Here is a 55,326-nt window from a genome sequence, read left to right as displayed (position 1 = left end):
GTCCATGGGCTGCCGGTACAGCCTGAAGTTGGAGTGGCGCAGGTAGTCGCCGGGGTAGTTGCGCGACTCGAAGGAGACGCAGGCGCTGTCGGCGAGGCCCTTGCGGACGATCCAGGTGGCGTCGTTCTTGTCCAGGCCGGAGCTGCTGGAGGTGATGGCGGACAGCACGCCGGCGTTGTTCTGGTGGCGGACGTAGTCGATGGTGCAGCAGGACGTGGTGGCCCGCAGCGAGATCTCCGAGCCGGCGCTCAGCGTGCCGGCGCTGCCGGTCGCGCCGCCGTAGCCGACGGAGACGATGTCGGCCTGAACTGCGTTGTCGGCGGCGTCCGTCGGGATGCCGGAGGTCATCACACCCTCGAAGAAGGAGCCGATGGAGCCGTTGCTGTTGTCGCCGCCGGTGCCGAGGACGATGGCGCCCTCCTGGTGCATGGGCGAGTATCCGCTCGTGGTCGGCTCACCTCCGGAATAGGTGGTCGTCAGCCCGCCCGATTGTGCATTTCCCCATTTGAGCGCGAAATGGTCCTGGCCGTTGTTCTTGAGCAGCGCGGTCACGAACGGCAGGGCTCCGGTGCCCGTGTTGGAGCTGTTCCTGCTGTATCCGGCGTCGGACTGGAACAGCCCGTTCTCCAGGTCCGCCTGCACCCAGGGGCCCTGACCGTAGCAGGGCGAGAACCAGCACTCGGTGCCGAAGTTGATGGCGTCCATGTGCCCGTTGCCGGTGTCGTTGTTGTTGGTCTCGGCGTTGCCGTAGTCGAAGCAGCAGGAGCCGTTGACGTGGGTACCGGACGTCACCATGTACATCCCCTCGGCACCGCCGCCGGTGGCGACACCGGAGGTGGAGTCGTTGCGGTAGCCCATGCCTGCGGAGATCTCCAGGCCGTAGACCTGGTGGCCGCCGACGGTCACCGCAAGCGCGTCGGCGGGCGCCCCGACATCGGCCTTCCCGGCGCCGCCCGCGCCCTCGATCGTGAGGTCGTTGTGGCGCGGGGACTGGTCGTAGATCCTGGTGATGACGCAGGTCGTGCCGGAACAGAAGGAGTCCTGGGCGGCCGCGTTCGCGTATCCGCCGGTGGCCAGCAGACCGATGTCCCTCGTGGCGCCGTCCGAGGCCCGCTGCACCCGGTACAGCGAGCCGCCGTAGGAGGAGTACAGCGCGCGGACCAGGCTGTGCGCGGCGGCGCAGGGGGTGCCCGCGGCGGCGTAGACGTCACAGGGCAGCGAACTCGCGGCGGCGGCCCGGGGCGCGCCGACGCCGAGGAGCAGCGCGGCGAGGGTCGCGCAGACGGCGAGCACGGACAGGGCGGCGCTCCTGAGCCGCCGCGGGTGGCTGTGGGGGGATCTCACGAGCACGGTGCACCTCGGTTTCGTCGTAGGCAGTGCGGGGTGGACTCGTCCGATATCCCGAACAATGTTCGATCGAAATACCGAACCCCTCTGATTTCTGAATTACCGGGGATTTTTGGAAATGCAGAGGCGATTGTTTGGGTGCCCTCCGGGACCGTCAACCCCCACGGCGCCGGAAAAGAGAGAGTCTTTAATCGGGGGCCGTCGGCGCCGCCGCACCCAACGACCGGACGAAATCCGCCTCTTCGGGCGATCCCGGCGGGCACGGCGATGGGCCGGGTTTCCGGCCGTAACCTGGCCCCATGAACGAGATGCCCCGGGAGCACCGGACCGCCAAGTCCATTCGGGTGCTGCTCGCCGAGGACCAGGGCATGATGCGGGGTGCGCTCGCTCTGCTGCTCGGCATGGAGGAGGACATCGAGGTGGTGTCCCAACTGGGCTCGGGCGACGGGATCGTGGACGCCGTGCTCACCCACCGGCCGGACGTGGCGCTGCTGGACATCGAACTGCCGGGCATCAGCGGGCTGGACGCGGCGGCCGAGCTGCGCGTGCGGGCGCCCGACTGCCGGGTGCTGATCCTCACCACCTTCGGCCGGCCCGGTTATCTGCGCCGGGCCATGGAGGCCGGCGCGGCGGGATTCCTCGTCAAGGACGGGCCCGTGGAGGAACTGGCCGCGGCGATCCGGCGCGTGCTCACCGGGGAGACCGTCGTCGATCCGGCGCTGGCGGCCGCCGCGCTCAGCGCCGGGCCCAGTCCACTGACGGCCCGCGAGTGCGAGGTGCTGAAGGCGTCGGTGGACGGGGCGACGGTCGCCGACATCGCGGGCAAGCTGCATCTGTCCGAGTCCACCGTCCGCAACTACCTGTCCTCGGCGATCGGCAAGACGGGCACCCGGAACCGGGCGGAGGCGGTGCGGGAGGCCCGGCAGCAGGGGTGGCTGTGAACGGGCTCCCAGCGTCGCCCCGGCGACGAGCGCAGACCCGTGTGCCGGAGAACAACGGCAGAGGCGGCAACTGACGGGCCAGGCCGTTCCCCTGGCCGTCCCGCATCCTCGCCCCGCTGCTGCGGAGCCGGCACCGCCGTTCGCGCCTCAGCCGCCCCCGCCCCCGGCGACCTCCCGCGACCACCGCCACCGCCCGCACCGGCGCCTGGCCGGCACCGGCCCCGCCGGCACGCCCGGCCGGGTCCGGGAGCCGGAGGGCGGCGGGAGGCCCGGCGGCAGGGGGGCTGTGAGCTACTGGATCACCTCCGCACTCTGGTAGGCCGTCCCGGCCGGGGCCGTGCAGGCGAACCATTCCACCGGCGAGCCGGCCACCGCCTGCGGCTCGACCAGGGTGCTCGTGCCGTCCTTCCAGCCGCACCTGACCTGCCGGGCGGTGAGGGCGACCGTGCCCACCACGAGCCGCTCGGGGCGGTTGCTGTCCGCCTTGTCCAGAGGGACGGCCCCCGACATCAGGTCCGTGCCGGACAGGGGCTCCCACTTCTTGACCGTGTCGAACATGATCGTCCTGAAGGGGTTGCCGCCGTAGTACAGGCCCGAGTAGTGCGAGGTCTTGCCGACCAGCTGCCGGCCATCGGGGAGCACGGCCGGCTCGATGCCGTACTTCCGCATCGCGGCCAGTTGCGTGGCCGCCTCCGACCTGTCACGCGGCGCTCCCCACACGGACACGACCACGCGCCAGGCGGTGCCGTGGTCCGTGCCGCGCGCCAGCTGCGTGACCTGCGGCACATACACATGCCGGGCCTCGGGTGTGGACGGCTGGGACGCCACGGGCGCGTGCCGGTCGGTGTCACCGGGCAGCCCCGTCACCGCCAGTGTCGCCCCCGTCGAGCCCGCCAGCACCAGGGCGGTCGTCGTCGCGACCGCCCAGCGGCGGGCTCTGCGCCGGCGGCCCCCGCGGATGACCGCCTGCACGGGGGCTATGCCGATCTCGACCTCGTCCGCGGCGTCCGCGAGGAGGAGGGCGATGTCCGTCTGTGTCATGTCGGCCATCTCGTGACTCTCCCGGTCCGCGCTCATCTACTTCCGCCCTCCGTACGTCACCGTCTCGGCCAGTCCCGGTATGGCCCGGAGTTTCGCGATCCCCTTCGCCGCGTTGCTCTTCACCGTGCCGACCGAGCAGCCCATCGCCTCCGCCGCCTGGGTCTCCGTCAGGTCCTCCCAGTAGCGCAGGACCACCGCCTCCCGCTGCCGCACGGGCAGTTCGGCGAGCGCCTCGAGCAGCGCGCCGCGGTCGTCGGCCTGCGCGATCCGGTCACCGGTGTCGGGCACCTCGTGCACCAGACCCGAGTCGTCCTTGGGGGCCAGGAACTCCTTGAGTTTTCTCCGGTGTTTGCGCGCGTGCAGATTGATCATCACGCGTCGTACGTAGGCCTCCGGATCGTCGGCCGCGCCGACCTTGCGCCAGGACACGTAGACCCGCTCCAGCGTCGACTGGACCAGGTCCTCGGCGGCGTGCTGCTCCCCCGTGAGGAGAAATGCCGTACGCATCAGCCGCGGCCAGCGGCCGATCATGAAGCCCTGGAACTCCTCGTTCCGAGCCTTCTTCCCGTCCCCCATGGGCACCTCCCTTGATGTCAGAAGGAGTCCACGGGCCGCCCGGACCGTTGCCTCATCCGCGCGAAGTCGTGGAATGTGCTCGCGCCGCAGGAGCCGCAGAAGCCTCCGCGTTCTTCCGCGGCAGCCACGCCAGTATCAGCACCGCCCCGCACAGCAGCACCGCCGTACTGGCCCGGAAGGCCAGCGCGTAGCCGTCGGTCAGCGCCTCGGGGCCGTGGCCGGGGCCCGTGCCGGACGCCGCGACGGTGGACATCGCGGCGAGCCCGAGCGAACCGCCCATCGTGCGCGAGGTGTTGATCAGCCCCGACACCACACCGGCGTCGCCCGGTGCCGCCCCCGAGGTGGCCAGGGAGGCGAGCGGGGTCGTCGCCAGGCCCGCGCCGAACATCATCAGGATGCCCGGGGTCATGATCGCGGTGACGTACGCCTCGTGCGCGCTCATCGTCGACTGCCAGCCGAAGCCTGCCGCCGCGACCAGCGTGCCCAGCGCCGCCACGGTCCGCGCGCCCGCCACCCGCATCAGGCGCGGCGCCACCTTGGAGCCGACGACCACCGACAGCGAGCTGGGCACCAGGGCGACCCCGGCCTGCAAAGGCGTGTAGTGGAGGACGTTCTGGGCGTAGAGCGTCATGAAGTACCACATGCAGAACATGGCCGAGCCGGAGAGGAACATCGCCGCGTTGGCCGAGGCGACCGAGCGCAGCCGGAGCAGACCGAGCGGCATCAGCGGGGCCGCCGTACGCGCCTCGACCAGCAGGAACAGGGCGATCAGCAGCAGCCCGGCGAGCAGCGGCAGCAGCGTGGCCGACGCCGTCCAGCCCTCCGCCTCCGTCTGCGAGATGCCGTAGGCCAGGGTGGCGAGGCCCGCCGTGACCAGCAGCGCGCCCGGCAGGTCCAGGCGCCGCCCGTCCCCGGCCCGGCTCTCGCTGAGCCAGAGCACCGAGCCGGCCAGCACCAGCGCGCCCACCGGCACGTTGATGAGCAGCACCCAGCGCCAGTCGAGCACGTCCACGAGCACCCCGCCGACCAGGCCGCCCGCGGCCCCGCCGCCGGCGCCGACCGCGGTCCAGGTGGCGATCGCCCGGGCCCGCGCCGCCCCCTCCGGCACCGCGGCCGTCAGCAGGGTCAGCGTCGACGGGGCCAGCACGGCCGCACCGAGCCCCTGCACGGCCCGCGCCGGCAGCAACTGCCAGCCCTCCTGGGCGAGGCCGCCGCCCAGCGAGGCCAGCGTGAACAGGCCGAGGCCGACCAGGAACATCCGCTTGCGCCCGTACAGGTCACCCGCCCGGCCGCCGAGCAGCATGAATCCGGCGAAGGCGATGGCGTAGGCGTTCACCACCCACTGCAGCCCGGCCGGGCTCAGTCCGAGGCCGGTGCGCATGGACGGCAGGGCGACGTTCACCACCGACACGTCGAGGACGACCAGGAACTGTCCGGCGCAGGCGAGCGCGACCACCAGCCAGGTGGGCACCGTCGTCCGGCGGGATACGACAGATGGGGTGTCGGCGGCTTCCGGCATGGATGTCATGCTCTCAACCCGGTTACGGTCCTTGCATCAGCATTTCGGACCACCGGGCGTAGGGCGCGGGGCCTACGTCCTGCGCAGCACCGTCACCACCGCCGCCCCGCCCAGCCCGATGTTGTGCGCGAGCCCCACCCGCGCCCCGGGGACCTGCCGCTCCCCCGCCGCGCCGCGCAGCTGCCACACCAGCTCGGCCGCCTGGGCCAGCCCGGTCGCGCCCAGGGGGTGTCCCTTGGAGATCAGCCCGCCGGACGGGTTGACCACCCACCGGCCGCCGTACGTCGTCGCGCCCGACGCGACGAGCTTCCCGGACTCCCCGGGCGCGCACATGCCGAGGGCCTCGTACGTCAGCAGCTCGTTGACGGAGAAGCAGTCGTGCAGCTCGATCACGTCCACGTCCTCGATGCCGAGCCCGGCGTGCTCGTAGGCCTGCCGGGCCGCCTCCCTGGACATGGGCTGTCCCACGACGTCGATGCAGGAGCCGGACGCGAAGGACTCCTCGGTGTCGGTGGTCATGGCCTGCCCGGCGATCTCGACCAGCCCCGTCAGCGCGCGCTCCTCGGCGAACCGCCCGGACACCACCACGGCCGCCGCCGCGCCGTCCGAGGTGGGCGAGCACTGGAGCTTGGTCAGCGGCCGGTGGACGGGGCGGGAGGCGAGGACGTCTGCGACGTCGTACACGTCCCGGAACTGGGCGTAGGGGTTGTGCGCGGAGTGCCGGTGGTTCTTGGCGGCGACGGCGGCGAGCTGGGCCTCGGTCGTGCCGTACCTCTCCATGTGCTCGCGGGCCGCGTCGCCGAACATCTGCGCGGTGGGCGGGGTCGGCTCGAAGCCGTGCCGGGCGGCCATGATCCCGTAGTGCCGGGCGACCGGCGACGTCGAGAAGTCCCCTCCGTCGGCACCCGAGCCCAGCGCACCCTTCTTCATCTTCTCGAAGCCCAGCGCGAGCACGCAGTCGGCGGCGCCGCCCTCGACGAGCTGCCGGGCGAGCATGAGCGCGGTCGAGCCGGTCGCGCAGTTGTTGTTGACGTTGTAGACGGGGATCCCGGTCAGGCCGAGTTCGTAGGCGGCGCGCTGGCCCGCCGTCGAGGGCTGGAAGCAGTAGCCGACGGGAACCTGTTCCACGTCCGCGTAGGTGATTCCGGCGTCCGCCAGAGCCGCCTCACCCGCCTCCCGCACCATGTCCCAGTACTGCCATGAACGGGTCTCGGGCTTCTCGAACCGCGTCATCCCGACCCCGGCGACGTAGGCCTTCATGGCGCGAAGACTAGAACGCGTTCTATCAAGTAACCAGCCCCTGACGGAGAATCAGAGTCCCATGAACCGGTCAAGGATTGATTAGAGGCCCGAAGCAACGGAATAGTTGCCTGTGCATACGAGGTTTACCCAGCACTTATCACTACGGGGAGGCCTCGACTCCATGACCCACACGACGACCGACCAGCCGGCCCGAAGGGCGAGCGGCGCCGTGGTCCCGGTGCTCGCCTTCGCCGGCATCGTGGTCGCGGTGATGCAGACCCTGCTCGTGCCGGTCATCAAGGATCTGCCGCAGCTGCTGGACACCGCACCCTCCAACGCCACCTGGGTCCTCACCTCCACCCTCCTGTCCGGTGCCGTCGCCACGCCGATCATGGGCCGGCTCGGCGACCTCTACGGCAAGCGGCGGATGCTGGTCCTCAGCCTCGCCGTGATGGTGGTCGGCGCCCTGGTCAGCGCGCTCACCAGCCAGCTGCTCACCATGATCGTCGGCCGCACGCTGCAGGGCTTCGCGATGGGCGCGATCCCGCTCGGCATCGGCCTGATGCGCGACATGCTGCCGCGCGAGAAGCTCGGCTCGGCCATGGCCCTGATGAGCTCCTCGATCGGCGTCGGCGGCGGCCTGGCGCTGCCCGCCGCGGCCCTGGTCGCGCAGCACACGAACTGGCACGCCCTGTTCTACGGCGCCGCCGGCCTCGGCGTGGTCGCCATCGTCCTCACCCTCCTCGTCGTCCCCGAGTCCCCGATGCGGGCGGAGGGCTCCTTCGACCTGCCGGGCGCGATAGGCCTGTCGACCGGCCTGGTCCTGCTCCTGCTGCCGATCACCAAGGGCAGCGACTGGGGCTGGTCCTCCGGCACGACGCTCGGCCTGTTCGCCGCGTCGGTCGCCGTCCTCCTCCTGTGGGGCCTGTTCGAGCTGCGCCACCGGGCGCCCCTGGTCGACCTGCGCACCACCGCCCGCCCGGCCGTCCTCTTCACCAACCTCGCGTCGATCATGGTCGGCGTCGCGTTCTACGTCGTCTCCCTGGTCCTGCCCCAGCTGCTCCAGCTGCCGAAGGCCACCGGCTACGGCCTCGGCCAGTCCATGGTCGTCGCGGGTCTGTGCGTGGCCCCGCTGGGCCTGACGATGATGTTCACCGCACCCGTCTACGCCCGGCTGTCCGCCAAGTACGGCCCGAAGACCACCCTCATCATGGGCCTGCTGATCATCGCGATCGGCTACGGCGGCGGCCTCGGCCTGATGGACGCGGCCTGGCAGACGATCGTCACGTCCGTGGTCCTCGGCGCGGGCATCGGCCTCGCCTACTCCTCCCTGCCCGCGCTGATCGTCGGTGCGGTCCCGGCCTCGGAGACCGGCGCGGCCAACGGCCTGAACACGCTGATGCGGTCCATCGGCACGTCGGTGTCGAGCGCCGTCATCGGCATGGTGCTGGCCAACACGGCGAACGACGTGGGCGGCGTCGCGATCCCGACCATGCACGGATTCCGGGTGTCCTTCCTGATCGCGACCGCCGCCGTCGCGGTGGGTCTGCTGCTCGCGCTGTTCCTGCCGAGCGCCCGCCGCGCGGCTCCGCCGGAGCACACGCGGTTGCGGGCGAGCAGTGAGGAGGACGCCGCGCAGGAGCGGGCCGAGGAGGTGCTGCGGGGCTTCCGCGGGCGGGTTCTGGACGCCTCCGGTGTTCCGGTGGCCCGGGCCAAGGTCACGCTGATCGACCGGCGGGGGCGGCAGGCGGGGGCGGCCGTCTCCGACGAGGAGGGCGGCTATGTGCTCGCCGTGCCGGCCGAGGGGGCGTATGTGCTGGCCGCGAAGGCCTCCGGCCATGGCCCGCTGGCGTCCGCCGCGACGCACTCCGGTGAGGAGCGGGCCGTCGAACTGGATCTCTCGCTGCCCGGGGAGATCGTCAGCGCCTAGCCAGGCCCTGTCGTCCGCCGGCTGCGGCCGTCGTCGTGGCTCGTCGCGCCCACGCGGCGGAGCCGCATGTCGACACGGACCCCGCGCCCCTCGAAACGCACCCCCTGTCACCTGCGTGGCCGGGGGTGCGGCAGCATGGGCGCCCAGACAGACCGCCGTACGACCGAGAGGCGCCCCATGCCCGCCCCGTCCCCCAAGCCCGAGATCCTCGCCGCGTTCGAGGCCGCCAAGGGGTTCATGCCCGTGGACGAGGGGCTGGCGTTGTACGCGGCCGCGGCGGAGGCAGGGCGGCTGGGGCTGCCGTTGCTGGAGGTCGGCACGTACTGCGGGCGGTCCACGATCCTGCTCGCCGACGCGGCCCGCGCGGCCGGGGTCACGGCGCTGACCGTCGACCATCACCGGGGCAGCGAGGAGCAGCAGCCCGGGTGGGACTACCACGACCCGGAGACCGTGGACCGGGAGATCGGGCTGATGGACACCCTGCCCACCTTCCGGCGCACCCTGTTCAAGGCGGGTCTCGAGGACCACGTGGTCGCCCTCGTCGGCCGTTCTCCGCAGGTCGCGGCCGTCTGGGGCGCCCCGCTCGGGCTCGTCTTCATCGACGGCGGCCACACCGACGAGCACGCGAGCGCCGACTACGAGGGCTGGGCACCCCATCTGACCGAAGGGGCCCTGCTCGTCATCCACGACGTCTTCCCGGACCCGGAGGACGAGTTCACCGGGCAGGCGCCGTACCGGGTGTACCTGCGGGCGCTCGAGTCCGGGGCGTTCAGGGAGGTTTCGGTGACCGGCTCCCTGCGTGTCCTGCGGCGAACGGCAGCGGGGATCTGAGGCCCCGGTTAGAGTCACAGACGTGTCGTACGTAGGCCCCGAGTTCGAACCCCCGCAACAGCGCCGGCCCCGGCGCGGTCCGCTGGCCGTGGTGCTCGCCGCGCTGGTGCCCGGTGCGCTGCTCGGCTGGGTGGTGTACGAGGCGACGGGCGGTGGCGGAGGAGGCGGCTCGGACCGTACCGTCTCCGCGGCGCCCACGTCCGTGTCCTCCTCCGTCTCCGGGTCGTCGCTCCGCTCCGCCTCCCCCACGGACGACGGCAAGCCGGACGACGGCAAGCGTCCTTCGCAGGCGCCCGCGTCCGGGCCGCTGAAGGGGAAGGTCGTCGTCATCGACCCCGGGCACAACCAGGGCAACTTCCGGCACACGGCCGAGATCAACCGCCAGGTGGACATCGGCACCAACCGCAAGGAGTGCGACACCACCGGCACGTCCACCAACGCCGGTTACACCGAGGCCCGGTTCACCCTCGACGTCGCCCACCGGCTGCGCGCGCTGCTGGAGCAGCAGGGCGCCACGGTCGAGCTGACCCGTGACGGCGACAGCCCGGCCTGGGGGCCGTGCGTGGACCAGCGGGCCCGGATCGGCAACGCCGCGCACGCCGACGCGGCGATCTCCATCCACGCCGACGGCGCCGCGCAGGGCGACCGCGGCTTCCACGTCATCCTTCCCGGGTCCGTGCACGCGGGTGCCGCCGACACCCGCCCGATCGTCGGCCCCTCCCGCGACCTCGGTACGCGCATCGCCGGCACGTTCCTGCGCGACACCGGGGAGCCGCCTTCCAACTACCTGGGCAACGGCACCGGTCTCGTCACGCGCACCGACCTGGGCGGTCTCAATCTGTCAACGGTTCCCAAGGTCTTCATCGAGTGCGGCAACATGCGCGATAGCAAGGACGCGGCACTGCTGACCAGCGGAGCCTGGCGGCAGCGGGCCGCGCAAGGGATCTCTGAGGGAATCGTGAGTTTCCTGCGCGCTTCCTGACCGGTGGGCACAACCGGCCGGACAGCCGGATCTTGCGGACGGTAGTGTCTACCGACGACGAGACGACCTACGAAGGACCTGAAGTGAATATCCGCTCCCTCACTAGAGGCGACGGCGTGGTGATCGGAGCAGCGGTGGTGCTGTTCATCGCGTCGTTCCTCACTTTCGAGAGCATCTCCGGCTTCGGTGCCGGCCAGAGCCGTAACGCGTGGGACGACCTGGGCATGGGCCTGGGCATCTACATGGGCGCGGTCATCGGTGCCGTCCTCATCGTCGTCAACCGCTGCCAGCCGCAGCCCCGCAAGGTGCTGGGGCTCGACCTCGGCCAGGTCGGCACCGCGTTCCCGATCCTGACGGCCTGGACGCTGCTCTGGACGCTGATCGACGTGCCCGACGGCGTGGACGCAGGCGCCGGTCTCGTCCTCGGTCTCATCACCGCTCTCGTCCTCGCGGGTGCCGCCATCGCCTCCCCCCTCGTCCCCGCCCTCCAGGCCGCCCTGATCCCGGCACCCAAGCCGGTCGCCCCCCAGCCCTACGGCGCCCAGCCGCCCAGTGGTTACGGTTACCCGGGTGCCCAGCCGCAGCAGCCGTACGGTGCGCAGCCGCAGCCGGGCCAGCCGTTCGGGCAGCAGCCCCAGGGCGCTCCGGCGGCGCAGCCGGCGGCCCCTGCGGACTTCTCGCCGTTCTGGTTCGCCGTGCCGGCGGCCCGTCCGCTGTTCGCGGAGGACGGCTCGCCGACCCCGATCGCCGAACTGACCCCGGGCACCTGGTATTTGGCCGTCGAGCAGCGCGGTGCCGCGCTCGTCGCGCAGACGCAGGACGGCCGCCGTGGCGTGCTCCAGGACACCTCCGGCATCCAGCGCGGCTGAGCCCCGCACACCGCCGCACACGGCCCCTCGCCCCTTCCGGGCGCGGGGCCGTTGCCGTACAGTCGCCCCCCAGCAGTTAACTGACGGTTCGTCAGGAGGCAGGCGGATGCGGCTCGGTCTCGCACTCGGTTACTGGGGACGCGGCCCGGACGCCGGTCAGGTGCCGCTCGCCCGTGAGGCCGAGCGGCTCGGCTACCACTCGGTGTGGACGGCGGAGTCCTGGGGCTCGGACGCCTTCACCCCGCTGACCTGGATCGCCGCACAGACGTCGACGATCGGGCTGGGTACGGCCGTTGCCCAGATGGCCGCCCGCTCGCCGACCACCACCGCGATGCACGCGCTCACCCTGGACCACCTCTCCGGCGGGCGGATGATGCTCGGGCTCGGCCTGTCCGGGCCGCAGGTGGTGGAGGGCTGGTACGGCCGCCCCTTCCCGAAGTCGCCGCTCACCGCGACCCGGGAGTATGTGGACGTCGTACGGCAGGTGTTGCGGCGCGAGGCGCCGGTGGTCTCGGGCGGGCGGTTCCATCCGGTGCCGTACCGGGGGCCGGACGGCACCGGGCTCGGTAAGCCGCTGAAGTCCGTCACCCATCCGCTGCGGGGCGACCTGCCCGTCCTCCTGGGCGCCGAAGGCCCGAAGAACGTGGCCCAGACCGTCCGCGTCGCCGACGGCTGGCTGCCGCTGTACTGGGCGCCGAGCCGGCCCGAGGTGTACGGGGAGGTGGTGCACGAGCTGCCCGAGGGGTTCTTGGTGGCCCCGATGGCCCGGGTGAAGGTGTGCGACGACGTTGCCGAGGGGCTGCTGCCCGTCAAGGCCATGCTGGGCTTCTACATCGGCGGGATGGGGCACGCCTCGCGCAACTTCCACGCCGACCTCATGGCGCGCATGGGGTACGAGCAGGAGGCCCGGCGGATCCAGGAGCTGTTCCTCGCGGGGCGGCGCGAGGAGGCCGTGCTGGCCGTGCCGGACGCCTTCGCCGACGAGATCTCGCTGGTCGGTCCGCGTGAACGCATCGCCGAGCGGCTGCAGTTGTGGCGCGCGGGCCCGGTGACCGACCTGCTGGCCCTGTCACCGGACCCGCACACCCTCAGGGTGCTGGCGGAGCTGAACTCCTAGCTGCCCTTGGCGAGTTGCGACGACGAGGGCACCTGGTCCTTGACCGGGGCGCCGGCGCTCGCGCCCGCGCCCTTGACCTTGCCGATCACGTCGTTGAAGGAACCGGCCGCGTTGCCGTCACCGCCGCGGAGCTTGGCCGGCAGGTTCTTCAGGGCGTCGATGCCGGCGCCGAGCGGCGCGAGCGCCCTGGACAGGGCCGGGTCACCCTTGGCGTTGCGCTGGGCCGCCTTGAGGCGGTTGTAGGTGAAGGCGCCGGCCAGAGCGGCCTTCACCAGGGCGGCCTTGCGGCCGTGGGCGCCCTTCTTGAACTTGCCGGCCTTCCAGGGCTTCACGATCCACTGGTAGGTCGCGCCCGCCGCGAGGCCCGCGTTCGCCGCGAACCGGGTCTTGGCGAACTTCTGCCGTTCGGCGGAGGTGGTGGGGTTGGGGGTGGCGGCGGCGGGCATCGCCGGCATCGCCGCGGCCTCCTTCGTACCGGTCTTCTCGCCGCTGCCGCAGGCGGTGGAGCCGGCCAGCAGGGCGCAGCACAGGGTGAGCGCCACGCAGAGACGCCGTATGGGTACGGGCACGGGGTCCTCCGGACGTGTCGTCCCCGAGCGGTTTGCTTCCTCCGGCAGCCTCACCCGAAGCCGCGGCTTCCGCCACTCGGGGGAGGCCGTTCGGGTTTCAGCGCTTGCGGCCCGGCAATCCGGAGGGTATGTCTCCTCGATATCGCAACGGTGCGAATCAGGCCGGGACGGTCATCGCGGTCGTCGCCGACATCATGGCGCTGATCCTCGGCCTGTGGATCCTCATGTACCTGCTGGACGCGAACCGGGCCAACAGCCTGGTCCAGTTCGTCCACGACGCCGCCGCCTGGCTGGCCGGGTGGTCCCACGACCTCTTCACCTTCAACGAGGCCTGGGCCCGCGTGGTCGCAGGCTACGGCCTCGCCGCGGTGGTCTACCTGTTCGTGGGCCACGCCATCGCCAACCGGATGCACCGGCACTGAGACCGGCTGACCGGGCCTAGCAGCAGTCCGGGTCAAGCCCCACCGGCAGGTGGTCCCCGCCGAAGACCGCGCAGGTGGCCTCGTGGCCGCCCAGCGCGGCGACGGCGAGGAGGAGGGATCCGGCCGTCCAACTGGTGAGTTCCCGGGGCCAGATGGCGTCGTCCTCGAAGACATAGCCCGTCCAGTACAGGCCGCTCTCCGGATCGCGCAGATGCTGGATGGACTGGAGGATCTCCAGGGCGCGGTCGGACTCCCCCACCGCCCACAGCGCGAGCGCGAGTTCGCTGGACTCGCCGCCGGTCACCCAGGGGTTGGGGACCACGCAGCGCACGCCGTGGTCCGGTACGACGAACCGGTCCCAGGACTCCGCGATGCGGGCCCTGGCCTCCTCGCCCGTCAGCGCGCCGCCGAGGACCGGGTAGTACCAGTCCATCGAGTAGCGGTCCTTGTCGAGGAAGCGCTCGGGGTGCCGGCGGATCGCGTGCCGCAGCGCGCCGACCGCCAACTCCCAGTCCGGCTGCGGCTCTTCACGCTGTTCGGCGATGGCGAGCGCGCAGCGCAGCGCGTGGTGGACCGAGGAGCTGCCGGTGAGCAGGGCGTCCGCGGTGGGCGTGCCGTCGTCCTCGCGGCGCCAGCCGATCTGGCCGCCGGGCTGCTGGAGGGCGAGCACCCACTCCACGGCCGCGTAGACGGTCGGCCACATGCGGTCCAGGAAGGTGTCGTCGCCGGTGGACAGGTAGTGGTGCCAGACGCCCACGGCTATGTAGGCGACGAAGTTGGACTCGCGGGCGCGGTCGGTGACGTCGTCGTGCGCGCCGTCGGCGTAGGCGGCGTACCAGGAGCCGTCCTCGTTCTGGTGCCGGGCCAGCCAGTCGTAGGCCCGCTCGGCGGCCTCGTGCTCGCCGGCCGCGTCCAGGGCCATCGCGGCCTCGGTGTGGTCCCAGGGGTCCAGGTGGTGCCCGCGGAACCAGGGGATCGCGCCGTCCTCCCGCTGCACGGCGAGGATGCCGTGGACGGTCACGGCAGCCTGCTCGGCGGTGAGGACCCCGGGCAGGACGAGGTGTTCTGTCCGGGGGGTGGTCACTTGGCGGCCGCCTCGGAGGTCTCGGCCGCCGCCCCGGCGCCGGACAGACGCGGCAGGTGCGGCTTGGTCGCGTAGAGCACGAAGCTCTTGCCGATCAGCGGGTTCAGCGCCTGCTCGGCGACCCGGGTGGCGAGCGGCTTCTTCATGATGTCCCAGACCAGCAGCTTGTGGTACGCCCGTACCGGCAGCGCCTTGTCGTTGTCGACGCCGAACGCGCACTTCAGCCACCAGTACGGCGAGTGCAGCGCGTGCGCGTGGTGGGTGCCGTACGGCTTCAGCCCCACCTCGCGGACCTTCGCCACCAGCTCGTCGGCCTTGTAGATGCGGATGTGGCCGCCCTCGACCTCGTGGTAGGCGTCGGACAGCGCCCAGCAGACCTTCTCGGGGCCGTAGCGCGGCACGGTGACGGCGATCCGGCCACCGGGCCTGAGCACGCGGACCATCTCGGCGAGCACGCCCTTGTCGTCGGGGATGTGCTCCATCACCTCGGAGATGATGACGACGTCGAAGGACTCGTCCGGGAAGGGCAGGGCCAGGGCGTCGCCCTCCATGGCCGTGGCCGTGGCGCCCTCCGGCGCCTCCCCGGCCTCCTTCATCGCCGCGAACCACTTGGCGACCTCGCGGATCTCCTCACCGTTCTGGTCCAGGGCCACGACCTGGGCGCCGCGCCGGTAGCACTCGAAGGCGTGCCGGCCGGCACCGCAGCCGAGGTCCAGGACTCGGTCGCCGGGGGCGAGCGGGAACCGGGAGAAGTCGACGGTCAGCACGTGGCCCTGCTTTCGGGGTAGACGCCGGTGTCACTCGTCGAGGCCGCGGACGCGACCCTCGTCGAGGTCGCGGTAGCAACACTCGGTGCGGCCGCGGGGCGGCCGGGTATCGGGGCCGCGGAGCCGGTGTCGCTCGGCGCGGAGCGGCCGTCGCGGCGGGCGCCCGCGGGACGGGCGTCGCGGGCGGGGCTCGCGGAGCGGCCGTCGCGGGCGATGGCCTCGCGGTAGCGGGCCACCGTGCCCTCCGCGGCGCGGGCCCAGGTGAACTTCCGCAGCACCCGTTCACGGCCGGCACGGCCGAGCCGCAGCCTCAGCTCCCGGTCCCCGAGCAGCCGGCCGAGTCCGGCGGCCAGCGCCCCCGCGTCGCCGGGCGGCACCGCGAGGCAGGTCTCGCCGTCGCGGCCGGCGACCTCGGGGATCGCGCCGCCGGTGGTGGCGACCAGCGGGGTGCCGGTGGCCATGGCCTCGGCGGCGGGCAGCGAGAAGCCCTCGTACAGCGAGGGCACACAGGCGACCTCGGCCGAGCGGATCAGGTCGACCAGTTCCGCGTCGGAGATGCCCTTGACGAAGTCGACGGCGCCTTCGAGGCCGTACCGCTCGATCGCCGCCGCGACCGGGCCCTCGGCGGGGCGCTTGCCGACGACGACGAGATGGGCGGCCGGGTGCTCGGTGCGCAGCTTGGCCAGCGCCTCCACCAGGAACACCAGCCCCTTGAGGGGCACATCGGCGCTGGAGGTGGTGACGATCCGGCCCGGCACCTCGGGCACGGCCGGATTCGGCGCGAACAGATCGGTGTCGGCGCCGATGTGGATCACGTGAACGCGGTCGTCGCGGACACCGAGGTGGTCGACGATCTCCTGCCGGGAGGTGCCGGAGACGGTGAGGACCGAGGGCAGCCGGCGCGCGACGCGCTTCTGCATCCGGGTGAAGGAGTACCAACGGCGCACGGAGTAGCGGCGCTGCCAGCCCTCCGCGGCGTCCAGCTCCAGCTGCCGGTCCACGGTGATGGGGTGGTGGATGGTGGTGACGAGGGGGGCGCCGATGTCGCCCAACAGGCCGTAGCCGAGCGTCTGGTTGTCGTGGACGACGTCGAACTGACCGCGCCGCGCGCGCAGATGACGGCGGGCACGCAGGGAGAAGGTCAGCGGCTCGGGGAAGCCGCCGGTCCACATCGTGCCGACTTCGAGGGCGTCGATCCAGTCCCGGTACTCGCCCCACCCCGGGGTACGGAAGGGGTCCGGCTGGCGGTAGAGGTCGAGGCTGGGCAGCTCGGTGAGGGTGAGCCGGGGGTACCCCTCGTCCAGGACGGGGTACGGCTGGGATCCGATGACCTCGACGCGGTGGCCCAGCCGGGCCAGCTCACGCGAGAGGTGGCGTACGTAGACACCCTGACCGCCGCAGAACGGGTTCCCTTTATAGGTGAGGAGCGCGATGTCGAGCGGTCGCTCGCCGTCGGCAGCGGGGTCCTGGTCGGCGCCCGCAACCCGGGCCTCAGCGGTCACTCCGTGCCCCCTTCTGCCTGCGCTGTCCCGCGAGATTACGACGGGACGCTAATCTAGAACAAGTTTCAGACTTGATCGTTCAAGAGGCTCTGAATCTACCGGCAGGTAGGGGCGCTGTGAGCAGTGGATCAGGTGATTCGCGCCACGGCGCGCCGCCCTGCCATGCTGTCTGATCACGTGCCCCACAGACGCCTTCACCGACTGTCACGGAACGGGACCCATGCCTGCGGAATCCAAGGTGGAAGCCAGTACGGTCCGGCCCGCCTCGTCGCCGCTCACCGAGCGGCAGGAGGCCCGCCGCCGCCGGATCCTGCACGCGAGCGCGCAGCTCGCCAGCCGGGGCGGTTTCGACGCCGTGCAGATGCGCGAGGTCGCCGAGTCCTCGCAGGTCGCGCTCGGCACGCTGTACCGGTACTTCCCGTCCAAGGTCCACCTGCTGGTCGCCACCATGCAGGACCAGCTGGAGCACATGCACGGCACGCTGCGCAAGAAGCCCCCCACGGGGGAGACGGCCGCCGAGCGGGTCGCCGAGACCCTGATGCGGGCCTTCCGCGCCCTCCAGCGCGAGCCGCACCTGGCCGACGCGATGGTCCGCGCCCTGACCTTCGCCGACCGCAGCGTCTCGCCCGAGGTCGACCAGGTCTCCCGCCAGACGACCCTGATCATCCTGGACGCGATGGGCCTGGAGAACCCCACCCCCGAGCAGCTCTCGGCGGTCCGGGTGATCGAGCACACCTGGCACTCGGCTTTGATCACCTGGCTGTCGGGCCGCGCCTCCATCGCACAAGTGAAGATCGACATCGAGACGGTGTGCCGCCTGATCGACCTGACGGAACCGGGCGTCGAACGCTGACACCTCGCTGTACGCCCTGGGGCGGTGCCGTACCCCGTCCTGGGTCCGGCGCGGGAAAGCATCCGGTCCTCGATGTGGTCGCCTGCCCGAAGTCCGGTCGCCCCGTTCTCGATGTGATGGAATCGACCATCGACGTCATCGGCGGCGCGTTCCGCGTGCCCGGCGGATCGTCCGTGCACACAGACGGAGATTTCGCCGGATTTCAACCGAGCCCCTGACAGAACCGTGCCACCCACCGGTCAGGCTGCCCACCCTCAGCGGTCCGCCGGAACCACTGGAGCGTGCCCGGCGGCTCCGGCACCGCTACTCGTCCGGCGGGAACACGGCCTCCCCGCCCTCCAGCAGCGTGATCACGATCGCCTCGACCGGGCAGCTCTCGGCCGCCTCCAGGACGGGTTCGCCGGCGTCGGTGTCCGCCTGGACCGGATGGGACTGGCGGGCGGAGTCGAGGCGGAAGGCGTGCGGGGCGTGGTGGAGGCACTGGGCCGAGCCGATGCACACCGACCGGTCGACCTCGACGTGCCAGCGGTCGCCCATGTTCAGGCCCCCGCCGGCAGGTGGATCATCTTGTGCTCGAGGTACTCGCCGAAGCCCTCCGGGCCGAACTCCCGGCCCAGGCCGGAGTTCTTGTAGCCGCCGAACGGGCCGAGCATGTCCAGGCTGAAGGTGTTGACCGAGTAGGTGCCGGTGCGGACCTGCCGGGCGATGTCGATGCCGTGCTCGACGTCCGCCGTCCACACGCTGCCGGACAGGCCGTAGTCGGAGTCGTTGGCGATCTCCACGGCCTCGGCCTCGTCGCCGTACGGGAGCAGGCAGATGACGGGGCCGAAGATCTCCTCGCGGGCGATCCGCATGCCGTTGTCGACGTCGCCGAAGAGGGTCGGCTCGACGTACCAGCCCTTCTCCAGCCCCGCCGGCCGGCCACCGCCCGTGAGCACCTTGGCGCCCTCTTCCTGCCCCATCCGGATGTAGTCGAGGCTGCGCTGCTGCTGGCGCCGGGCGACCAGCGGGCCGACCTGGGTGGCGGGGTCGAGCGGGTCGCCGACGTGCAGCGCGCTCGCGGCTGCCGCGAAGGCGTCGGCGAACTCGTCGTAGCGGGTGCGCGGGACGAGTATGCGGGTCTGCGCCACGCACGCCTGCCCGTTGTTCATCCAGGCCGCCGGGACGATGCCGGCCACCGCCGTCCGCACGTCCGCGTCCGGCAGGACGACCGCCGCCGACTTGCCGCCCAGCTCCAGTGTGACCCGGGTGAGATGGCGGGCGGCCACCTCCATGACCCGCTTGCCGGCCGCGACCGAGCCGGTGAAGGAGACCTTGTCGATGCCGGGGTGACCGACCAGGTACTCGCTGACCTCGCGGTCGGCCGGGAGGACGGAGAGGACGCCCTCGGGCAGCCCTGCGTCGCGCGCGATCTCCGCCAGGAGGTACGCGTCCAGGGGGGACTCCGGGGACGGCTTCAGCACGACCGGGCAACCGGCCAGCAGCGCGGGCGCGAGCTTGGCGGCGGCGACGAACTGCGGGACGTTCCAGGGGACCACGGCGGCGACGACGCCGACCGGCTCACGGCGGACGAGGATCGGCCCGAGGACACCGTCCCGGCGCTCCTCGTACGTATGGTCCCGCGCCACCCTGATCGCCGCGTCCCACACCATCATCGCGCCGAGCGCCTGGGCGAGCACGCTCCAGGAGTACGGGGAGCCGTTCTGGGAGGAGATCACCCGGGCGATCTCCTCGTGCCGGGCGGCGATGCCGTCCTTGATGCGGGTGACGACCTCGATCCGCTCCGCCTGGGCGGCCCGCGGCCACGGACCCTCGTCGAAGGCGCGGCGCGCGACGGCCACGGCCCGGTCCACGTCCTGCCGGGAGGCGTGCGGCACACGGCCGATGACCTCCTCGGTGTGCGGGGAGATCACCTCGATGACCTGCTTGCCCAGGGGGTCGGTGAACTCCCCGCCGATGAACAGCTGTCCGTGTTCCACGAGCTCGGCCATGACCGTCCGCCTCCCGCCGCACCGCACGTATCTGACGCTGCTTCAGAACTGATACCAGTTCTACTTGAACTAGTCCACGGACGTCCGCAACCGGCTCCGACATCGACCATGGCCCGGAACCCGTCAGGGCAGCCCCACCGCACGGCGGGACCGCGCGGGCGGCGCCCGTCGTCCACAGAGACGGAGAGCACCACCGACCTCAGCGCAGGTCAGCGCAACCCCCCGCGACATCAGTCGACTTGGGCGACCTTTGGAACCAGTTCTAGTTATAGTGGGCAATGGCCGTGAGGGCGGGCGGTGGGGCGGAGGGCTGATGGTGATGGCGTTCGAACACGGCGGGGGCGTACGGTCCGTGGCGGTTCCCATCCCGGACAACCCCCTCGGCCACACACTGGTGTACGTCGTGGACACCGACCGGGGACCGGTGCTGGTGGACACCGGGTGGGACGACCCCGCGTCCTGGGACGCGCTCGTGGCCGGGCTGGCCGCCTGCGGTACGGCGGTCTCGGAGGTGTACGGCGTCGTCATCACGCATCACCACCCCGACCACCACGGCCTGTCGGCGAAGGTGCGCGAGGCCTCGGGCGCGTGGCTGGCGATGCACGCCGCCGACACCGCGGTCGTACGGCGCACCCGGGAAGCCCGGCCCGAGCGCTGGTTCAGCTACATGAGCGCCAAACTCGCGGCGGCCGGCGCCCCGGAGGAACACCTGGCGCCGCTGCGCACCCCCCGTTCCCTGCCCGGCCTCTCCCCGGCCCTGCCGGACCGGGAGATCGTCCCCGGCGAACTCCTCGACCTGCCCGGCCGCCGGCTGCGCGCGATCTGGACCCCGGGCCACACCCCGGGCCACGTCTGTCTGCACCTGGAGGAGGAGCACCCGGCCCGGCTGCCCGGCAACGGCCGCCTGTTCAGCGGCGACCACCTGCTGCCCCGGATCACCCCGCACATCGGTCTCTACGAGGACCCGGACGACGCGACCGTGACCGACCCTCTCGGCGACTACCTCGACTCCCTGGAGCGGATCGGCCGGCTCGCCCCGGCCGAGGTCCTGCCCGCCCACCAGCACGCCTTCACCGACACGACCGGACGGGTACGGGAGCTGCTCGTCCACCACGAGCAGCGCCTGGCCGGTCTGCTCGCCCTGCTCGCCGAGCCGCTCACGCCCTGGCAGCTCGCCCAGCGCATGGAGTGGAACCGTCCCTGGGCCGAGATCCCCTACGGCTCCCGCACCATCGCGGTCTCGGAGGCCGAGTCCCATCTGCGCCGCCTGGTGAAGCAGGGGCGGGCGGAGGCGGTGGCGGGGAGCGAGCCGACGGCGTACGTGGCGGTGTGAATCGTTCGCCGGCCGCGGTGCGCCCCTGCTGCACCGCCGCACGGACCCCTTGGAACGGCTTTTCGCGGAGCACGTCCGTGAGCGCGTGATCGTCGACCTCGTCCACCGTCTCGGTCTCGGTGAACCGGCTTCCGTGGCCGAGCTGTTCACCGAGGACAGTGTCTGGGACCGGCCCCCGCCGGGAGACGGGCGCCGGATCGAGGGCCGGGAGGCCCCGCGTGCGTGCTTCGGCTCACGCCCCGTCGACCGGCTCTCCCGCCGCCTGACGTCCAACGTGCTGGTCACGGTGACCGGGAGGGGCACGGCGACCGCCACCGCGTACGTCGCGACCTACCGGGTCGACGGATACGGGGCCGGTGCCCCCGTCCCCGGAGGTCAGCCGAGCTCGCGACGCTCCGCAGCGATGATCATCTCGGCGAGGTCGGCGAGGGTGGCGAGCTGGCGGGCGTTCATCTGCGGGGCGCGGGCGGCGAGCCGGACGAGCCCGCTCTCGCGCAGCCGCACCAGCGGGTCCGCCTCGGCCTCCAGCCCCTGGAGCACCGGCCGCAGCGCCTCGTGCAGCGCCTCCGGTTCGTCGGCGGTGAAGAAGCCGGCCGGCAGGCCGAAGAAGCGGCGCAGCCGGTCGGTGTGCTCCAGGCTCGGCAACCCGCTCTTGCGCCATTCGCTCAGCCACTGCCGGCTGGTTCCGGCGATCCGCGCCAGCTCGTCCAGCGAGTATCGCTTGCCGTCCGGCCTGCGCCGCGTCTCGCGAATGAAGTCCAGTCGCTGGCGCACCCGTTGGGGCAGACAGCTCTCGGGTGCCCGGCCGCCGGCGAGCAGGTCGACGACGATGCCGACGGGGATGCCGGTGCGATGGGACAGGCCGGCCACGTCGAGGACCTCCGGCAGCCGGCCGGGCCTGCCGGTCAACTCGCCCAGCCGGCCCAGGACATGGGCCAGCGAGGCGTAGGCGTCACTCACCGAGGTCCCCCCTGGGCAGTGTCGTCCGTTCGGTGATCGGGCTGACGGCGAGGCTACCCGGTCGCTCGTTCGCCGACCAGATGTGACAAGGGTCCCTGCCCAAGGAGGCAGCAATCGTTGACAGTTGCGGCCGCGACGGGTGAGGATCACGACACAGAGAGCAAACTTTCGACCCGCCCCGGGTGCCGCAGATGGGGGAGCGGCATCCGGGGCGATTCTCTGTCCCGTCTCCCCCACGAAGGTGATGCGCCGATGCCGCAGCCCGTCCTTCTGCTCGGGGCCGGCCGGGCCGCACACGGCGGGTTCCCGCTGGCGCGGATCGCCGCCGTACACCCGGTGGTACTGGTCGACGCCTCGGCGCCCGGCTGGGCGCGGCCCCACCTGTCCGGCCATCTCGCGGCCGACCCGGCGCGGGAGGCGGAGACGGCCGAGACGGTGGCGCGGTACGCGGCCCGGCATCCGGTCGCCGGCGTGCTGACGTGGAGCAGGGAGCACCTGACCGCCGCCGCGCGGATCGCCGGGCGGCTCGGCCTGCCCGGCCTGTCGTACGAGACGGCCGCCGTCTGCGCCGACGCGGCGGCGGCACGGGCGCTGCTGGCCCGGCACCGGGTGGCGCCGGCGGGGCCGGACGACACGGCGGGGCCGCAGGTGTCCGCCGAGGCCGTCGTCCTGGACGACGAGGTCCGCATCACCGCGCTCACCCGTACGACCCGGCTGCGGCACTCGGTCCACGCGCATGACGGGCTGCTGCACAACCGGTTCCTGCGCCAGACCGTGGAGAAGGCGGTACGGGCGCTCGGTCTCACCCACACCGTCGCGCACGTGGGCCTCCGGCTGACCGAGCGCGGGCCGAGGGTCACCGGGGTCGCGCCGCATCTTCCCGGCGACCTGATCCCGTGGCTGGTGGAACGGGCGACGGGGGTGGATCTGGTGGGGGCGGCGCTGGCCCTGGCGTGCGGGGCGGCGGTGGAGGTGACGCCCACACGGCAGCGGGCGGCGGCGATTCGCTTCGCGGACGGTGCCGCCCGGCGGGCTTCGCGCGAGTACTGGGTGGTTGAGGGTGAGGATGCCTTGGAGTGTGAGCGGGCGCTGGACGCGGCGTAGCGGGTGCGTTGCGGCTGATCGCGCCCACACGTCTCAGACGCGTGTCAAGGGAGCCTCGCGGCCCGGAGGTTGGCCGCGCCGCCGCCGCGCCGCACCGCCGCCCTTGTGATCGTGACCCCGGTCACCAGGAGCATGTGCGCACAGCCACTCCTCAGGCTGATCCGGGCTGCCGGTAAAGTGGCGGAGTCGTCATCACACCCGTACGGGGGGAAGCCGGTGCAATTCCGGCGCTGATCCTCCGCCATGTCCTCGGCTCCGCTCGAGCCCGGGGGCACCCTCATCCGTGAGCCGTCACAAGACGGTGAGCCGGACCGCCCCGGGCGGGACGTTGACCGGCTCGCGTGCGTCGGCGGCCCGTCGCGCACGACACCGTCGAGGTTTACGGAACCGAGCCGCCCGGGGTCGCCCGTGCGCTGCCGGTTCCCCGCAGGAGAGGCAGTCGCCGACCATGAACGTCCGCCGCAGTGCCGTGGCCCTAGCCGCCGTCGGCGTGCTGGCCGCCGCCGCGCCCGCCACGGCCGCCGGCCAGTCCCCGACTCCTTCGCCGAAGGTCGCGATCCCGTCGGGCCTGTACGGCACGTCCGACCCGACCTACGACGGTGTGTGGCGGCAGTCGCTGACCCTGATCGCACAGCGGACGCTCGGCTACCGGCCCGCCGCCACGGCCGTGGCCTGGCTCGCCGGCCAGCAGTGCGCGAACGGTGCCTTCGCCGCGTTCCGGGCCACCCCCGCCAAGGCCTGCGACGGCAAGGTCATGGTGGACACCAACAGCACCGCGGCCGCGGTGCAGGCCCTGCGGGCCGTCGGCGGGCACGAGGACGCCGTCGGCAAGGCGGTCGACTGGCTGAAGTCCGTGCAGAACAAGGACGGCGGCTGGGGCTACTCCCCCGGCGGGGCCAGCGACACCAACTCCACGTCCGTGGTCGTGGGCGCGCTGGCCGTGACCGGTGCGGACCCGGCGAAGGTGAACAAGGCGGGCAGGTCTCCCTACGACCTTCTCGCCGCCATGTCCCTCCCCTGCGACCAGGACGGCGGCGGCGCCCTCGCCTACCAGCCGGACAAGAAGGGCAGGTCGGCCGCCAACGCGGACGCCACGGCGGCCGGGGTGCTCGGCGCGCTCGGCAAGGGGTTCGTGGCCGAGGCCGGCAAGGCACCCGTGCAGGCCTCCTGCGTCAAGACCGGCCGTCCCAGCCCGGCGCGAGTGGCGGACAACGCCGGCGCGTACCTCGCGGCGGCCGTCGACAGGTCCGGCCACCTCCTCTCCACGCTGCCCGGCGCCAAGGACCAGCCGGACTTCGGGAACACGGCGGACACGGTCGTCGCACTCGCCGCGGACGGCCGGACCGAGCAGGCGAAGAAGACGTACGGCTGGCTGGAGAAGAACGCCGGTCAATGGGCGGTGCAGAGCGGTCCGGCGGCGTACGCCCAGCTGATCCTCGCCGCGCACGCGGTCGGCGCGCAGCCGGGTGACTTCGGCGGCACCAGCCTGGTCCGGTCCCTCAACGAGCTGGGACCGGCCCCGCACATGGACTCCGCCGCGCCCGCGACCAAGAAGGCCGACGGCGGCTCGAGCTTCGGCGTGTGGTGGTTCGTCGGCGTCTGCCTCGTCGCGGGCATCGGTATCGGCTTCCTGCTCAGCGGCCGCAAGAAGCGGCAGCCGTGACCGCGGTCCGCCGCGCCGCGAGCGTCGTTGTGCTGGCCGCGTTCGTGCTGCCGGCCGCCGCCGCCCAGGCGCACGCCACCGGCTACCGCTACTGGTCCTTCTGGGAGCGGACGGCCGGGCACTGGACGTACGCCACGCAGGGCCCGTCGACCGCCCGTCCCGACGACGGTGCCGTGGAGGGCTTCCGCTTCGCGGTGAGCGAGGACTCGGCGGACGCGAGCCGGCCGCGCGGTGCGGCGGACTTCGGCACGATCTGTGCGGGGACGCCCGCGAAGTCCGGTGCGAAGCGGGTGGCCCTCGTCCTCGACTTCGGCACCCCGGCGGACGCGCCGTCCGGCGAGACACCGCCGGGCCGTCGTACAGCGTGCGTGCGCGTCGCCGCCGACGCGACGACGGCGGACGCCCTGGCGGCCGTCGCCCCGCCCCTGCGCTACGACACCAACGCCCTGCTGTGCGCGATCGCCGGGTATCCGAAGAAGGGGTGCGGGGAGCAGGTTTCGGTGGGGAAGCAGGCGGCGCCCGTGAAGGCCGGGGACGAGAACGGTTCGGACGGTGGGCCTTCGCTGGGCCTGCCGATCGGCGCGGGCGTCGTCGCCCTGCTGGCAGGCGCGGCGGTGTGGCGGTCCCGACGGCGACGCGATGACTCCGTCTGACTGCGCCCCGGCGGGGGCCGACCGTGCCCACGCGGCGGGAGCCGCACGTCGGAGGCAGCCCCGCGGCCCTTCGGGGTGCTCCCGCCCCACCGTTCACCCCGGTGCCTGGTGGCTGTGGGCCCTTTCGCTCGGTACGGCTGCCACCCGCACCACCAACCCCCTCCTTCTGGCCCTCCTCATATCCGCCTCCGCCTACGTCGTGGCGACGCACCGCACCGGCACCCCCGCCGCCCGCGCCTACCCGGCGTTCGCCAGACTCGCCCTCGCCGTCCTCCTCGTCCGCCTCCTCTTCGCGGTGGTGCTCGGCTCCCCCATCCCCGGCACCCACACCCTCCTCACCCTCCCCGAAGTGCCCCTCCCGCACTGGGCACAGGGCATCCGCCTGGGCGGAAGGGTCACCGCCGAGGCGCTCGTCTTCGCCGCCTACGACGGTCTGAAGCTCGCCACGCTCCTGATCTGCGTGGGCGCGGCCAACGCGCTCGCGAGCCCCGCCCGCCTCCTCAAGTCCCTCCCCGGCGCCCTGTACGAGGCCGGCGTCGCCGTGGTCGTCGCCCTCACCTTCGCGCCGCACCTCATCGCCGACGTGCAGCGCCTGCGGGCCGCCCGCCGGCTGCGCGGCCGTCCGGACCGGGGCCTGCGCGGCCTGCTCCAGGTCGGACTGCCGGTGCTGGAGGGGGCGTTGGAGCGGTCGGTCGCGCTCGCCGCCGCGATGGAGGCCCGCGGCTACGGCCGCAGTGCCGAGGTGCCCGCCCGGGTCCGCCGCACGACGGCCGCGCTCACCCTCGGCGGCCTGCTGGGCGTCTGCGCCGGCACCTACGGGCTGCTCACCGCGGAGGGCGGCACGTACGGCCTCCCGCTGCTGTTCGCCGGGGTCGCCGCCGCGCTCGCGGGCCTGAGACTGGGCGGCCGGCGCTCCCTGCGCACCCGGTACCGCCCGGACCCGTGGGACGCGCGGGCCTGGCTGGTGGCCGGCTCCGGTGCCGCGGTCGCCGCACTGCTCGGCCTGGCCTCCGCCCACGACCCGGAGGCGCTGCACCCGGGCGTCGTCCCCCTCGTCACCCCGGCCCTGCCCCTGTGGCCCGCCGCGGTGGTCCTCCTCGCCCTCCTGCCCGCCTTCGTCGTCCCCAAGGAGCCGTCGTGATCCGCTTCGAGGATGTCAGCGTGACGTACGACGGTGCGGCCGAACCCAGCGTGCGCGGCGTCGACTTCGAGGTGCCGGAAGGCGAACTGGCGCTGCTCGTCGGCCCGTCCGGGGTCGGCAAGTCGACCGTGCTCGGTGCGGTGAGCGGGCTGGTGCCGCACTTCACCGGCGGCACCCTGCGCGGCCGGGTCACGGTGGCGGGCCGGGACACCCGTACCCACAAGCCGCGCGAACTGGCGGACGTGGTGGGTACCGTGGGCCAGGACCCGCCGGCCCACTTCGTCACCGACACGGTGGAGGACGAACTCGCCTACGGCATGGAGTCGTTGGGGCTCGCCCCGGAGGTGATGCGGCGCCGGGTCGAGGAGACCCTGGACCTGCTGGGCCTGGCCGCCCTCCGCGACCGCCCCATCGCCACCCTGTCCGGCGGCCAGCGGCAACGGGTCGCGATCGGCTCGGTCCTCACCCCGCACCCGCGCGTGCTGGTCCTGGACGAGCCGACCTCGGCGCTGGACCCGGCCGCGGCGGAGGAGGTCCTGGCGGTGCTCCAGCGCCTGGTGCACGACCTCGGCACGACGATCCTGATGGCCGAGCACCGGCTGGAACGCGTGATCCACTACGCCGACCGCGTCGTCCTCCTCCCGGCCCCCGCCGCACCCCCCGTCGTGGGCACCCCACCGGAGGTGATGGCGGTCTCCCCCGTGTACCCACCGGTGGTGGCCCTGGGGCGGCTGGCGGGCTGGTCTCCCCTTCCCCTGACGGTACGAGACGCCCGCCGTCGCGCCGGCGACCTGAAGGAAAGGCTGGCCGCATCCGCGGTCGCGGGTACGCAGGACACCGCGGACGCGGGTCCGTCGGGGCCGGTCGCGCCGTTTCCCGCGCCCCTGGGGGGTACCGCGCGCCGCTTCCTCTTCCGGCGCCGCAGCTCCCCCGCCACCGCGGAACCCTCGCGCAGCCCCGTCGCCGAGGTGACCGCCCTCTCCGTCCGCCGGGGCCGCGTCACCGCCCTGCGCCGCACGGACCTGACCGTCGCCCCCGGAGAGACCGTCGCCCTGATGGGCCGCAACGGCGCCGGAAAGTCCACCCTGCTCGGCTCCCTCGTCGGACTGGTGCCGCCGACCTCGGGCACCGTCGCCGTCGGCGGAGTCACCCCTCACCGCACCGCCCCCGCCGACCTGGTGCGCCGCGTCGGCCTGGTCCCCCAGGAACCGCGGGACCTCCTCTACGCGGACACGGTCGCCGACGAGTGCGCGGCGGCCGACCGGGACGCCGGCGCCGCACCGGGGACCTGCCGCGCGCTCGTGTCCGGGCTGCTGCCGGGGATCACGGACGACACACACCCCCGCGACCTGTCGGAGGGCCAGTGCCTGGCGCTGGCCCTGGCCGTCGTGCTGACCGCCCGCCCGCCCCTGCTCCTGCTCGACGAACCGACCCGCGGCCTGGACTACGCGGCCAAGGCCCGCCTGGTGACCGTGCTGCGCGGGCTCGCCGCCGAGGGGCATGCGATCGTGCTGGCCACGCATGACGTGGAGCTGGCGGCCGAGCTCGCGCACCGGGTGGTGCTGCTCGCCGAGGGAGAGGTCATAGCCGACGGGCCCACGGCGCAGATCGTCGTCTCCTCACCGTCCTTCGCCCCGCAGGTGACGAAGATCCTCGCCCCGCAGCAGTGGCTCACCGTGACCGAAGTGCGGGAGGCCCTGCGGGCATGACCGCGCCACCGCGCTTGCACGCCATCCGTCTCGGCCCCCGATCCCTCGCCGCGCTGGCCCTGGTCAGCGCGGTCGGCGTGGTCGGCTTCGGCTGGCCCTTCCTCGCGCCGCCGACCTCGCAGCTGAGCGCGCACGCCCAGGACGCCCCCTGGCTCTTCGCCGGTCTGCTGGTGCTGCTGGTCGCCGTCGTGGCGGCGACGATCTCCGAGTCGGACCTCGGGCCGAAGGCCGTGGCCATGCTGGGCGTGCTGGCCGCGACGGGGGCCGCGCTGCGGCCGATCGGCGCGGGGACGGCCGGGATCGAGCCGATGTTCTTCCTGATGGTGCTCAGCGGTCGGGTGCTGGGCCCCGGCTTCGGCTTCACCCTCGGTTCGGTGACGATGTTCGCGTCCGCGCTGCTCACCGGCGGGGTCGGGCCGTGGCTGCCGTTCCAGATGCTGTCGATGGGCTGGTTCACGATGGGCGCCGGGCTGCTGCCGGGGGCGGTCCGGCTGCGCGGCCGTGCCGAGTCGGCGCTCCTCGCGGCATACGGCTTCCTCGCCTCGCTCGCCTACGGCACGGTCATGAATCTGGCCGGCTGGCCGTTCATGGGCGCCGCCGCCTCGAACATCTCCTTCGACGCGCATGCCTCCGTCCCCGCCAACCTGGCCCGTTTCCTGGCCTACTGCCTGGCCACCTCGCTGGGCTGGGACCTGGGCCGGGCCCTGTGCACGGTGGTGCTGACCCTCGCCCTCGGCCCGGCCGCGCTGCGCGCCCTGCGCCGGGCCACGCGGAGGGCCGCTTTCGAGACCGCCGTCACATTCGACGAGCGCAGCCAGTGAGGCCACATATCCGTTTTAGGAGCAAGACGGTGAAGCACCCCACATGACGCACGTCACCTACGACACGGGGCCGTAGTACGAAATGTCCGATGCGCCCCGTACGACACCCTCACTGACCTGCACTTTGAGAGCCAGATCACAGAGAAGACGATTCCCCCCTATCCGGCCACAACTAGTAAAAGGGGTCATTGCGGACGGCTTTCCGGCCTGCTTCTCTGGACGACGTCGCCAGGCGCCACAAGCCCACAGGGCCGAGGCGCCGACGCATGCGGCCACAGCGCGTGGTCCGTTCCATGCGGGCGATGCCCCGTCCCCGACGCAAGAGGTACTCCGTGTCCGTCTCCTTCATCCGCCGCATCGCTTCCCCGAAGAAGGCCCTCACCGTCGCCGCCGTGGCCGCCGCCACCGCCGGTATGGCGCTGTCCGCGGCGCCCGCCCAGGCCGCCCCGACCTCGGCCTCCTCCGCTCAGGCGATCGCGCACAAGATGATCCCGGACGCCGCGCAGTTCAACGCGTTCAACAAGATCGTCTCGCACGAGAGCGGCTGGAACCCGTCGGCCACGAACAGCTCCTCCGGCGCCTACGGCCTGGTCCAGGCCCTGCCGGGCTCCAAGATGGCCTCCGCCGGTTCCGACTGGAAGACCAACCCGGCCACCCAGATCAAGTGGGGTCTGGACTACATGAAGTCCCGCTACGGCAGCCCCGTGAAGGCCTGGTCCTTCTGGCAGGCGAACGGCTGGTACTGAGCCGCTCCCCGGCCGCTCCCCCGCCGGACGCCTGACTAGGCCGCCCCGCCGCTGAACCAGCGCGCGATCCGGGACAGCGCCGCCCGGTACGACCCGTTGTGGTCGACGGCGCCCATGTCGAGCAACCGCACCCTCGCCCCCCGCCGGGCGAGGGTGCGCGCGCATGTCCGGGCGTTGCCGATCGGCACGTCCGTGTCGTCGTCACCGGCGTACAGCCGCACCGGCACGTCCGGCTTCCAGTCGCAGGTGCCGTCGTCGGCGCGCAGCGCCTCGCGGAAGCCGCCCGTCGGGTGCGTGAGCTGCCGGTAGAAGTCGTCCGTCAGCAGGGCCCTCACGTTCGGCGCGAGCTGGCGGATGATGTCCTCGTCCTCGTGGCGCCCGTCGAAGAGCCGCTCCACACGGCCGGCGTACGGCTGCCGGAACACCTCGGCCGGGTCCTGGTAGATGGGGTGCAGCCGGTTCTGGGCGACGAGGAAGTACGAGGTGTAGAACACACCGCTGATGTCGTTGACCCGCCCGTTCGTGAGCGCCGGCATCTCGGTCCCCGCCAGGTCGTAGGGTCCCGCCACCGGTGCGAGCGCCTTGAGCCGGAAGCCGGGCGCGTCCCCGCCCTGGACCGCCCGGGCCAGTGCCGTCGCGACCTGGCCGCCCTGGGAGAAGCCGGTGACGTACAGGTCCCCGGTGACCGTGCGGCCCAGCCCGCGTGCCGCCGTACGGGCCGCCCGCAGCATGTCCACGGACGCCGTCACCGAGGAGCGGGTGTCCATGTAGGGGTGCGGGCCGGGCCCCTCGCCGAGGCCCAGGTAGTCGGGCGCGGCGACCGCGCGGCCGGTGGAGGCGAAGAGGTACGACTGGGCCCGCGCGCCCTCGGCGACGGAGGGCGCGTAGTCCCGGTCGGCCATGGTGCCGTGCGTGTCGGAGACCAGGGCGAGCCGGCGTCCGCCGCCCTCCGGGAGGGTGAGCAGGCCGGTTGCGGTGGTGGGCCGGCCGTACGGGTCCACCGTTCGGTACGTCACCCGGTACGCCCGGACGCCGTGGCGCAGCGAGTCGGTGCCGACGTGCTGGTCCCGGAGCTCCGTCGCGATCTCGGCCTTGCTGTGCTCGGCGACCGGTACGACCGAGACGACCTCCCCGCGCCGGCCCTGCTGCTGCGCGCCGGCGTGCCCCGCGGCGTGCCCGTCGGCGGCGTAGGCGACCGGTGCGGCGCCGGCGCCGGCGAGCACCAGGGCGGCGAGCGCGGCGGACGCTCCCCTGCGGACGCCCCAACTGGCTGTGCTCCCGGTCCACTTGCCCGTGTCCTGTGTCATGGCCTGAACGCTACGGAGACACGCTCCACCGGGACATCCGAGATTCCCCCGCGCCCATGGTGGAGTTGTCCTCACCCTGTCCGTCCGGCCCACCGGAGGAACGATGACCACGGCACCGACCCAGGAGGCGCCCGCCCCGGACCCGGAGGCGCGTGGGCTGCGGCTGGTGGTCGTGCTGCTGCTCCTGACCGTGGTGAGCGGTCTGATCGACGCCGTCAGCTATCTTGGCCTCGGCCGGGTCTTCACGGCCAACATGACCGGCAACGTCGTCGTCCTGGGCTTCGCGGCGGCCGGCACGCCCGGCTTCTCCGTGCCGCACACGGCGACCTCGCTGGCCTGCTTCCTGCTGGGCGCGGTGACCGGCGGCCGGCTGGCGGCCCGCGTCGGCAAGGAATCGCGCCGCACCTGGGCCCGCCTCACCCTTGCCGCCGAAACGGCCCTGGTGGGCCTGTCCGCGGTCGTCGCCTTCGCCTGGCCGCACGCCACCGGCACGGTGTACGCCCTGATCGGCCTCACGGGGTACGCGATGGGCCTGCGCAACGCGACGGTCCGCAAACTGGGCGTCCCCGACCTGACCACCACCGTCCAGACCATGACCCTGACCGGTCTGGCCTCCGAGTCGCGGCTCGGTGACGGCACCGCCCACCGCTCCCCGCGCCGCACGGCCTCGGCGATCGCGATGTTCGCAGGCGCCTGCCTGGGCGCGCTGCTGGTCCTTCATCACGGCCTGGGCGTCCCACTGCTGATCGCGGCGGCCGCGTCGGGCGTGCTGGCGGTGGTGGCGTCCGGCCGGGAGTGAGCGCCGCCGGCCTCGGGAGAGGACCTCGGGGGAGGCAGGAACAGGGCGTTGGGGTAGGGGTGCTCCTGCCTCCCTCGGGGTGGGCCGACCCGCCGGGTCAGCCGGTGGTGACCTGGAGCTCCTTGACCCCGTTGATCCAGGCCGAGCGCAGCCGCCGGGGCTCGTCGGCCAGCCGCAGGCCCGGCATGGCGTCGGCGAGCGCGCTGAAGATCAGGTCGATCTCCAGGATCGCCAGGGACTTGCCCAGGCAGTAGTGGGGGCCGCCACCGCCGAAGCCGAGGTGGGGGTTGGGGTCGCGGCTGATGTCGAAGGCGTCGGGGTCGGTGAAGACCTCGGGGTCGTGGTTGGCGGAGGCGTAGAACAGCCCGACCCGGTCGCCCTTCTTTATCTCGGCCCCGCCCAACTCGGTGTCCTGGGTGGCCGTCCGCTGGAAGGCGTTGACCGGGGTCGCCCAGCGGACTATCTCCTCGGCGGTGGTGGCCGGGCGCTCGCGCTTGAAGAGGTCCCACTGGACGGGGTGGGTGAGGAAGGCGTGCATGCCGTGGGTGATGGCGTTGCGGGTGGTCTCGTTCCCGGCCACCGCCAGCATCAGCACGAAGAAGCCGAACTCGTCGGAGTTGAGGTTGCCCTCGTGCTCCGCCGCGACCAGCGTCGTCACGATGTCGTGCGCCGGGCACCGCTTGCGCTCGGCGGCCATGTTCATCGCGTAGGCGATGATCTCGGCGGCAGACTGTGCGCCGACCTCCTCGGTGATGGCGTACTCGGGATCGTCGTAGGCGATCATCTTGTTGGACCAGTCGAAGATCTTGGACCGGTCCTCCTGGGGTACGCCGATCAGTTCGGCGATGGCCTGGAGCGGCAGTTCACAGGCGACCTCGGTGACGAAGTCGAAGGGCCCGGAGCGGGCGCGGGCACCCGCCACGATGGCCTCGGCACGCGCGCGGAGCCGGTCCTCCAGGGCGCGGATGGAACGTGGCGTGAAGCCCCGCTGCACGATCTGCCGCACCCGCGTATGTTCCGGAGGATCCATGTTGAGCAGGATCAGCCGCTGCGCGTCGATCGCGTCGCGCTCGATGTGCTCGTTGAAGCGGATGATCGCGGTGTTGACGGTGGAGGAGAAGAGTTCCGGGTGCGTGGAGACGTGTTTGACGTCCGCGTGCCGAGTCACGGCCCAGTAGCCGGAGTCGGCGAAGCCCGCAATGCCGTGCGGCTGCGCGATCCAGCGGACCGGCTCGGTGCGGCGCAGTTCGGCGAACTCGGGCAGGGGCACGCGGTGGTGCAGCAGGTCCGGATCGGTCAGATCGAACCCGTCGGGCAGCGCGGGGCAGTGCATCGGCGGCTCCCGTCGTCGAGTTCTGACGGCCCATCAGCGGGTGCCGTGAAGGTAGTAACGGGTTCTACAAGTAGCAAGAGGCACGGCGACCCCAATCCGTGCGGAATTCGTGCAGATCAAAACTTCGGCACCTGCAAGACCCTTGCGGTGGTGGACATCACGTCAGCAGACTGCTGAGCAGAACTAGAACGCGTACTAGTTCTGGAGGAGAGCCCTCTCGGAGAGGACCCGCACCCATGGCCGCCGAACCCGTGATCGTCGAAGCCGTACGCACCCCGATCGGCAAGCGCGGCGGCGCGCTCGCCAATCTGCACCCCGCCTATCTCCTGGGCGAGACCTACCGTGAACTCCTCGGCCGCACCGGCATCCCCGCCGACGCCGTCGAGCAGATCGTCGGCGGCACGGTCACCCACGCCGGCGAACAGTCCATGAACCCCGCGCGCACCGCCTGGCTGGCCATGGGCCTCCCCTACGAGACGGCCGCCACGACCGTCGACTGCCAGTGCGGCTCCTCACAGCAGGCCTCGCACATGGTGGCCAACATGGTCGCCGGAGGCGTGATCGACGTCGGCATCAGCTGCGGCGTCGAGGCGATGTCCCGGGTCCCGCTGGGCTCCGGCTCCAAGCACGGCCCCGGCAAGCCGTTCCCCGACGAGTGGAACGTCGACCTCCCCAACCAGTTCGAGGCGGCCGAACGCATCGCCCGCCGCCGGGAGTTGACCCGCGAGAACGTCGACGCGCTGGGCCTGCTCTCCCAGCAGCGGGCGGCCCTCGCCTGGGCGGAGGAACGTTTCAAGCGTGAGACGTTCGCCGTCCAGGTGCCGACCACCGAGGAGGAGCAGTACGCCGGTCAGGGCATGTGGCGGCTGGTCGACAAGGACGAGGGACTGCGGGACACGTCCCCGGAGGCGCTGGCCGGTCTGAAGCCGGTCATGCCGACGGCCGTCCACACGGCGGGCAACTCGTCGCAGATTTCCGATGGCGCGGCGGCCATCATGTGGGCCTCCAAGCGCATGGCTCGCGCCCTGAAGCTGAAGCCGAGGGCACGCATCGTCGCCCAGGCACTCGTCGGCGCCGACCCGCACTTCCACCTGGACGGCCCGATCGACGCGACGAGCGCGGTGCTGGGGAAGGCCGGGATGTCCCTGAAGGACATCGACCTGGTCGAGATCAACGAGGCCTTCGCGTCGGTGGTGTTGAGCTGGGCCCAGGTCTTCGAACAGCACCTGGACAAGGTCAACGTGAATGGCGGTGCGATCGCCCTCGGTCACCCGGTGGGCGCGACGGGCGCCCGCCTGATCACCACCGCCCTGCACGAACTGGAGCGCACGGACAAGGAGTTCGCCCTCATCACCATGTGCGCGGGCGGCGGACTGGCGACCGGGACGATCATCCAGCGGCTGTAGCGGCCCGGTTCGCGAAGGTGGTGAGGGTGGCGGGGTCGATCGTGAGGACCGGTCCCGCCGGGGCCTTGGGGTCGCGGACGCGACAGCGGCTTCTGCCGGTTCGGCGACAGCAGCGGCGCGTCTCGAAGCCGTCGCAGTCGAGCGGTGAGGCGCCCGGGTCGGGGGCACTGACGTCCACCACGGCAAGTCCCCTCTCGGACGCGTTGTGTTCGCGAGGTAGCCCAGGGTGGTGACGCCAGGTCAGCCTCGTCCTGTGAACCTCGACATTCCCCACACCCCCCAGTACCGCATGCGGCTCACCGTCGGCGAGCACTCGGTACGCCACATCCGCCGGATCGTCCGCTCACTGCTGGACGAGTGGGAGCTGGCGGAGCTGACGTTCGCCGTGGAACTGGGCGTCAGCGAGCTGGTCACCAATGTCGTACGGCATGTGCCCGACCGCCGCTGCACCCTCCTGCTCGCGCGGCAGACGGCGGGCGTACGGGCCGAGGTGAGCGACGGGTTCCCCCACCTTCCCCGCCGGGCAGACGAGTTCGATCACGACGCGGAGAACGGCCGGGGCCTCGGTCTCCTCGATGCCGTCGTCGACAAGTGGGGGGTGTCACCGTGGCCGGCCGGCGGGAAGACGGTCTGGTTCGAGTGCGGGCTGGGCTGAGCTGGCGGCGATCGCTGCCCTCACGGGTCCGGTGCAGCAGACCGACCCGGTACAGCCGGAGCAGATGACAGGAAACGGTCGACGCGCTCATGTGGTTGCGCCGGGCGAGTTCCGTGGTGGTGCGCCGGTTCCCCAGGTCCGACAGCGGCAGGGCCGGGCCTGTCGGTTCGTCGGCCGGACGGCCGTCCCCGGAGTGGGCCGCCACGGGGCAGGCCACATGGGTGCCGCCCTCGCCCCGGGGATCGCTGCACAGCGCCCAGGTAGAGGTCGTCGACCGGCAACTGACAGCGGTCGTAGGGCAGAAGCGGGTCTCGGACTTCGTTTGGTCGTTGTTGCGGAAGTCCTCGGAGTGCCTCGGCTCGGTTGTCCCGCTCCGACACGGACACCTCACAGGAACGCGAGTTCAACGTACATGTGTTTCGAAGCGGTTCGGATGTTCCCGCTCGAGCGCGCCGTCGAGCCCCGTGGCCACCCTGCGCGGTCCCGTCAGCAGGTACACGAGCGCGAACCCGGCACCCACCAGGCCCGCGCCGCCCACCGCGTCCAGCACCCAGTGGTTCGCGGTCGCCACGATCGTGGAGACCGTGATCAGCGGGTGCAGGAGCCCCAGCGCCTTCATCCACCGGCGGGGCGCCACCACGGCGATGACGACACCGCACCACAGGGACCAGCCGAAGTGCAGGGAGGGCATCGCCGCGTACTGGTTGGTGACGGCGGTCATCGCGCCGTAGTCCGGGTGGGCGAGGTCCTGGGGCCCGTACACGGTGTCGATGAAGCCGAGGCCGGGCATCAGGCGCGGCGGGGCCAGCGGGAAGAGCCAGAAGCCGAGGAGGGCGAGGAAGGTGGCGAAGCCGAGGGAGGCGCGGGCCCAGCGGTAGTCGACGGGGCGGCGCCAGTACAGGACGGCGAGGACCGTCAGCGGGACCACGAAGTGGAATGACTCGTAGTAGAAGCCGAAGAGGTCCCGCAGCCAGCCGATCTTCGCGACGGTGTGGTTGGCCCAGTGCTCGATGTCGATGTGCAGGAACCGCTCGATGCCCAGCACGGTGTGCCCGTGGCGCTCGGCCCGCGCCCGGCCGCCGGAGGTGGTGCCGCCGGTCACGGCGAGACGGACCCGCTGGTAGACGGCGTACACGGCCCGCATGAGGAGCAGTTCCAGCAGGAGGTTCGGGCGGGTGACGACGCGGCGCAGGAAGGGCGCCAGGGGGACGCCCCGCAAGCGCGCCGGGACCGGCGGCGCGTACTCCGCCGGGACCGGCCGCTGGAAAAGGGGGGACGTCCGGGACAGGAAGGGGACGGCCGTGGCGGCGGCCAGCGCCACGAGCAGGACAAGGTTGTCGCGCAGCGGATACATCACCGGCATGTTCGGCACCATCATCTTCGCCGGCAGGGTCGTCACCAGTACCATCGCGACCGGCCAGACGTACCGGCCGGAAACCCGCCTGCCGACCCGGCCGACCATCGCGAGCAGCACCCACAGCAGCTGGTGCTGCCAGGCGGTGGGTGAGACGGCGACGACGGCACAGCCGGTGATGGCGACGGCGAGCAGCAGCTGGCCGTCGTGGGCGTAGTGGACGGCGCGGCGCAGGGCGACGGCGGTGACGGCGGCGCTCAGCACCAGGAAGAGCGCGATCTCCAGCGGGCCGGTCAGGCCGAGGCGGAGCAGGGCGCCGTGCAGGGACTGGTTGCCGAGGGCGTCGGCCTTGCCGCCGAGGCCCACCCCGGCCATGTGGTGCACCCAGTACGTGTACGAGTCGTGCGGCAGCGCCGCCCAGGCCAGCGCGGTGCAGGCGGCGAAGGTGCCGACCGTGGTGCCGCTGGCCCGGCGGCGGCCGGTGAACCACAGCAGCGGGGCGAAGAGCAGCAGGGTCGGCTGCAGGGCGGCGGCCAGGCCCGTGCACACTCCGCCCTGCCGCTCACTGCGACCGGTGAAGCAGCCGAGCAGGACGAGCAGCACCGGGACGATGCTGGTCTGGCCCAGCCACAGGGCGTTGCGGACCGGCAACGACAGCATGAGCAGACTGATCGCGACCGGCGTGGCCAGCAGGGAGGTGCGGCGCCCGACCGGCTGGGGCAGCGCGCGGGCCGCCACCAGGCCGAGGGCGACGACAAGGAGCAGCGTGCCGAAGGTCCAGCCCCAGCCGAGGGCGGCCTGCGCGGAGTGGGTGAGCGGCTTGAGGACCAGGCCGCCGAAGGGGGTGCCGGTGAACCGGGTGGAGTCGTAGATCGAACCCTTCACGTGCAGGACGCCGTGGGGGCCGACCCAGGTCTCCAGGTCGGTCAGCCGTTCGCCGCTCGGCGTGTTGAGGACCGTGGCCAGCTGCCGTACGGCGAGGACCGCGGCCACCGCCCACAGGGCGAGCCGGGCCGCGCGCAGCCGTGTTTCGGGCGGGGCGCCGCCGAAGGTGGTGTCCGCCGGTCGCCCGCTGTGCTCCACGTCCCCCACGCCTCGTCGGCCTCCCGCCCCGTCGTGTTTTCCGGCGCCGGTCATGCCGGAATCGTCCTGAGAACCCTAGGAGGCTCCCAGCCCTCACAGAAGGACGCAGGCAACCCCCGCTTCACCTGACGTCCTTCCTTCTTTTGGCCGGATGACGACCGTCGGCGACGTCTGCGGTTGCGGTTCCGGGGCGCGACAAGGATCACAGCCAGGAAACCGCATACCTCGCCGCAGGCGGGCAGACGTTCCTGCGTATGCGCCCTTTGGCTGCACACTGCAGCTGAATGCGTACGCGCCGTAAGGGGCCGAAGTCCCCCTATGGTCTGCTTTCGGCCCGATTCCCGGCAGCGCCGCCGTACGGACCGCGTCCCTGTCCCCGTCGAAAGGTAGGCGAGCCCCGTTTTGGCGACCGCCACAGCCGTCTCCCCGTCCCTGAAGACCCGGCGGGCCACCAAGGCCCGCGACGTCACCGTCACCGACCCCGCGCTCGTCAGGCGCGCCGTGAAGGCGGCCGCGCTCGGCAACGCGATGGAGTGGTTCGACTTCGGTGTCTACAGCTACATCGCGGTCACCCTGGGCAAGGTCTTCTTCCCCTCGGGCAACCCGACCGCCCAGCTGCTGTCGACCTTCGGCGCCTTCGCGGCGGCCTTCCTGGTCCGGCCGATCGGCGGCATGGTCTTCGGCCCGCTGGGCGACCGCGTGGGCCGCCAGAAGGTCCTCGCCCTCACGATGATCATGATGGCGGCGGGCACGTTCGCGATCGGCCTGATCCCGTCGTACACGACGATCGGCGTGGGCGCGCCGCTGCTCCTGCTGGCCGCCCGGCTGGTGCAGGGCTTCTCGACGGGCGGTGAGTACGCGGGGGCGTCGACCTTCATCGCCGAGTACGCCCCCGACAAGAAACGCGGCTTCTTCGGCAGCTGGCTGGAGTTCGGCACGCTGGCGGGGTACATCGGCGGTGCCGGCCTGGTCACCCTGATGACCGCGCTGCTGTCCTCGCACGACCTGGTGTCCTGGGGCTGGCGCGTCCCGTTCCTGATCGCGGGCCCGATGGGCATCATCGGCCTCTACCTGCGGATGCGCCTCGAGGAGACCCCGGCCTTCGCGGCGGAGGTGGAGAAGGCGGAGTCGTCCCGCCCCAAGGTGCCGCTGCGCGAGATGATCACCGGCCAGTGGAAGGCCCTGCTGCTGTGCATGGCCCTGGTGCTGGTCTTCAACGTCACCGACTACATGCTGCTGTCGTACATGCCGAGCTACCTCACGAGTGAGCTGAAGTACGACGAGACGCACGGCCTGCTGGTGGTGCTGGGCGTGATGGCCCTGATGATGATCGTCCAGCCGTTCGCGGGCGCCCTGACCGACCGGGTCGGCCGCCGCCCGCTGATCGCCGCGGGCTGCGCGGGCTTCCTCTTCCTGTCCGTCCCCGCCCTGCTGCTGATCCGCCAGGGCAGCCTGCTCGCCGTCGGCCTGGGCATGGGCGCGCTGGGCCTTCTCCTGGTCTGCTTCACGGCGGCCATGCCGGCCGCGCTGCCCGCGCTCTTCCCGACGCGGGTGCGGTACGGGTCGCTGTCCATCGGGTTCAACGTCTCGGTGTCGCTGTTCGGCGGGACGACGCCGCTGGTGGTCACCGCGCTGATCGGGGCGACGGGGAACATGATGATGCCCGCCTACTACATGATGGCCGCGGCTGTCGTGGGCGGCTTCGCCGTGTGGCGGATGTCGGAATCGGCGGGACGGCCGTTGCCGGGCTCTGCTCCGGCGGTGGAGCGGCGATAGCGCCGTAGGGTGCGGGAGCGTGCCGGTGCGGGTGCACGGCGGCAGACCGCGCGGTTCCCCGCGCCGGCCCGGATCTCCGGGGACGCGAGCCGCGCCGGCACCCGGGCCCGCCAGGGGATCCACGACGGCCCGGCCGCGGGAGATCGCCGGGGTGCCGGCCCGGCTGCTCACGGCCGGCGACGGCCTGCTCCTGGTCGGAGCCGTCGTCGCCGTGATCGTTCGTACGCCGCTCCGGCGGCCGGTGAATCCGTCGATGATCACCACGTCGGCGTCCGTCGGCTGAGACGATGTCGGCGGGAAGGGCAGGCACTCGGGAAAGGCAGCAGGACCATGAGCGACTCCCAGCTCTGGGACGACGTCGACGACTACTTCATCAGCCAACTCGCCCCCGACGACGAGGCGCTGCAGGCGGCCCTGCGCGAGAACGACGCCGCCGGGCTGCCGCACATCGCCGTCACGGCGGCACAGGGGAAGTTCCTCCATCTGCTCGCCCAGGTGCAGGGCGCGCGGCACATCCTGGAGATCGGCACCCTCGGCGGTTACAGCACGATCTGGCTGGCCCGGGCCCTGCCCGAGGACGGCAGGCTCGTGTCGCTGGAGTACAACGCCAAGCACGCCGAGGTGGCCGCCCGGAACCTCGCCCGGGCCGGTCTGGACCGGATCGCGGAGGTGCGGGTGGGCCCGGCCCTGGAGTCGCTGCCCAAGCTCGCCGACGAGAACCCGGCCCCGTTCGACCTGGTGTTCATCGACGCCGACAAGGCCAACAACGCGCACTACGTGGAGTGGGCGCTGCGGCTCACCCGCACCGGCAGCCTGATCGTCGTCGACAACGTGGTGCGTGGGGGCCGGGTCGCCGACCCGGGCAGCACCGAGCCCGACGTCGTGGGCACCCGTGCCGCGATCGAGCTGATCGCCACCCACCCGAGGCTGAGCGGTACGGCTCTCCAGACGGTCGGCAGCAAGGGCTACGACGGGTTCGCGCTGGCCCGCGTGCTGGCCTGAGCCGGCGCCCCGTGCCCCGGTGTGGGGCTCAGGCCTCGTGGTAGAAGCCGACGTTGACGCTGCGCGGTGCGGTGCGGTCCTGGACGACGATCTCGCCGGACCCGCCGTGCGGCAGCCGTACCGTCGCGCCGTAGCCGAGGGGCTGCGCGTACTCCCCGACCACGAGCCGGACTTCGGACGACGGCTCGGCCTGTGAACCGCGCAGCCAGGACAACTGCCAGCCGCCGTCGGGGCCGCACAGGAACTCCAGGTGCACACGGGAGACGAACAGCCAGTCCTCCGGGGTGGCCAGCCGGCACATGGACGCGTCCCGGCCGACCCGGAGCACGGCACCCGGCTCGCTCGGCGCCTCGGCCATCGTCATGCCGGCCGTGGCACCGGCGTCGGCCCCGGACACGGTGGCCATGGTGAGTTCGAGCACGAGCGTTCCCCCTGCGACGTTCGGCGTCCGACGTCCGCGACGTCTGGGACGTCCTGGTACGGCGGCCGGATTGGCGTACCGCCGCCGCATGATAAAACGCCCGGCCGGGCCGCGTCCGGCACAATGGGTTCATGACCGAGCGAAAGCCACCGGGTGTGCCGTTCGAGAACTGGGTCGACAAGCAGATCCGCGACGCACAGGGGCGGGGCGAGTTCGAGCGGCTGCCGGGCACGGGCCGGCCGCTGCCCGCCGAGGTCGACTCCACCTACGACGAACTGTGGTGGATCAAGCGGAAGATGGCGCGCGAGGGTCTGTCCGTGCTGCCGCCCGCCCTGGCCCTGCGCAGGGAGGCCGAGGACGCGCTGGCGGCGGCCTACGCGGCGCCCTCGGAGCGCATCGTCCGAAAGCTGATCGAGGACGTCAACGTCAAGATCAAGGACATGATGTTCAAGCCGCCGCCCGGTCCTCCGCTGGGCAGGAAGCCGTACGACATCGAGGAGGTCGTACGCGAGTGGCGGCAGCGCAGGGCTGCCGCCAAGGGTGAGGCGCCGCGGTCGGACGCGGCGTGGGGTGCGTCAGAGGTGTAGCAGGCGGTCGGCCAGCTCACGGTAGTCCCGCAGGGCCAGCCTGAGCTGCTCGGTGTCGGTGTCGGAGCCCGGGCCGCGGTCCTCGGAGGCCTCCCAGGACCGGCGCAGCGTGCGCCGGCGCCGGTCGACGGCTTCCTCGAAGCGCCCCGCGATCTCCTCCAGCACGTGGTCCGCCTGCTCGACCGCGCGCCGGGGCTCGTCCACGAACCCGACGGCAAGCTGCCGCATCCGCTGCTCCCAGCGGTCCGTCTCGTCGTGCGCCAGGAGCGGCGCGCCGGTACCGGAGGGCCCGGGAGCGACCTCCCCGACGGCCCCCGGCGCACCCGCGGAAGCGGTGGCCCCGGCCGATCCCCTGCGGCTCCCGGCCGTCGGCCAGGCATCCGGCGCCGCCGACTCACTCGTATGCGCCTCGCGTCCGCTCACCTCCCCCGAGGAGGGCACCCCCAGCCCGTCGTCCGGCATCGATTCCCCGCCCCCACTCCACCGCTCGTATCCCGCGCGGCTCTCGCCGGACATCCGGCCTTCGCCGGGCACACCACTCTCACCAGGCATGGAGCCTTCGCCAGGCCCACGGCCCGCACCGGACCTCCACGTCTCGCCGGCCATCCGGCCTCCGCCGGGCATCCGGCTCCCGTCCGGCATTGCGCCTTCGTCGGGCACCTGGCCCTGGCCAGGCCCCCAGCTCGCGTCGGGGATGCCGCCCTCGCCCGGCGTCCGGGCCTGGCCGCGGTGCGGAGGTGTGTCCTCGGGGGCGCGGTCGTCGGCTGTCAGGCCCTCTCTGCCGGGGCCCGCCGAGCCGGGGAGGCGGGAGGTTCCGGGCGGTGGTGCGGGTTCCCCGGGGAGGCGTTCCTCCGGCAGCGGTTCCCTTGGCATGCGGCGGCCGGGTGCCGCCTCCTCCGGAGCCCGGTCCTCGTCCGCCGGCCGGCTGAAACGGCCGCTCGGACGCTCGCCGCCGGAGCCGCTCGTCCTGTCCGACATCTCGGTCAACTCTCCTTCGGATGGCTCCTGTTGAAGGCCCACGAGGCCGGGGAGGTCGCGCGGTGGCGGCCCGGCTCCGGGGCGGAGTGGGTCAGGTCGTCGAAGAGGGCCCGGGCGCCGACGAGCGCCGTACGCATCTCCTCGGTCCCCGAGCCGGCCTCGGTCATCGCGTCGCTCGCCCCGGCGCGGGCCACCCGGTGCACCCGCCGATAGCCGTCCACGTGGTCGGCGTGGTGCACGGACAACGCGGAGAGCTGCTCCTCGTAGTGCCCGCCGTCCGGATAGCCGCGCGCGACGGCGAGTTCCGCGAGCAGCCGGTCGGCCTCGGCCACCGCCTGCCGCGGCGAGTCGACGAAGTGTTCCTGCACGGCCGTCCAGCGGGCCTCGTACTGTTCCCGCCCCGCCGCGTCCAGTGGCCGTTCCCGCAGCTCGCCGTGGCGTTCCACGCGTTCGGCCAGTTCTCGTTCGGCCGCCTTGGTGTCCCCGTCGTGCAGGGCCACGGCCCGCTCGTACTCGGGCCCGAAGCGCCGCTTCAGGCCGGCCCCGCCGCGCCGTCCGCGGCCGCGGAGCGTGGGGGCGATGGCCGCCGCGACGACCGCGACCGCCACGATCACTGTCAACACAATCATGCCTGTGGACATGGTTGCCTGGTTGCCTTCCGGTCGGACCGGCCCCACTGGCCGGCTCCCCTTCCGGGTGACCCGGAAGGGGAGCGGCAAACGGTGATCAGCGCGCGAAGCGGCGCACCCCGGTCACCGACCAGACGGCCGAAACGCGCCCGTCCACCACCTCCAGCAGATCGATCCCGCTCTTCTGCGAACCGTCCGCCAGGATCACGTACCAGCAGCAGGCGGCCCGGCCGAGGTCGCCGTCGACCACCGGCGGGCCGTCGACGACGAACCGCAGTCCGGGCTTCTCCTCGCGGAAGGCGGAGACCAGTCCGACGATCCCGGCAGGGCCGTACACCTCGTCGGTCTCCGCACCCCTCTCGGGGTCGTTGGCGAGGCGGACGCGGAAGTCGGGAGCGAGGAAGGCCTCCGGGTCACTGAAGTCGCCGTTCCACAGCGCGGTCCAGCGGTCGAAGAGGGCGGCGCCGGTGGCCGAGGTGAGGGGGGTGCCGGTCGTCGCCGATGCGGTTGTCGATGCCGATGTCGTTGTCATGGGCGTCAGCCTGCGCCCGGTCCGCGACAGCCCCCTGTCGGTGATTGCCGTCACATCACGGTCGCCGCGTCGAGCGGTACGGCGTCGGCGCCGAGGGTGTCGAGCGCGGCGAGGTCGACGGTGCGCTGCGGGGTCCGCTCGTCCAGGGCCGTCGCCGCGCGGACCCGGTCCAGCCGGAAGCCGCGCGGCGCGTCCCGCAACCGGCACCAGCCGGCCAGATACCAGTGCTCCGCTCCGCCGAGGAAGCCGAGCGGTTCCACGTCCCGCGCGGTGATCCGGCCCGCGGCGTCGGAGTAGTCGAGGCGCAGCACCCGGCCCGCGGTCAGTGCCTCCCGCAGCGCCGCGGGCACCACGGGTCCGGCGGGCCGCGCGGGACGGGCGGCCGGGACGAGCAGCCGTACCCGCTCGGTCAGCTCGACCGCCGCCTTGCGCTCCCGTTCCGGCATCACGGCCAGCACCTTGTGCAGCGCGCCGCGGGCGTCCGCGGCGAACGGCGTCCCGGCCAGCGCGTGCAGCCCGACCGCGAGGGCGGTCGCCTCGGCCGGGGTGATGGTCAGCGGCGGCAGTGTCCGCTCCCGGTCGAGCACGTACCCGCCGCTGCGGCCCGGCTCGGCGTGGATGGGCACCCCTGACTGCTGCAGCGCGGCCAGGTCCCGCTCGATCGTGCGGACACTGACCTCGAAGCGCCGGGCGAGCGCGCGGGCGCTGCGGGGCCGGGGAGCGGCGGCGCGCAGCTCCTCGACGAGGGCGTAGAGACGGTCGGTGCGGTTCACGCCGGACAGTGTGCCGTCATCGCGGGCCGGCCATGCCGCCGGACGGATACGTCGCCGTTCCACCTGCCGGTCCACGTCGTCACGCACCGGTGCCGCGCGCCCTGGTCCGCGAAGGCTCCACGTTCCCCTTCGTCGCCGAGGACCGGCGCACGCCCTGGAGCCGGTCCGCCGGGCGGCCGGGGACAAGGACGTCTCCCCGGCCGGCCGGACTCCCCGAGGTCACGCATATCCGGTTGTGCCGGGTGCGGGACACCTCCCGACAATGGCCGGCATGACATGGACGATCGCCCCGGAACCGTACGACTCCCCGGCCGCCGCCGCGCTGTGGCGGGCGTACTACACGGAGGTCAGTGACCGCTGGTACCTGCTGCACGAGGGCCGTCGCACCGACCCCGCCGAGCTGGAACGGGGGATCGCGGCCGCCACCGGCACCGAACTCGCGCCACCCATCGGGCAGTTGCTCATGGGCCGGTACGCGGGTGAGCCCGCCGGCTGCGCGGGGGTACGGCTGCTGGCACCGGACACGGCGGAACTGACCCGGGTGTTCGTGTACGAGCACGTGCGCGGCACAGGCGGCGCCCCGTTGCTGGTGGCCGCCGCCGAGGAGGCCGCCCGCGCCCTCGGCGCCCGGCGACTGATCCTGGACACCCGCGGCGACCTGGTGGAGGCCCGCGCCCTGTACGCCCGCCTCGGCTACACGGAGACCGGCCCGCACAACGACGACGTCTACGCCGAGCACTGGTTCCGCAAGGAGCTGGCCCTCAACTGACCTCGGTGCTCGTCGCGTCGTGGGGGCGTTCGCGCTCGGTTCCGCACAGTTCGCCGGTGAGCTCCCTGACGAGCCTGGTGAGGTCGGCGGAACGGCCGGGCCGCCACCAGTCGCCGAGGAGTTCGGCGAGGGACTCCTCGCGGGCCTTGGCGAGCCGTTCGGCGACCTCGCGGCCCGGCTCGGTCAAGTACAGCTCCAGGCCCCGGCGTTCGGCGAGATGACGTTCCTCGACCTGGCGGGCGGCGGCGAGGACGGCGTCGAGCGGGACGGGGCTGCGCTCGGCGAGCACTCCCGGCTCGATGGAGCCGTACTTGCGCATGCGCAGCAGCATCCAGCTGGTGGCGGGCAGCAGGTCGTACCCGGCCCGTTCGGTGATCGTCCGGTAGACCTCCCGGCGGCCTTCACGGGTGCCGAGCAGGGACAGCGCCCGGCAGCACTCGTCGTAGGAGGACCGCTCGACCGGGTTGGGCGGGATGGTCTCCGAGGCGTCCGGCGCGGTGACCGAGCCGCGCAGCCGGTCCTCCTTCAGGAACCAGGCAAGCAGGAAGCCGACAACGGCGACGGGGGCGGCGTAGAGGAAGACGTCGGTGATGGCCGACGCGTAGGCGTGCAGGGCCGCCGGGCGCAGGGCGGGCGGCAGCGCGGCGATGCCCCGGGGGTCGGACTTCAGGGCGTTCGCACTGGTGCCGGGCGGCAGGTTCGCGCCTCGAAAGGCGGCGGCGAGCTTGGCACCGAGGCGGCTCGCGAAGACCGTGCCGAAAATGGCCACGCCGAAGGAGGCGCCGATGGAGCGGAAGAAGGTCACGCCGGAGGTGGCGACGCCCAGGTCCTCGTACGACACCGCGTTCTGCACGATCAGGATGAGGACCTGCATGACCAGGCCCAGACCGAGGCCGAACACGAAGAAGCAGGCGCTCATCTCGGCGGTCGAGCTGTGCTCGTCGAGGCGGTGCAGCAGAAGCAGGCCGACGGTGGTGACGCCGGTGCCGGCGAGCGGGAAGACCTTCCAGCGGCCGGTGCGGCTGACGATCTGCCCGGAGATCGTGGACGACAGCAGCAGTCCGACGACCATGGGCAGCATGTGCACGCCGGACAGGGTCGGTGAGATGCCGTGCACGACCTGCAGGAACGTCGGCAGATAGGTCATCGCGCCGAACATGGCGAAGCCGACGATGAAGCTGATCACGGCGGCGAGGGTGAAGGTGCGGATGCCGAACAGCTTGAGCGGCAGGACGGGTTCGGCGGCCCGCCGCTCGACGGCGACGAACGCCACGGCCAGCAGCACACCCAGCACGGCGAGCCCGATGATCTGCGCCGAGCCCCACGCCCAGGTGGTCCCGCCCAGGGAGGCGACGAGCACCAGGCACGTGGCGACGGCCGCGATCAGGAACGTCCCCAGGTAGTCGACGACGTGGTGGGCGGTGCGGCGCGGGATGCGCAGGGCCGTGGCGATCACGGCGAGCGCGACGATCCCGACGGGGAGATTGATGTAGAACACCCAGCGCCAGCTGAGCTGCTCGGTGAACAGTCCGCCGAGCAGCGGCCCCAGCACGCTGGTGGCGCCGAAGACGGCTCCGAACAGCCCCTGGTAGCGCCCGCGTTCCCGCGGCGGCACGATGTCACCGACGATCGCCATGGACAGCACCATCAGCCCGCCGCCGCCCAGGCCCTGCAGCGCGCGGAACGCGATCAGCTCGGGCATGTTCTGCGCCATGCCGCACAGCGCCGAGCCGATGAGAAAGATCACGATGGCGGTCTGGAAGAGCCTCTTCCGGCCGTACTGGTCACCGAGCTTGCCCCACAGCGGGGTCGCGGCGGTCGAGGCCAGCAGATAGGCGGTGACCACCCAGGACAGGTGCTCGAGGCCGCCGAGGTCGCTCACGATCGTCGGCAGCGCGGTCGACACGATCGTCTGGTCGAGCGCGGCCAGCAGCAGCCCGAGGAGCAGGGCGCCGATCGGGACGAACACGTTGCCGGAGACGTGCTCGGCGGCCCTGATGTCCTTCTCCGTGCCGTGCGCGTCCAGGGCCATGGAGACCTCCCGGGGCTCGGGTACACCTCTTCCATCGTGGTGGTTGTCACCGTTTATGGCCTCTTGAGTCCCGCGTTTCCGGCGGCGGATGCGAAGAAGGTGCGCATAGGCTCTGAAGTTCCCGAGGGGAGGGGCGAACACATGACTGAATCCGAGGGCCAGGCCTGCCCGGAGTGCGGGGCACCGAGGGGCGCGGACCGCAGCCCCTCCTGCGACTGCGCCGAACGCACCGCCGAGGCCCTGCGCGAGACCCGCGCGGCCGAGGCGGCAGCGGCGGAGGACTTCGACCCCCTGCGCATACGACCGTATGTAGACGTCACCGCCCCCCACCCGCTGTCCGGCACGGAGAGACACACACCGCTGCCGCCCACGCCGGGCCCGCCGCCCGAGACGGAGACGCGGCCCGTCCCTGCCGTTCCCGGGCCGTCCGCCCGGCAGGAACACACGTGGGCGGGAACAGGCGGGGGCGGCAGCATGGGTGACGGGAATGAAGGGCTCGGGGCGGTGGCGGTCGAGGGTGGGGAGCCGGGTCGGCGGCGGCCCCCGCGTACCGTCCTGCTGTCGGTCGCCGGTGCCGGCGTCGCCGTCGTGGCGGTCGCCGGGTTCGCCGGCGGGCTGTTCTCGTACCACACGCCGTCCCGGGACCGGGCCGCCCAGGAGGTCAGGGAGAGCGTTCCGGACGTGAACACCCCGGACCCGACGTCACCGACGGCGGCCGCCGCGCCCACCGCGCCCCGCTCATCCGTACCGTCGCCCTCCGCCTCGGCGACCCGCCCGAGCCCGTCGGCCACGCCGTCCACGTCGCCGCCCCCGACCCCGGCCCCGTCCGCCGAAACGTCCCGCCCGGCCTCCCCCACCCCGTCGGCGGCCCCACGGACCACACCCGCCGCCGCCCCGGTGCTGCGACGCGGCGACCAGGGCCCGGAGGTGACCGAACTCCAGGAGCGGCTGCGGCAGTTGAACCTCTACGGCGACCGGATCAGCGGAATCTTCACCCGCACGGTGGAGGACGCCGTCAGCACCTACCAACTGGCCCGCGGGATCCGCGGCGACGCCCTCGGGGTGTACGGTCCGGCGACGCGCGAGAGGCTGGAGGCGGAGACACGGGAACCGTGAAGCGGGGCGGAGTCCCAGCCCGTCGGCCGTTCGGGCCGAGGGGGTCCCGAGGGGAGTTCAGGGGCGGAGCCCCTGGAGGACGGGAAGGGTGGCGGCGGAGGCGAACCGCCTACGGCCGACGGCGATCCACCCCGCCACGCAACCGGAAGACGGTCGCCGACGGCAGGCGCGGCCGACACCACGTCAGCCGATGTGCACCCGAATCGTCCCGTCACCCGCCGCCTCGGCCCGCACCCGCGTCAGGTCGGGCACGGTCACGTCGGGGGCGTGCGCACCGGCCCGCGGCCCGACGCCCACCACGGTCATCCCGGCGGAGCGCCCCGCCGCGATCCCCGCCCCGGAGTCCTCGAAGACCACGCAGTCGCCCGGCTCCACACCCAGCTCGGCGGCACCCTTCAGAAACCCCTCGGGGTCGGGCTTGCTCGCGCCGACCGACTCCGCGGTGACGCGGACCTCCGGCAGCGGCAGCCCGGCGGCGTTCATGCGCGCGGTGGACAGCGCCACATCGGCCGAGGTCACCAGCGCGTGCGGAAGACCGCGCAGGGAGGCGAGGAAGGCGCCGGCACCGGCGATCTCGACCACGCCGTCGGTGTCGGCGGTCTCCTCGGCGAGCATCCGGGCGTTGTCGGCGAGGTTCTGCTCCATGGGCCGGCCGGGCAGCAGTACGGCCATGGAGGCGTGACCCTGGCGACCGTGGACGACCTGCATCACCTCGTCGCCGTCCAGCCCGTGCCGCTCGGCCCAGCGGCGCCAGATGCGCTCGACGACGGCGTCCGAGTTGACGAGGGTGCCGTCCATGTCGAGCAGGAGGGCGCGGGCGGGGAGGACGGTGGGCGTGACGGTGGCCGTCATCGGCAGCTCCAGGAACGAACAGACCCGGCGGGGAAGACCCTGACGGGGAGGGCCAAGCGGCCCCGCCCGCCGGTCAGGGAGAACGGGCGGGAGCCACTTTGTTCCACCACGGTACAAAACCGGGGGCGGATCCCGCCACCGCATCCCGAAAGCGTTCACCGACCGTTCAGCTCGGCCGGCCCGGCCGCCGGCCGGGCGCCGGTGCTCAGGCCGCCACCGCCTCGTACAGGCTCCACACGCCGAGGGCGAGCATCAGCAGCGCCGCGATCTGCGTGATCAACCGCAGCGGCACCCGCCTCATCAGGGCCTTTCCACCCACGATGCCGAGACCGGCGACGGCCCACAGGCCGAGCACTGCGCCGAGACCGACGGAGATCGGGTTGTCGTAGCGGGCGGCGAGGTTGGCGGTCATGATCTGGGTGAGATCACCGAATTCGGCGACGAGGATCAGCATGAAGCCCGTGCCCGCGACCTTCCAGAAGGACTGGTCGGCGGGCTTCCTGATCTCCTCCCCTTCCTCCCCCTTCTGCAGCAGGAGCATCGCGGCACCGCCGAGGAAGAGGACGCCGGTGATCGCGTGCACGATCTGCTGGGGCAGCAGGGTCAGCACACTGCCGGCCGCGACGGCCAGCACCACGTGCAGCAGGAAGGCGGCGGCGACGCCGACGAAGACGTAGCTCGCACGGTAGCGGGTGCCGAGGACGAGGCCGGCGAGTGCGGTCTTGTCCGGCAGTTCGGCGAGGAAGATGACGCCGAAGACGAGCGCCGTCACGGTGATGCTGATCAAGGTCCCTCAATCGGTCGGGGCTGCCCCACCGAGAGTGTGGTACGTCACACGATGACACCCCGGCACGGCAGCACACTGGGCACCCGCGTCGCGGGACACGGGTGTGCACTGCTTGCCGAAGGTCTCACTGGCGGCCTGCGCAAGGTCCGCCTCCGGGCGCCGGCTCAGGCTGGCTGAGCAGTATGTCGACGGTCCGGCGAAGAGCTACTCCCCTTCTGCGCCCCCCATCGTACGGGATGTGAAGGTTCCGCCGTGAAGCCGTCATGGCCCTTGTCGTGGCATGAACGCGTCACTATTTTCTTACCGGGCGCTCACCCTGTGGCAACACGGCCTCGCAACCATTCCCTCGCTCGTGCCCAACACCCCCACCCCACCAGGGAGTTCACGCATGCCCAGGTTCTACGCGCGTCGACGGCTGAGCATACTCGGCGCTCTTACCGCTCTCATAGCTTCCGTCGCCCTGTTCAACTCCCCCGGCGCCTCGGCCGCCCTGCCCACGCCGGTCAGCGCCGCCACCGCTCGCAGCTACCTCTCCCAGCTCACCGTCGCCACCGAGAACCGCACCGGCTACCAGCGTTCCCTCTTCCCGACCTGGATCACGATCTCCGGTACGTGCAACACCCGTGAGTGGATCCTCAAGCGGGACGGTTCGAACGTCACCACCGACTCCGCCTGCACCGCGACCAGCGGCAGCTGGTACTCCCCGTACGACGGGGCGACCTGGACCTCACCGTCCGACGTCGACATCGACCACCTCGTGCCGCTGGCCGAGGCATGGGACTCCGGCGCGAGCAAGTGGACCACCGCCCAGCGGCAGGCCTTCGCCAACGACGTCACGCGGCCCCAGCTCCTCGCCGTCACCGACAACGTGAACCAGGCCAAGGGCGACCAGGACCCGGCGACCTGGGTGCCGTCCCGGTCCGCCTACGTCTGCACCTACGTCCGCGCCTGGGTGCAGGTGAAGTACTACTACGATCTCTCGGTCGACTCGGCCGAGAAGTCCGCCCTGACGAACTACCTGGCCGGCTGCTGACCGAACCGGACAGCCTCCGGTCACGGGAGGAGGGTCCGAGCATTCCCGGACGGGACCCGACCGTGTCCGGGGGCGGCCCACTCCCCGGCCGAGCAAGCCGCCTTCGCGGACCACTCCCCCGCCGACCAAGGCGACCCCCGTGGGCCACTTCACGGCGACTGAGTCGACCCGCGAGCCACTCCCCTGCGACCGAGCCGATCGTGGGCCACTTTCCTGCGACCCAGCCCGCCCGCGGGCCACTTCACGCCGACCGAGTCGACCCGCGAGCCACTCCCCTGCGAGCGAGCCCACCCCCTTGGGCCACTCCCCCGCCGACCGAGCCCACCCGCGAGCCACTTCACGCCGACTGAGTCGACCCCCAGGCCACTCCCCTGCGACCGAGCCCACCCCCTTGGGCCACTCCCCCGCCGACCGAGCCCACCCGCGAGCCACTTCACGCCGACCGAGTCGACCCCCAGGCCACTCCCCTGCGAGCGAGCCCACCCCCTTGGGCCACTCCCCCGCCGACCGAGCCCACCCGCGAGCCACTTCACGCCGACTGAGCCCGCCCGCGGGCCACTGCACGCCGACCCAGCCCACCCGCGAGCCACTTCACGCCGACCGAGTCGACCCCCAGGTCACTCCCCTGCGACCGAGCCCACCCCCTTGGGCCACTCCCCCGCCGACCGAGCCCACCCGCGAGCCACTTCACGACTGCCCCAGCCGGCCGGATGAGCCGCCTCTCGAGCGACCGAGCCGGCCCCGTGGGCGGCTCCCCGGCCGGCCGAGGCGACTGCCTTGGGCCACTTCACGGTCGACCGAGGCGCTCGCGCCGGCCGCTTCTTGGCCGGCCGAGTCGGGTGCTGGGGGGCGCAGGCCGGGGGTCCGGGGGGCGGAGCCACCTCGCGGTGCGGCCGGCCGCTCCGGGAAGCCGGGGCCCTCACAGTCCGGCGGCGCCTCAAGCAGTCGGGCTGCGGCGCATCCAGTAACCCGCCACCGCGCCCGCCCCGAAGAGCGCGACCAGGGACACGGCCGTGGCGAGCCAGGTCGGGCCGAGCCACTGAGCCCCGTAGTAGCCGAGGGCCACGCTGTACGCGGCCCAGGAGAGACCGGCCAGCGCGGACCAGGGGACGAAGTCGCGGGCGCGGCGGTGGGCGGCGCCGGCGCAGAAGGAGACGACCGAGCGGCCGGCCGGCGCGAAGCGGGCGAGCACGACCAGCGCGCCGCCACCCCGGGCCAGGGCCTCGCCGAGACGTTCCTGCGCGGTGGTCAGGCGCCGGGACCGGGCTATCGCCCGGTCCAGCCGCTCGCCGCCCCGCCAGGCCAGGCGGTAGGCCACCAGATCGCCGAGGACCGAGGCGGCCGCCGCGGAGAGGACCAGGGCCAGCAGGTCCGGCACGGCGTGCACGACCCGGCCGGCCGCGCCCGACCCCGCCGCCGCTGCCGTAGCCGCCGTGATGACGAGCACCCCGCTCGGCAGCACCGGCACGAACACGTCGAGCAGAACGGAAACGACCACCGCGGCGTAGATCCACGGCCCGGCGGCCAGTGACCCCACACTCTCGAACACGACGACTCCCGATGTTCCCCCGTTGACAGACAGCCGTACAGCGTACGCCGAGGATGTGACAGCAGCGCCGAGGGGGGCCTGAGCGGCGCACGGAGGGTCATGTGTCCGCCGGGGCATGCCCTCACCCGATCGGCCGCGCCCCGGCGGCACAGCCGTTGCCCGCCCTTTGCAATAGGAGTGGCCTGTCCACGGGATCAGGCAGACCGGCAGGCATCCGGCAGACATCCAACGAGACGGCGCATGAGCGCAGAAGATAGGTGGACATCATGGTGGCAGCCGTATACGCGGGCGCCCTCGCCGCAGCCCTGTTGGCGAGCGGGAGCGGAAGCGCCCACGACTTCTCACTGGAGCGCGTCGGCGTGTTCGCCCCGCCGACCCCGCTCGTGAAGTCGTCGGCGGTGACGTACGACCGGAACCTGGTCCCGGCGTCCTCCTGGATCCGCGTCCGACAGCACACCGAGCGGAACGGCACCACGACCGTCGACCTGCACCTGGCCGGCGTCCGGCCCGACCATGTCTTCGGCGTCCACATCCACCAGAAGGCCTGCGGCACCGACCCCGCCGCCGCCGGCAAGCACTACCAGAACAAGCCCGGCACGAGCACCCACCACGTCAACGACAAGAACGAGGTCTGGCTGGACTTCAAGTCCGACGGTGCCGGCATGGGCCACGCCAGTTCCAAGCACACCTGGGCGTTCCGCAAGGGCCAGGCGTCCTCCGTGGTGATCCACAGCGAGCCCGGCATGAAGGGCGCCCGGGTGGCCTGCTTCACCGTGCCGTTCGGCGGAGCGTCGTAGGCGGGGCCGGCCGCACACGGGACGACGCCGCCCTTCCCCCAGGAGCGGGGAAGGGCGCCGTACCCGCCGGCAGAGCGCCGTACGTGTCAGGCGGCTATCACGGTCCGCTCGGCGGCGGCATCTTCGTCCTCGGCCGCGCGGCGGGCGACGAGCCGGTCGAGGCCGAAGGCGCCGGAGCCGGTGAAGACCAGCAGGAAGAACGCCCAGCAGAACTGGACCGACAGTTCGCCGCCGTTCTGGATGGGCCACAGCGCGGCCTGCTGGTGGACGTCGAAGTAGGCGAACGCCATCGAGCCCGAGGCGATCAGCGCGGCCCCGCGGGTGCCGAGCCCCAGGAGCACCAGGACACCGGCGACCAACTGGATCACGGCCGCGTACCAGCCGGGCCAGGTGCCGGACGGGATGGTGCCGCCCCGGGTGCCCGCCGCACCGCCGAGGACGCCGAAGAGGGAGGCGGCGCCGTGCACGGTGAACAGCAGGCCCACGACGATGCGGAAGAGCCCGAGGGCATAGGGCTGAGCGGCGTTGAGACGTGCGGTCATGAGGGGTTCTCCTCTTCGGTGTCGGTCGGGCCGGCCGGGGACGTGTGGTGCGGATGGCCGGTCGTGGGGGCGGCGGTACCGAATGGAGCACCAGGTTAGGGCTGCCTAATCAATGCTTGCAAGTTCAACATTTGGCCACGGCTGGACCTCCGCTCGCGGCCCCGTTCCGGACGTAGCCGCACGCAGAGCGGCCCGCGCGACCGCGTCGGCATCCGAAAGCGTGACCGAATCCACTCCCGGCCGGGCCCCCGCCGCCGTCACCCAGTGCACGCCCTCCGTGGGCACCCCGAACGCGAACCGCCGTGGGTGTGCCATGCCTTGACGATTGATCAGGTGATACGGCCGCTGGGTCACATCCAGCCCCCCGGTCTCGTAACCGCCCACCGTGTGCGGCCGGCAGCCGCCCTCCGCGAGCAGCCCGGCGAGCAACTCGTCCGCCGTGCGCCGTAGATCGGGCTCCGGGAGACGGGCCTCTATGAGAGTCGTCACACGGACGCCGGAGCCCGGCACGTCCGGAGAGGACGCCAGCCAGGCCCGCGCCTCGGCCCGCACCCGCAGGCGCGGGCCCAGCACCTCCACCACGCCCGCCTCCAGCAGGGCCGCGAGCTCCTCGATGCGACGCCGGGGCGGCCCGATGGACAGAAAGGCGTTGAGGGGGGTGTACCAGCGGTCCAGGTGCGCCTGCCGGGAGGCACCGCTCACACCTCCGTGGTCGACCACCAGCCGTATCTCGTTGCGCAGGTCGCGCAGCACGTCGAGGGCCGCCTTGAGCGGGCCGCGCACATTGCCGAGAGCGGCCTGCGCGGCATCCTCGCGCAGATGCCCCAGCAACCACGCCCGCCACTCCCCCGGACCCGTGAACTCCCGCTCCCCGTAAGGCCGCGAGACCCGCTCCCAGCACCACCGCTCCTGCGTTCCGACCCCGAACTCGTCCAGCAGCAGAGCCTCTCCAGGGTCTCCGTGGGGGACGGCGAGGAACCGCTCGGCGAAGTCGGTACGGCCGGTACGGCGCATCAGGGCCCGGTAGTAGACCGTCTCCACCTCCTTGGCGACCAACGGCCATACCTCCGCGAGGAAGTCGGGCGCCTCACCGGAAGCGGCGCGTCTGCGGAAGCCCGCGATCACCCCCGGCGTCAGCAGCAGCGGGGTGTGCCTGCCGTACGGGCCCTTGGCGTTGTCGCCGCGCGCCTGGTACGGCAGGCCGCGCCGCGAGCCGGCGTACAGGCGCGGCTCCCGGCCGGAGGGCAGATAGCGCAGGGCGCCGACGTCCCGGCCATCGTCGTCCCCGTCGCCGTCGCCATCCCCGCTTCCGCCTCCGCGTGGGACGAAGCGGCCGCCCCGGCCGCTGGTGAACAGGGCCAGGTAGTCGAAGAAGTTGAGCCCCAGCCCGCGCAACAGCACCGGCTCACCGGGCCGGACGGCGTCGAGTTCCACGTCCGCCGGATTGGCGGGTGGTATGTGGCCGAGGCCGTGCCGGGCGGCGTACGCGGCGGTGCTCCCC

53 protein-coding genes and 1 pseudogene (2 of these 54 running past the window's edge) are annotated in these 55,326 nt (G+C 72.5%); 28 read left to right on the top strand and 26 right to left on the bottom strand.

Features of this window, described 5'->3' with window-relative positions:
• On the bottom strand, positions 1-1,350 hold the 5' portion of the coding sequence (locus AB0L59_RS03830; protein ID WP_365578835.1) for an alpha-L-arabinofuranosidase B. It extends 219 nt beyond the left edge of the window; only the first 1,350 of its 1,569 coding nucleotides appear in the window; the start codon lies at positions 1,348-1,350; its stop codon lies beyond the left edge, outside the window.
• Between the two features lie 296 nt (positions 1,351-1,646).
• Here AB0L59_RS03830 and AB0L59_RS03825 point away from each other — a divergent pair, with 296 nt between their 5' ends.
• Positions 1,647-2,288, top strand: a complete 642-nt coding sequence (locus AB0L59_RS03825; RefSeq protein ID WP_365578833.1) for a response regulator transcription factor — start codon at positions 1,647-1,649, stop codon at positions 2,286-2,288.
• Between the two features lie 291 nt (positions 2,289-2,579).
• On the opposite strand, the gene AB0L59_RS03820 is transcribed toward AB0L59_RS03825, so the two are convergent.
• From AB0L59_RS03820 to AB0L59_RS03805, 4 genes are all read right to left on the bottom strand, one after another.
• Positions 2,580-3,329 (bottom strand): hypothetical protein, encoded by a 750-nt coding sequence (locus AB0L59_RS03820; RefSeq protein ID WP_365578831.1) that lies wholly within the window; start codon positions 3,327-3,329, stop codon positions 2,580-2,582.
• Between the two features lie 36 nt (positions 3,330-3,365).
• Positions 3,366-3,905 carry a SigE family RNA polymerase sigma factor gene (locus AB0L59_RS03815; RefSeq protein ID WP_365578829.1) on the bottom strand — a complete coding sequence of 180 codons (540 nt, stop codon included), beginning with the start codon at positions 3,903-3,905 and terminating at the stop codon, positions 3,366-3,368.
• Between the two features lie 52 nt (positions 3,906-3,957).
• Complete coding sequence (locus tag AB0L59_RS03810) at positions 3,958-5,424, bottom strand: MFS transporter (protein WP_365578827.1); 1,467 nt, start codon at positions 5,422-5,424, stop codon at positions 3,958-3,960.
• Between the two features lie 72 nt (positions 5,425-5,496).
• On the bottom strand, positions 5,497-6,684 hold the full coding sequence (locus tag AB0L59_RS03805; protein ID WP_365578825.1) for a lipid-transfer protein: 1,188 nt from the start codon (positions 6,682-6,684) through the stop codon (positions 5,497-5,499).
• 163 nt (positions 6,685-6,847) lie between these two features.
• Here AB0L59_RS03805 and AB0L59_RS03800 point away from each other — a divergent pair, with 163 nt between their 5' ends.
• The 5 genes from AB0L59_RS03800 (at position 6,848) to AB0L59_RS03780 (ending at position 12,395) form a co-directional block, all read left to right on the top strand.
• Positions 6,848-8,596, top strand: coding sequence for an MFS transporter (locus tag AB0L59_RS03800; RefSeq protein ID WP_365578823.1), 1,749 nt, complete (start codon positions 6,848-6,850; stop codon positions 8,594-8,596).
• A 177-nt stretch (positions 8,597-8,773) separates the two neighbouring features.
• Complete coding sequence (locus AB0L59_RS03795) at positions 8,774-9,427, top strand: class I SAM-dependent methyltransferase (protein ID WP_365579503.1); 654 nt, start codon at positions 8,774-8,776, stop codon at positions 9,425-9,427.
• 22 nt (positions 9,428-9,449) lie between these two features.
• Positions 9,450-10,409, top strand: a complete 960-nt coding sequence (locus AB0L59_RS03790) for an N-acetylmuramoyl-L-alanine amidase (protein ID WP_365578821.1) — start codon at positions 9,450-9,452, stop codon at positions 10,407-10,409.
• An 83-nt stretch (positions 10,410-10,492) separates the two neighbouring features.
• Positions 10,493-11,278, top strand: a complete 786-nt coding sequence (locus tag AB0L59_RS03785) for a DUF3824 domain-containing protein (protein WP_365578819.1) — start codon at positions 10,493-10,495, stop codon at positions 11,276-11,278.
• A gap of 106 nt (positions 11,279-11,384) precedes the next feature.
• Complete coding sequence (locus AB0L59_RS03780; RefSeq protein ID WP_365578817.1) at positions 11,385-12,395, top strand: LLM class F420-dependent oxidoreductase; 1,011 nt, start codon at positions 11,385-11,387, stop codon at positions 12,393-12,395.
• Here AB0L59_RS03780 and AB0L59_RS03775 read toward each other — a convergent pair.
• Positions 12,392-12,964 (bottom strand): hypothetical protein, encoded by a 573-nt coding sequence (locus AB0L59_RS03775; protein WP_365578815.1) that lies wholly within the window; start codon positions 12,962-12,964, stop codon positions 12,392-12,394. The genes AB0L59_RS03780 and AB0L59_RS03775 overlap by 4 nt on opposite strands.
• Positions 12,965-13,092: 128 nt before the next feature.
• On the opposite strand from AB0L59_RS03775, the gene AB0L59_RS03770 reads away from it, so the two are divergent.
• A complete protein-coding gene (locus tag AB0L59_RS03770; protein ID WP_365578813.1) occupies positions 13,093-13,386 on the top strand; it encodes a hypothetical protein in 294 nt (97 codons plus the stop codon).
• Between the two features lie 16 nt (positions 13,387-13,402).
• Here the strand turns inward: AB0L59_RS03770 and AB0L59_RS03765 are convergent, their stop codons facing one another.
• From AB0L59_RS03765 to AB0L59_RS03755, 3 genes are read right to left on the bottom strand one after another with little or no spacing between them, the layout of a single operon-like run.
• Positions 13,403-14,470, bottom strand: a complete 1,068-nt coding sequence (locus tag AB0L59_RS03765; protein ID WP_365578811.1) for a prenyltransferase/squalene oxidase repeat-containing protein — start codon at positions 14,468-14,470, stop codon at positions 13,403-13,405.
• Positions 14,467-15,237, bottom strand: a complete 771-nt coding sequence (locus AB0L59_RS03760; protein WP_365578809.1) for a class I SAM-dependent methyltransferase — start codon at positions 15,235-15,237, stop codon at positions 14,467-14,469. Before AB0L59_RS03760 ends, AB0L59_RS03765 begins: the two co-directional genes overlap by 4 nt.
• Entirely contained in the window at positions 15,231-16,739 is a 1,509-nt protein-coding gene (locus tag AB0L59_RS03755; RefSeq protein WP_365578807.1) for a glycosyltransferase, read from the bottom strand. Before AB0L59_RS03755 ends, AB0L59_RS03760 begins: the two co-directional genes overlap by 7 nt.
• Before the next feature lie 220 nt (positions 16,740-16,959).
• Between AB0L59_RS03755 and AB0L59_RS03750 the strand changes: the two genes are divergently transcribed.
• Positions 16,960-17,592 carry a TetR family transcriptional regulator gene (locus AB0L59_RS03750; protein ID WP_365578805.1) on the top strand — a complete coding sequence of 211 codons (633 nt, stop codon included), beginning with the start codon at positions 16,960-16,962 and terminating at the stop codon, positions 17,590-17,592.
• Between the two features lie 303 nt (positions 17,593-17,895).
• Here AB0L59_RS03750 and AB0L59_RS03745 read toward each other — a convergent pair whose 3' ends face one another.
• Positions 17,896-18,129 (bottom strand): ferredoxin, encoded by a 234-nt coding sequence (locus tag AB0L59_RS03745; RefSeq protein ID WP_365578803.1) that lies wholly within the window; start codon positions 18,127-18,129, stop codon positions 17,896-17,898.
• A 2-nt stretch (positions 18,130-18,131) separates the two neighbouring features.
• A complete protein-coding gene (locus AB0L59_RS03740) occupies positions 18,132-19,583 on the bottom strand; it encodes an aldehyde dehydrogenase (protein WP_365578801.1) in 1,452 nt (483 codons plus the stop codon).
• A 313-nt stretch (positions 19,584-19,896) separates the two neighbouring features.
• On the opposite strand from AB0L59_RS03740, the gene AB0L59_RS03735 reads away from it, so the two are divergent.
• A complete protein-coding gene (locus tag AB0L59_RS03735) occupies positions 19,897-20,916 on the top strand; it encodes an MBL fold metallo-hydrolase (RefSeq protein ID WP_365578799.1) in 1,020 nt (339 codons plus the stop codon).
• A 25-nt stretch (positions 20,917-20,941) separates the two neighbouring features.
• Positions 20,942-21,265 (top strand): annotated as a pseudogene (locus AB0L59_RS03730) (nuclear transport factor 2 family protein); the annotation flags it as partial.
• 26 nt (positions 21,266-21,291) lie between these two features.
• Here AB0L59_RS03730 and AB0L59_RS03725 read toward each other — a convergent pair.
• Complete coding sequence (locus AB0L59_RS03725; protein ID WP_365578797.1) at positions 21,292-21,876, bottom strand: helix-turn-helix transcriptional regulator; 585 nt, start codon at positions 21,874-21,876, stop codon at positions 21,292-21,294.
• Between the two features lie 252 nt (positions 21,877-22,128).
• Here AB0L59_RS03725 and AB0L59_RS03720 point away from each other — a divergent pair, with 252 nt between their 5' ends.
• The 7 genes from AB0L59_RS03720 (at position 22,129) to AB0L59_RS03690 (ending at position 29,713) form a co-directional block, all read left to right on the top strand.
• On the top strand, positions 22,129-22,980 hold the full coding sequence (locus tag AB0L59_RS03720; RefSeq protein WP_365578795.1) for a hypothetical protein: 852 nt from the start codon (positions 22,129-22,131) through the stop codon (positions 22,978-22,980).
• Between the two features lie 448 nt (positions 22,981-23,428).
• On the top strand, positions 23,429-24,643 hold the full coding sequence (locus AB0L59_RS03715; protein WP_365578793.1) for a prenyltransferase/squalene oxidase repeat-containing protein: 1,215 nt from the start codon (positions 23,429-23,431) through the stop codon (positions 24,641-24,643).
• Positions 24,640-25,296, top strand: a complete 657-nt coding sequence (locus tag AB0L59_RS03710) for an SCO2322 family protein (protein ID WP_365578791.1) — start codon at positions 24,640-24,642, stop codon at positions 25,294-25,296. The genes AB0L59_RS03715 and AB0L59_RS03710 overlap by 4 nt, the downstream gene beginning before the upstream one ends.
• A complete protein-coding gene (locus tag AB0L59_RS03705; RefSeq protein ID WP_365578789.1) occupies positions 25,283-26,437 on the top strand; it encodes a CbiQ family ECF transporter T component in 1,155 nt (384 codons plus the stop codon). The genes AB0L59_RS03710 and AB0L59_RS03705 overlap by 14 nt, the downstream gene beginning before the upstream one ends.
• Positions 26,434-28,146 carry an ATP-binding cassette domain-containing protein gene (locus tag AB0L59_RS03700; RefSeq protein ID WP_365578787.1) on the top strand — a complete coding sequence of 571 codons (1,713 nt, stop codon included), beginning with the start codon at positions 26,434-26,436 and terminating at the stop codon, positions 28,144-28,146. The genes AB0L59_RS03705 and AB0L59_RS03700 overlap by 4 nt, the downstream gene beginning before the upstream one ends.
• Positions 28,143-28,967 carry an ECF transporter S component gene (locus AB0L59_RS03695; protein ID WP_365578785.1) on the top strand — a complete coding sequence of 275 codons (825 nt, stop codon included), beginning with the start codon at positions 28,143-28,145 and terminating at the stop codon, positions 28,965-28,967. Before AB0L59_RS03700 ends, AB0L59_RS03695 begins: the two co-directional genes overlap by 4 nt.
• Positions 28,968-29,299: 332 nt before the next feature.
• Complete coding sequence (locus tag AB0L59_RS03690; protein ID WP_365579501.1) at positions 29,300-29,713, top strand: transglycosylase SLT domain-containing protein; 414 nt, start codon at positions 29,300-29,302, stop codon at positions 29,711-29,713.
• A 35-nt stretch (positions 29,714-29,748) separates the two neighbouring features.
• On the opposite strand, the gene AB0L59_RS03685 is transcribed toward AB0L59_RS03690, so the two are convergent.
• A complete protein-coding gene (locus AB0L59_RS03685) occupies positions 29,749-31,020 on the bottom strand; it encodes an alpha/beta hydrolase (protein ID WP_365578783.1) in 1,272 nt (423 codons plus the stop codon).
• A 103-nt stretch (positions 31,021-31,123) separates the two neighbouring features.
• Between AB0L59_RS03685 and AB0L59_RS03680 the strand changes: the two genes are divergently transcribed.
• A complete protein-coding gene (locus AB0L59_RS03680) occupies positions 31,124-31,819 on the top strand; it encodes a YoaK family protein (RefSeq protein ID WP_365578781.1) in 696 nt (231 codons plus the stop codon).
• Between the two features lie 97 nt (positions 31,820-31,916).
• On the opposite strand, the gene AB0L59_RS03675 is transcribed toward AB0L59_RS03680, so the two are convergent.
• Positions 31,917-33,152: a cytochrome P450 gene (locus AB0L59_RS03675; RefSeq protein ID WP_365578779.1), complete on the bottom strand. Its 1,236-nt coding sequence runs from the start codon at positions 33,150-33,152 to the stop codon at positions 31,917-31,919.
• Between the two features lie 236 nt (positions 33,153-33,388).
• On the opposite strand from AB0L59_RS03675, the gene AB0L59_RS03670 reads away from it, so the two are divergent.
• Together AB0L59_RS03670 and AB0L59_RS03665 are read left to right on the top strand one after the other, a co-directional pair.
• Complete coding sequence (locus AB0L59_RS03670; RefSeq protein WP_365578777.1) at positions 33,389-34,558, top strand: steroid 3-ketoacyl-CoA thiolase; 1,170 nt, start codon at positions 33,389-33,391, stop codon at positions 34,556-34,558.
• A gap of 289 nt (positions 34,559-34,847) precedes the next feature.
• Complete coding sequence (locus AB0L59_RS03665; RefSeq protein ID WP_365579499.1) at positions 34,848-35,213, top strand: ATP-binding protein; 366 nt, start codon at positions 34,848-34,850, stop codon at positions 35,211-35,213.
• A gap of 403 nt (positions 35,214-35,616) precedes the next feature.
• Here the strand turns inward: AB0L59_RS03665 and AB0L59_RS03660 are convergent, their stop codons facing one another.
• Positions 35,617-37,704, bottom strand: coding sequence for a bifunctional glycosyltransferase 87/phosphatase PAP2 family protein (locus AB0L59_RS03660; protein ID WP_365578775.1), 2,088 nt, complete (start codon positions 37,702-37,704; stop codon positions 35,617-35,619).
• 348 nt (positions 37,705-38,052) lie between these two features.
• Between AB0L59_RS03660 and proP the strand changes: the two genes are divergently transcribed.
• The 3 genes from proP (at position 38,053) to AB0L59_RS03645 (ending at position 40,428) form a co-directional block, all read left to right on the top strand.
• On the top strand, positions 38,053-39,426 hold the full coding sequence (gene proP / locus AB0L59_RS03655; RefSeq protein ID WP_365578773.1) for a glycine betaine/L-proline transporter ProP: 1,374 nt from the start codon (positions 38,053-38,055) through the stop codon (positions 39,424-39,426).
• A 151-nt stretch (positions 39,427-39,577) separates the two neighbouring features.
• Complete coding sequence (locus AB0L59_RS03650) at positions 39,578-39,709, top strand: hypothetical protein (protein ID WP_365578771.1); 132 nt, start codon at positions 39,578-39,580, stop codon at positions 39,707-39,709.
• A 47-nt stretch (positions 39,710-39,756) separates the two neighbouring features.
• Positions 39,757-40,428: an O-methyltransferase gene (locus tag AB0L59_RS03645; RefSeq protein WP_365578769.1), complete on the top strand. Its 672-nt coding sequence runs from the start codon at positions 39,757-39,759 to the stop codon at positions 40,426-40,428.
• Positions 40,429-40,456: 28 nt separating this feature from the next.
• Here the strand turns inward: AB0L59_RS03645 and AB0L59_RS03640 are convergent, their stop codons facing one another.
• On the bottom strand, positions 40,457-40,849 hold the full coding sequence (locus tag AB0L59_RS03640; RefSeq protein WP_365578767.1) for a hypothetical protein: 393 nt from the start codon (positions 40,847-40,849) through the stop codon (positions 40,457-40,459).
• 131 nt (positions 40,850-40,980) lie between these two features.
• On the opposite strand from AB0L59_RS03640, the gene AB0L59_RS03635 reads away from it, so the two are divergent.
• Positions 40,981-41,436, top strand: coding sequence for a DUF1992 domain-containing protein (locus AB0L59_RS03635; RefSeq protein WP_365578765.1), 456 nt, complete (start codon positions 40,981-40,983; stop codon positions 41,434-41,436).
• On the opposite strand, the gene AB0L59_RS03630 is transcribed toward AB0L59_RS03635, so the two are convergent.
• From AB0L59_RS03630 to AB0L59_RS03615, 4 genes are all read right to left on the bottom strand, one after another.
• Positions 41,425-41,664 carry a hypothetical protein gene (locus tag AB0L59_RS03630; protein ID WP_365578763.1) on the bottom strand — a complete coding sequence of 80 codons (240 nt, stop codon included), beginning with the start codon at positions 41,662-41,664 and terminating at the stop codon, positions 41,425-41,427. The two genes, AB0L59_RS03635 and AB0L59_RS03630, sit on opposite strands and share 12 nt — an antisense overlap.
• A 755-nt stretch (positions 41,665-42,419) precedes the next feature.
• Positions 42,420-43,055, bottom strand: coding sequence for a hypothetical protein (locus AB0L59_RS03625; protein ID WP_365578761.1), 636 nt, complete (start codon positions 43,053-43,055; stop codon positions 42,420-42,422).
• Between the two features lie 85 nt (positions 43,056-43,140).
• Entirely contained in the window at positions 43,141-43,575 is a 435-nt protein-coding gene (locus tag AB0L59_RS03620; RefSeq protein ID WP_365578759.1) for a nuclear transport factor 2 family protein, read from the bottom strand.
• A gap of 50 nt (positions 43,576-43,625) precedes the next feature.
• The gene (locus AB0L59_RS03615) at positions 43,626-44,348 is read right to left on the bottom strand and encodes a YafY family protein (protein WP_365578757.1); all 723 of its coding nucleotides are present in this window, start codon (positions 44,346-44,348) and stop codon (positions 43,626-43,628) included.
• A gap of 262 nt (positions 44,349-44,610) precedes the next feature.
• Between AB0L59_RS03615 and AB0L59_RS03610 the strand changes: the two genes are divergently transcribed.
• Positions 44,611-45,117 (top strand): GNAT family N-acetyltransferase, encoded by a 507-nt coding sequence (locus AB0L59_RS03610; RefSeq protein ID WP_365578755.1) that lies wholly within the window; start codon positions 44,611-44,613, stop codon positions 45,115-45,117.
• On the opposite strand, the gene AB0L59_RS03605 is transcribed toward AB0L59_RS03610, so the two are convergent.
• Entirely contained in the window at positions 45,110-47,149 is a 2,040-nt protein-coding gene (locus AB0L59_RS03605) for an MDR family MFS transporter (RefSeq protein WP_365578753.1), read from the bottom strand. The genes AB0L59_RS03610 and AB0L59_RS03605 overlap by 8 nt on opposite strands.
• Before the next feature lie 141 nt (positions 47,150-47,290).
• On the opposite strand from AB0L59_RS03605, the gene AB0L59_RS03600 reads away from it, so the two are divergent.
• Positions 47,291-48,265: a peptidoglycan-binding domain-containing protein gene (locus tag AB0L59_RS03600; RefSeq protein WP_365578751.1), complete on the top strand. Its 975-nt coding sequence runs from the start codon at positions 47,291-47,293 to the stop codon at positions 48,263-48,265.
• A gap of 183 nt (positions 48,266-48,448) precedes the next feature.
• Here the strand turns inward: AB0L59_RS03600 and AB0L59_RS03595 are convergent, their stop codons facing one another.
• Together AB0L59_RS03595 and AB0L59_RS03590 are read right to left on the bottom strand one after the other, a co-directional pair.
• A complete protein-coding gene (locus AB0L59_RS03595; protein WP_365578749.1) occupies positions 48,449-49,117 on the bottom strand; it encodes an HAD family hydrolase in 669 nt (222 codons plus the stop codon).
• 205 nt (positions 49,118-49,322) lie between these two features.
• Positions 49,323-49,904: a TMEM165/GDT1 family protein gene (locus tag AB0L59_RS03590; RefSeq protein WP_365578747.1), complete on the bottom strand. Its 582-nt coding sequence runs from the start codon at positions 49,902-49,904 to the stop codon at positions 49,323-49,325.
• 388 nt (positions 49,905-50,292) lie between these two features.
• On the opposite strand from AB0L59_RS03590, the gene AB0L59_RS03585 reads away from it, so the two are divergent.
• Positions 50,293-50,937, top strand: a complete 645-nt coding sequence (locus tag AB0L59_RS03585) for an HNH endonuclease family protein (RefSeq protein WP_365578745.1) — start codon at positions 50,293-50,295, stop codon at positions 50,935-50,937.
• 937 nt (positions 50,938-51,874) lie between these two features.
• Here AB0L59_RS03585 and AB0L59_RS03580 read toward each other — a convergent pair.
• Positions 51,875-52,486 (bottom strand): VTT domain-containing protein, encoded by a 612-nt coding sequence (locus AB0L59_RS03580; RefSeq protein ID WP_365578743.1) that lies wholly within the window; start codon positions 52,484-52,486, stop codon positions 51,875-51,877.
• A gap of 266 nt (positions 52,487-52,752) precedes the next feature.
• Here AB0L59_RS03580 and AB0L59_RS03575 point away from each other — a divergent pair, with 266 nt between their 5' ends.
• A complete protein-coding gene (locus AB0L59_RS03575; protein ID WP_365578741.1) occupies positions 52,753-53,283 on the top strand; it encodes a superoxide dismutase family protein in 531 nt (176 codons plus the stop codon).
• A gap of 86 nt (positions 53,284-53,369) precedes the next feature.
• Here the strand turns inward: AB0L59_RS03575 and AB0L59_RS03570 are convergent, their stop codons facing one another.
• Positions 53,370-53,825, bottom strand: coding sequence for a DoxX family protein (locus AB0L59_RS03570; protein WP_365578739.1), 456 nt, complete (start codon positions 53,823-53,825; stop codon positions 53,370-53,372).
• 105 nt (positions 53,826-53,930) lie between these two features.
• Positions 53,931-55,326, bottom strand: partial view of an FAD/NAD(P)-binding protein gene (locus AB0L59_RS03565; protein ID WP_365578737.1) — the 3' portion only. Its footprint extends 560 nt past the window's final position; the window shows 1,396 of its 1,956 coding nt (coding positions 561-1,956); its start codon lies beyond the right edge, outside the window; its stop codon occupies positions 53,931-53,933.

It is taken from the genome of Streptomyces sp. NPDC052109 (assembly GCF_040680195.1).
GTDB lineage: Bacteria > Actinomycetota > Actinomycetes > Streptomycetales > Streptomycetaceae > Streptomyces.
This window is presented reverse-complemented; position numbering and strand designations above follow the sequence as displayed.

What these genes read in the sequence shown, in the direction of transcription:
- AB0L59_RS03695 (WP_365578785.1), top strand. Translation starts at nt 28,143, where the DNA reads ATGACCGCGCCACCGCGCTTGCACGCCATCCGTCTCGGCCCCCGATCC.
- AB0L59_RS03635 (WP_365578765.1), top strand. Translation starts at nt 40,981, where the DNA reads ATGACCGAGCGAAAGCCACCGGGTGTGCCGTTCGAGAACTGGGTCGAC.
- AB0L59_RS03665 (WP_365579499.1), top strand. Translation starts at nt 34,848, where the DNA reads ATGCGGCTCACCGTCGGCGAGCACTCGGTACGCCACATCCGCCGGATC.
- AB0L59_RS03680 (WP_365578781.1), top strand. Translation starts at nt 31,124, where the DNA reads ATGACCACGGCACCGACCCAGGAGGCGCCCGCCCCGGACCCGGAGGCG.
- AB0L59_RS03600 (WP_365578751.1), top strand. Translation starts at nt 47,291, where the DNA reads ATGACTGAATCCGAGGGCCAGGCCTGCCCGGAGTGCGGGGCACCGAGG.
- AB0L59_RS03630 (WP_365578763.1), bottom strand. Translation starts at nt 41,664, where the DNA reads ATGCGGCAGCTTGCCGTCGGGTTCGTGGACGAGCCCCGGCGCGCGGTC.
- AB0L59_RS03800 (WP_365578823.1), top strand. Translation starts at nt 6,848, where the DNA reads ATGACCCACACGACGACCGACCAGCCGGCCCGAAGGGCGAGCGGCGCC.
- AB0L59_RS03735 (WP_365578799.1), top strand. Translation starts at nt 19,897, where the DNA reads ATGGTGATGGCGTTCGAACACGGCGGGGGCGTACGGTCCGTGGCGGTT.
- AB0L59_RS03620 (WP_365578759.1), bottom strand. Translation starts at nt 43,575, where the DNA reads ATGACAACGACATCGGCATCGACAACCGCATCGGCGACGACCGGCACC.
- AB0L59_RS03625 (WP_365578761.1), bottom strand. Translation starts at nt 43,055, where the DNA reads ATGTCCACAGGCATGATTGTGTTGACAGTGATCGTGGCGGTCGCGGTC.
- AB0L59_RS03740 (WP_365578801.1), bottom strand. Translation starts at nt 19,583, where the DNA reads ATGGCCGAGCTCGTGGAACACGGACAGCTGTTCATCGGCGGGGAGTTC.
- AB0L59_RS03670 (WP_365578777.1), top strand. Translation starts at nt 33,389, where the DNA reads ATGGCCGCCGAACCCGTGATCGTCGAAGCCGTACGCACCCCGATCGGC.
- AB0L59_RS03595 (WP_365578749.1), bottom strand. Translation starts at nt 49,117, where the DNA reads ATGACGGCCACCGTCACGCCCACCGTCCTCCCCGCCCGCGCCCTCCTG.
- AB0L59_RS03660 (WP_365578775.1), bottom strand. Translation starts at nt 37,704, where the DNA reads ATGACCGGCGCCGGAAAACACGACGGGGCGGGAGGCCGACGAGGCGTG.
- AB0L59_RS03815 (WP_365578829.1), bottom strand. Translation starts at nt 3,905, where the DNA reads ATGGGGGACGGGAAGAAGGCTCGGAACGAGGAGTTCCAGGGCTTCATG.
- AB0L59_RS03610 (WP_365578755.1), top strand. Translation starts at nt 44,611, where the DNA reads ATGGCCGGCATGACATGGACGATCGCCCCGGAACCGTACGACTCCCCG.
- AB0L59_RS03675 (WP_365578779.1), bottom strand. Translation starts at nt 33,152, where the DNA reads ATGCACTGCCCCGCGCTGCCCGACGGGTTCGATCTGACCGATCCGGAC.
- AB0L59_RS03715 (WP_365578793.1), top strand. Translation starts at nt 23,429, where the DNA reads ATGAACGTCCGCCGCAGTGCCGTGGCCCTAGCCGCCGTCGGCGTGCTG.
- AB0L59_RS03810 (WP_365578827.1), bottom strand. Translation starts at nt 5,424, where the DNA reads ATGCCGGAAGCCGCCGACACCCCATCTGTCGTATCCCGCCGGACGACG.
- AB0L59_RS03645 (WP_365578769.1), top strand. Translation starts at nt 39,757, where the DNA reads ATGAGCGACTCCCAGCTCTGGGACGACGTCGACGACTACTTCATCAGC.
- AB0L59_RS03770 (WP_365578813.1), top strand. Translation starts at nt 13,093, where the DNA reads ATGTCTCCTCGATATCGCAACGGTGCGAATCAGGCCGGGACGGTCATC.
- AB0L59_RS03745 (WP_365578803.1), bottom strand. Translation starts at nt 18,129, where the DNA reads ATGGGCGACCGCTGGCACGTCGAGGTCGACCGGTCGGTGTGCATCGGC.
- AB0L59_RS03570 (WP_365578739.1), bottom strand. Translation starts at nt 53,825, where the DNA reads ATGACCGCACGTCTCAACGCCGCTCAGCCCTATGCCCTCGGGCTCTTC.
- AB0L59_RS03820 (WP_365578831.1), bottom strand. Translation starts at nt 3,329, where the DNA reads ATGACACAGACGGACATCGCCCTCCTCCTCGCGGACGCCGCGGACGAG.
- AB0L59_RS03585 (WP_365578745.1), top strand. Translation starts at nt 50,293, where the DNA reads ATGCCCAGGTTCTACGCGCGTCGACGGCTGAGCATACTCGGCGCTCTT.
- AB0L59_RS03805 (WP_365578825.1), bottom strand. Translation starts at nt 6,684, where the DNA reads ATGAAGGCCTACGTCGCCGGGGTCGGGATGACGCGGTTCGAGAAGCCC.
- AB0L59_RS03795 (WP_365579503.1), top strand. Translation starts at nt 8,774, where the DNA reads ATGCCCGCCCCGTCCCCCAAGCCCGAGATCCTCGCCGCGTTCGAGGCC.
- AB0L59_RS03705 (WP_365578789.1), top strand. Translation starts at nt 25,283, where the DNA reads ATGACTCCGTCTGACTGCGCCCCGGCGGGGGCCGACCGTGCCCACGCG.
- AB0L59_RS03575 (WP_365578741.1), top strand. Translation starts at nt 52,753, where the DNA reads ATGGTGGCAGCCGTATACGCGGGCGCCCTCGCCGCAGCCCTGTTGGCG.
- AB0L59_RS03825 (WP_365578833.1), top strand. Translation starts at nt 1,647, where the DNA reads ATGAACGAGATGCCCCGGGAGCACCGGACCGCCAAGTCCATTCGGGTG.
- AB0L59_RS03720 (WP_365578795.1), top strand. Translation starts at nt 22,129, where the DNA reads ATGCCGCAGCCCGTCCTTCTGCTCGGGGCCGGCCGGGCCGCACACGGC.
- AB0L59_RS03685 (WP_365578783.1), bottom strand. Translation starts at nt 31,020, where the DNA reads ATGACACAGGACACGGGCAAGTGGACCGGGAGCACAGCCAGTTGGGGC.
- AB0L59_RS03605 (WP_365578753.1), bottom strand. Translation starts at nt 47,149, where the DNA reads ATGGCCCTGGACGCGCACGGCACGGAGAAGGACATCAGGGCCGCCGAG.
- AB0L59_RS03780 (WP_365578817.1), top strand. Translation starts at nt 11,385, where the DNA reads ATGCGGCTCGGTCTCGCACTCGGTTACTGGGGACGCGGCCCGGACGCC.
- AB0L59_RS03750 (WP_365578805.1), top strand. Translation starts at nt 16,960, where the DNA reads ATGCCTGCGGAATCCAAGGTGGAAGCCAGTACGGTCCGGCCCGCCTCG.